Annotated in this window: 51 protein-coding genes (2 of these 51 only partly in view); 23 read left to right on the forward strand and 28 right to left on the reverse strand. The window is 50.0% G+C overall.

Annotated features, from left to right (window positions below; genetic code table 11):
- The 4 genes from ACXAGC_RS08610 to ACXAGC_RS08625 form a co-directional block, all read right to left on the reverse strand.
- Positions 1-407 carry the 5' portion of a Crp/Fnr family transcriptional regulator gene (locus tag ACXAGC_RS08610; protein ID WP_474844039.1) on the reverse strand. The gene continues 301 nt to the left of window position 1, outside the view, so 407 of the gene's 708 nt are visible here — the first part of the coding sequence; the start codon lies at positions 405-407; its stop codon lies off the left edge, out of view.
- Between the two features lie 42 nt (positions 408-449).
- Positions 450-1442, reverse strand: a complete 993-nt coding sequence (locus ACXAGC_RS08615; protein ID WP_474844040.1) for an alpha/beta fold hydrolase — start codon at positions 1440-1442, stop codon at positions 450-452.
- A 176-nt stretch (positions 1443-1618) separates the two neighbouring features.
- A complete protein-coding gene (locus ACXAGC_RS08620) occupies positions 1619-1981 on the reverse strand; it encodes a hypothetical protein (protein WP_474844041.1) in 363 nt (120 codons plus the stop codon).
- On the reverse strand, positions 1981-3210 hold the full coding sequence (locus ACXAGC_RS08625; protein WP_474844042.1) for a class I SAM-dependent methyltransferase: 1230 nt from the start codon (positions 3208-3210) through the stop codon (positions 1981-1983). The genes ACXAGC_RS08620 and ACXAGC_RS08625 overlap by 1 nt, the downstream gene beginning before the upstream one ends.
- A gap of 201 nt (positions 3211-3411) precedes the next feature.
- Between ACXAGC_RS08625 and ACXAGC_RS08630 the strand changes: the two genes are divergently transcribed.
- From ACXAGC_RS08630 to leuD, 4 genes are all read left to right on the forward strand, one after another.
- On the forward strand, positions 3412-5472 hold the full coding sequence (locus ACXAGC_RS08630) for a hydantoinase/oxoprolinase family protein (protein WP_474844043.1): 2061 nt from the start codon (positions 3412-3414) through the stop codon (positions 5470-5472).
- A gap of 15 nt (positions 5473-5487) precedes the next feature.
- Positions 5488-7353 carry a hydantoinase B/oxoprolinase family protein gene (locus ACXAGC_RS08635; RefSeq protein ID WP_474844044.1) on the forward strand — a complete coding sequence of 622 codons (1866 nt, stop codon included), beginning with the start codon at positions 5488-5490 and terminating at the stop codon, positions 7351-7353.
- 106 nt (positions 7354-7459) lie between these two features.
- Positions 7460-8878: a 3-isopropylmalate dehydratase large subunit gene (gene leuC / locus ACXAGC_RS08640; protein ID WP_474844045.1), complete on the forward strand. Its 1419-nt coding sequence runs from the start codon at positions 7460-7462 to the stop codon at positions 8876-8878.
- Between the two features lies 1 nt (position 8879).
- Positions 8880-9524, forward strand: coding sequence for a 3-isopropylmalate dehydratase small subunit (leuD, locus tag ACXAGC_RS08645; RefSeq protein ID WP_474844046.1), 645 nt, complete (start codon positions 8880-8882; stop codon positions 9522-9524).
- 51 nt (positions 9525-9575) lie between these two features.
- Here the strand turns inward: leuD and ACXAGC_RS08650 are convergent, their stop codons facing one another.
- Positions 9576-10658, reverse strand: a complete 1083-nt coding sequence (locus ACXAGC_RS08650) for a DUF3089 domain-containing protein (protein ID WP_474844047.1) — start codon at positions 10656-10658, stop codon at positions 9576-9578.
- 453 nt (positions 10659-11111) lie between these two features.
- Here ACXAGC_RS08650 and ACXAGC_RS08655 point away from each other — a divergent pair, with 453 nt between their 5' ends.
- The 4 genes from ACXAGC_RS08655 (at position 11112) to ACXAGC_RS08670 (ending at position 18137) form a co-directional block, all read left to right on the forward strand.
- Positions 11112-13418 carry a TonB-dependent receptor gene (locus ACXAGC_RS08655; protein ID WP_474844048.1) on the forward strand — a complete coding sequence of 769 codons (2307 nt, stop codon included), beginning with the start codon at positions 11112-11114 and terminating at the stop codon, positions 13416-13418.
- Positions 13419-13635: 217 nt separating this feature from the next.
- Positions 13636-14169 (forward strand): hypothetical protein, encoded by a 534-nt coding sequence (locus ACXAGC_RS08660; RefSeq protein ID WP_474844049.1) that lies wholly within the window; start codon positions 13636-13638, stop codon positions 14167-14169.
- 396 nt (positions 14170-14565) lie between these two features.
- Entirely contained in the window at positions 14566-16905 is a 2340-nt protein-coding gene (locus ACXAGC_RS08665; RefSeq protein WP_474844050.1) for a TonB-dependent receptor, read from the forward strand.
- A 185-nt stretch (positions 16906-17090) separates the two neighbouring features.
- The gene (locus tag ACXAGC_RS08670; protein WP_303573250.1) at positions 17091-18137 is read left to right on the forward strand and encodes a DUF1838 family protein; all 1047 of its coding nucleotides are present in this window, start codon (positions 17091-17093) and stop codon (positions 18135-18137) included.
- A 93-nt stretch (positions 18138-18230) separates the two neighbouring features.
- On the opposite strand, the gene ACXAGC_RS08675 is transcribed toward ACXAGC_RS08670, so the two are convergent.
- The 5 genes from ACXAGC_RS08675 to ACXAGC_RS08695 form a co-directional block, all read right to left on the reverse strand.
- The gene (locus ACXAGC_RS08675; RefSeq protein WP_474844051.1) at positions 18231-19757 is read right to left on the reverse strand and encodes an aldehyde dehydrogenase family protein; all 1527 of its coding nucleotides are present in this window, start codon (positions 19755-19757) and stop codon (positions 18231-18233) included.
- 26 nt (positions 19758-19783) lie between these two features.
- Positions 19784-20695: a polysaccharide deacetylase family protein gene (locus ACXAGC_RS08680; protein WP_474823988.1), complete on the reverse strand. Its 912-nt coding sequence runs from the start codon at positions 20693-20695 to the stop codon at positions 19784-19786.
- Positions 20695-21441 (reverse strand): maleate cis-trans isomerase family protein, encoded by a 747-nt coding sequence (locus ACXAGC_RS08685; RefSeq protein ID WP_474823990.1) that lies wholly within the window; start codon positions 21439-21441, stop codon positions 20695-20697. The genes ACXAGC_RS08680 and ACXAGC_RS08685 overlap by 1 nt, the downstream gene beginning before the upstream one ends.
- 9 nt (positions 21442-21450) lie before the next feature.
- Positions 21451-22644, reverse strand: a complete 1194-nt coding sequence (locus ACXAGC_RS08690; protein ID WP_474823992.1) for an FAD-dependent oxidoreductase — start codon at positions 22642-22644, stop codon at positions 21451-21453.
- Positions 22645-22705: 61 nt separating this feature from the next.
- Positions 22706-24241 carry an aldehyde dehydrogenase family protein gene (locus ACXAGC_RS08695; RefSeq protein WP_474844052.1) on the reverse strand — a complete coding sequence of 512 codons (1536 nt, stop codon included), beginning with the start codon at positions 24239-24241 and terminating at the stop codon, positions 22706-22708.
- Positions 24242-24565: 324 nt separating this feature from the next.
- Between ACXAGC_RS08695 and ACXAGC_RS08700 the strand changes: the two genes are divergently transcribed.
- Positions 24566-25084 carry a VOC family protein gene (locus tag ACXAGC_RS08700; RefSeq protein ID WP_474844053.1) on the forward strand — a complete coding sequence of 173 codons (519 nt, stop codon included), beginning with the start codon at positions 24566-24568 and terminating at the stop codon, positions 25082-25084.
- An 18-nt stretch (positions 25085-25102) separates the two neighbouring features.
- Here the strand turns inward: ACXAGC_RS08700 and ACXAGC_RS08705 are convergent, their stop codons facing one another.
- Positions 25103-26614 carry an alpha/beta fold hydrolase gene (locus ACXAGC_RS08705; RefSeq protein WP_474844054.1) on the reverse strand — a complete coding sequence of 504 codons (1512 nt, stop codon included), beginning with the start codon at positions 26612-26614 and terminating at the stop codon, positions 25103-25105.
- The gene (locus ACXAGC_RS08710) at positions 26611-28224 is read right to left on the reverse strand and encodes an FAD-binding oxidoreductase (protein WP_474844055.1); all 1614 of its coding nucleotides are present in this window, start codon (positions 28222-28224) and stop codon (positions 26611-26613) included. The genes ACXAGC_RS08705 and ACXAGC_RS08710 overlap by 4 nt, the downstream gene beginning before the upstream one ends.
- Before the next feature lie 198 nt (positions 28225-28422).
- Here ACXAGC_RS08710 and ACXAGC_RS08715 point away from each other — a divergent pair, with 198 nt between their 5' ends.
- The 5 genes from ACXAGC_RS08715 to ACXAGC_RS08735 are packed head-to-tail and all read left to right on the forward strand — an operon-like array spanning position 28423 to position 33770.
- Positions 28423-29586, forward strand: a complete 1164-nt coding sequence (locus ACXAGC_RS08715) for an FAD-dependent monooxygenase (protein WP_474844056.1) — start codon at positions 28423-28425, stop codon at positions 29584-29586.
- 40 nt (positions 29587-29626) lie between these two features.
- On the forward strand, positions 29627-31024 hold the full coding sequence (locus ACXAGC_RS08720; RefSeq protein WP_474844057.1) for an MFS transporter: 1398 nt from the start codon (positions 29627-29629) through the stop codon (positions 31022-31024).
- Positions 31025-31054: 30 nt separating this feature from the next.
- Positions 31055-32221 (forward strand): iron-containing alcohol dehydrogenase, encoded by a 1167-nt coding sequence (locus ACXAGC_RS08725; protein ID WP_474844058.1) that lies wholly within the window; start codon positions 31055-31057, stop codon positions 32219-32221.
- Between the two features lie 36 nt (positions 32222-32257).
- Positions 32258-33118, forward strand: coding sequence for an isocitrate lyase/PEP mutase family protein (locus ACXAGC_RS08730; protein WP_303573235.1), 861 nt, complete (start codon positions 32258-32260; stop codon positions 33116-33118).
- A gap of 22 nt (positions 33119-33140) precedes the next feature.
- Positions 33141-33770 carry an isochorismatase family protein gene (locus tag ACXAGC_RS08735; RefSeq protein WP_474844059.1) on the forward strand — a complete coding sequence of 210 codons (630 nt, stop codon included), beginning with the start codon at positions 33141-33143 and terminating at the stop codon, positions 33768-33770.
- A gap of 61 nt (positions 33771-33831) precedes the next feature.
- Here ACXAGC_RS08735 and ACXAGC_RS08740 read toward each other — a convergent pair whose 3' ends face one another.
- Positions 33832-34785 (reverse strand): hydroxymethylglutaryl-CoA lyase, encoded by a 954-nt coding sequence (locus tag ACXAGC_RS08740; RefSeq protein ID WP_474844060.1) that lies wholly within the window; start codon positions 34783-34785, stop codon positions 33832-33834.
- A 93-nt stretch (positions 34786-34878) separates the two neighbouring features.
- Here ACXAGC_RS08740 and ACXAGC_RS08745 point away from each other — a divergent pair, with 93 nt between their 5' ends.
- Entirely contained in the window at positions 34879-36246 is a 1368-nt protein-coding gene (locus ACXAGC_RS08745) for an MATE family efflux transporter (protein WP_474844061.1), read from the forward strand.
- On the opposite strand, the gene ACXAGC_RS08750 is transcribed toward ACXAGC_RS08745, so the two are convergent.
- Positions 36220-36876 carry a hypothetical protein gene (locus tag ACXAGC_RS08750; protein WP_474844062.1) on the reverse strand — a complete coding sequence of 219 codons (657 nt, stop codon included), beginning with the start codon at positions 36874-36876 and terminating at the stop codon, positions 36220-36222. The genes ACXAGC_RS08745 and ACXAGC_RS08750 overlap by 27 nt on opposite strands.
- A gap of 440 nt (positions 36877-37316) precedes the next feature.
- Here ACXAGC_RS08750 and ACXAGC_RS08755 point away from each other — a divergent pair, with 440 nt between their 5' ends.
- The 3 genes from ACXAGC_RS08755 to ACXAGC_RS08765 all read left to right on the forward strand — a co-directional run bounded on the left by ACXAGC_RS08755 (position 37317) and on the right by ACXAGC_RS08765 (position 40519).
- Complete coding sequence (locus ACXAGC_RS08755; RefSeq protein WP_474844063.1) at positions 37317-38531, forward strand: MFS transporter; 1215 nt, start codon at positions 37317-37319, stop codon at positions 38529-38531.
- Positions 38532-38660: 129 nt separating this feature from the next.
- Positions 38661-39659, forward strand: coding sequence for an NADP-dependent oxidoreductase (locus ACXAGC_RS08760; protein ID WP_474844064.1), 999 nt, complete (start codon positions 38661-38663; stop codon positions 39657-39659).
- A 59-nt stretch (positions 39660-39718) separates the two neighbouring features.
- Positions 39719-40519, forward strand: a complete 801-nt coding sequence (locus tag ACXAGC_RS08765) for an alpha/beta fold hydrolase (protein WP_474844065.1) — start codon at positions 39719-39721, stop codon at positions 40517-40519.
- Between the two features lie 22 nt (positions 40520-40541).
- Here ACXAGC_RS08765 and ACXAGC_RS08770 read toward each other — a convergent pair whose 3' ends face one another.
- The 5 genes from ACXAGC_RS08770 to ACXAGC_RS08790 all read right to left on the reverse strand — a co-directional run bounded on the left by ACXAGC_RS08770 (position 40542) and on the right by ACXAGC_RS08790 (position 45373).
- Positions 40542-41312, reverse strand: coding sequence for a glycosyltransferase family 2 protein (locus ACXAGC_RS08770; RefSeq protein WP_474844066.1), 771 nt, complete (start codon positions 41310-41312; stop codon positions 40542-40544).
- The gene (locus ACXAGC_RS08775; RefSeq protein ID WP_474844067.1) at positions 41305-42081 is read right to left on the reverse strand and encodes a glycosyltransferase family 2 protein; all 777 of its coding nucleotides are present in this window, start codon (positions 42079-42081) and stop codon (positions 41305-41307) included. The genes ACXAGC_RS08770 and ACXAGC_RS08775 overlap by 8 nt, the downstream gene beginning before the upstream one ends.
- Positions 42071-42997, reverse strand: coding sequence for a DUF6492 family protein (locus ACXAGC_RS08780; RefSeq protein WP_474844068.1), 927 nt, complete (start codon positions 42995-42997; stop codon positions 42071-42073). The genes ACXAGC_RS08775 and ACXAGC_RS08780 overlap by 11 nt, the downstream gene beginning before the upstream one ends.
- A 376-nt stretch (positions 42998-43373) precedes the next feature.
- Positions 43374-44315 carry a PDR/VanB family oxidoreductase gene (locus ACXAGC_RS08785; RefSeq protein ID WP_474844069.1) on the reverse strand — a complete coding sequence of 314 codons (942 nt, stop codon included), beginning with the start codon at positions 44313-44315 and terminating at the stop codon, positions 43374-43376.
- Positions 44312-45373, reverse strand: a complete 1062-nt coding sequence (locus ACXAGC_RS08790) for an aromatic ring-hydroxylating dioxygenase subunit alpha (RefSeq protein WP_474844070.1) — start codon at positions 45371-45373, stop codon at positions 44312-44314. Before ACXAGC_RS08790 ends, ACXAGC_RS08785 begins: the two co-directional genes overlap by 4 nt.
- A 237-nt stretch (positions 45374-45610) precedes the next feature.
- Here ACXAGC_RS08790 and ACXAGC_RS08795 point away from each other — a divergent pair, with 237 nt between their 5' ends.
- Positions 45611-46321, forward strand: a complete 711-nt coding sequence (locus tag ACXAGC_RS08795) for a GntR family transcriptional regulator (protein WP_474844071.1) — start codon at positions 45611-45613, stop codon at positions 46319-46321.
- Here the strand turns inward: ACXAGC_RS08795 and ACXAGC_RS08800 are convergent.
- Genes ACXAGC_RS08800 through ACXAGC_RS08815 form a run of 4 tightly spaced genes read right to left on the reverse strand, consistent with a single transcriptional unit; the run spans position 46304 to position 49475 of the window.
- A complete protein-coding gene (locus tag ACXAGC_RS08800; protein ID WP_474844072.1) occupies positions 46304-46684 on the reverse strand; it encodes a cupin domain-containing protein in 381 nt (126 codons plus the stop codon). The genes ACXAGC_RS08795 and ACXAGC_RS08800 overlap by 18 nt on opposite strands.
- Entirely contained in the window at positions 46684-47517 is an 834-nt protein-coding gene (locus tag ACXAGC_RS08805; RefSeq protein ID WP_474844073.1) for a phytanoyl-CoA dioxygenase family protein, read from the reverse strand. Before ACXAGC_RS08805 ends, ACXAGC_RS08800 begins: the two co-directional genes overlap by 1 nt.
- Positions 47518-47520: 3 nt before the next feature.
- Positions 47521-48936: an MFS transporter gene (locus ACXAGC_RS08810; RefSeq protein ID WP_474844074.1), complete on the reverse strand. Its 1416-nt coding sequence runs from the start codon at positions 48934-48936 to the stop codon at positions 47521-47523.
- 2 nt (positions 48937-48938) lie between these two features.
- Positions 48939-49475 (reverse strand): cupin domain-containing protein, encoded by a 537-nt coding sequence (locus ACXAGC_RS08815; protein WP_474844075.1) that lies wholly within the window; start codon positions 49473-49475, stop codon positions 48939-48941.
- 86 nt (positions 49476-49561) lie between these two features.
- Between ACXAGC_RS08815 and ACXAGC_RS08820 the strand changes: the two genes are divergently transcribed.
- Complete coding sequence (locus ACXAGC_RS08820; RefSeq protein WP_474844076.1) at positions 49562-50503, forward strand: LysR family transcriptional regulator; 942 nt, start codon at positions 49562-49564, stop codon at positions 50501-50503.
- 30 nt (positions 50504-50533) lie between these two features.
- Here ACXAGC_RS08820 and ACXAGC_RS08825 read toward each other — a convergent pair whose 3' ends face one another.
- The 3 genes from ACXAGC_RS08825 to ACXAGC_RS08835 form a co-directional block, all read right to left on the reverse strand.
- Complete coding sequence (locus ACXAGC_RS08825) at positions 50534-51355, reverse strand: aldo/keto reductase (protein WP_474844077.1); 822 nt, start codon at positions 51353-51355, stop codon at positions 50534-50536.
- Between the two features lie 16 nt (positions 51356-51371).
- Entirely contained in the window at positions 51372-52964 is a 1593-nt protein-coding gene (locus ACXAGC_RS08830; RefSeq protein WP_474844078.1) for an FAD-binding oxidoreductase, read from the reverse strand.
- Positions 52965-53033: 69 nt separating this feature from the next.
- Positions 53034-53708, reverse strand: coding sequence for a hypothetical protein (locus ACXAGC_RS08835; RefSeq protein WP_474844079.1), 675 nt, complete (start codon positions 53706-53708; stop codon positions 53034-53036).
- Between the two features lie 208 nt (positions 53709-53916).
- On the opposite strand from ACXAGC_RS08835, the gene ACXAGC_RS08840 reads away from it, so the two are divergent.
- From ACXAGC_RS08840 to ACXAGC_RS08850, 3 genes are read left to right on the forward strand one after another with little or no spacing between them, the layout of a single operon-like run.
- On the forward strand, positions 53917-54555 hold the full coding sequence (locus ACXAGC_RS08840) for a glutathione S-transferase family protein (protein ID WP_474844080.1): 639 nt from the start codon (positions 53917-53919) through the stop codon (positions 54553-54555).
- Positions 54556-54589: 34 nt separating this feature from the next.
- Positions 54590-55618, forward strand: coding sequence for an NADP-dependent oxidoreductase (locus ACXAGC_RS08845; protein WP_303573209.1), 1029 nt, complete (start codon positions 54590-54592; stop codon positions 55616-55618).
- An 8-nt stretch (positions 55619-55626) separates the two neighbouring features.
- Positions 55627-56376, forward strand: a complete 750-nt coding sequence (locus tag ACXAGC_RS08850; RefSeq protein WP_474844081.1) for a maleate cis-trans isomerase family protein — start codon at positions 55627-55629, stop codon at positions 56374-56376.
- A 67-nt stretch (positions 56377-56443) separates the two neighbouring features.
- Here the strand turns inward: ACXAGC_RS08850 and ACXAGC_RS08855 are convergent, their stop codons facing one another.
- Positions 56444-57439, reverse strand: a complete 996-nt coding sequence (locus ACXAGC_RS08855; protein ID WP_474844082.1) for an NmrA family NAD(P)-binding protein — start codon at positions 57437-57439, stop codon at positions 56444-56446.
- A protein-coding gene (locus tag ACXAGC_RS08860) for an NADPH-dependent FMN reductase (RefSeq protein ID WP_474844083.1) crosses the window boundary here: on the reverse strand, positions 57336-57671 show its 3' portion. It continues 243 nt past the right edge of the window; 336 of the gene's 579 nt are visible here — the last part of the coding sequence; the start codon falls outside the window, past its right edge — the gene reads right to left on this strand; it ends in the stop codon at positions 57336-57338. Before ACXAGC_RS08860 ends, ACXAGC_RS08855 begins: the two co-directional genes overlap by 104 nt.

Consider the following 57671-nt stretch of genomic DNA (forward strand, 5'->3'; position numbering starts at 1 on the left):
TGTTCAATGTTTCTGCGTAACTGATGATTATGCAGAGAAAAATCCACCAGCTTTTTTCTGCCGAAGCGGTAAAGGGTAGACTTTGTGAGGCTGCGGGCAGCCACCTCATAGCGCGCGGAGTTAACAATGCCCAGATAGTCTCCGGGAAACAAAAAGCCGATGATTTGCCGTCTGCCGTCATCAGCAAACCGTTCGACAACAATCGCACCGCTGATCACATTAAACACACTGGTACAGGGAGAGAACTGGTCGAAGATTGGCTCGTCGGCCCCCAGTTCAATCTGCGTGCCGCAACGACGCAGCTCAAAAAGCTGCTTCACAGATAAGTCACGAAACAGCGGGCAGTCACTGAACGGGTTATATCCGTATACAGGCTCCATACTTCTGGGCAAAAACAACTGAGACATCAAATACCTCCTGCACGCCGTAAGGCTGTGACACCAGATCAGTTACTCACAAGACGATTTACACGCATCAACTTCGGGCAGACCTTGTAAAAATGCCAGCGCGGCTTTCGCAGTCGGAGCCGGCCGCTCCACATTGATGTAATGCCCGCCATCATCAAAGGTGACCAGCTTCTTAAAACAGGAAGCGGTCAGCGCATCAATAAAAGCCTGCGCCGTTTCTGTATCCAGCGCCTGGTTCGCCGTTCCCCAGATAACCAGCGACGGTGCAGTGACATGAGAAAGCACACGTTGAGGATTACCTTTTTCGTACAGCTTGTACGCTTTAATTGAATTGGTATCGCGGTTAACAATGTTCAGATAGTCCAGCTTGCGCTGAATAAACGCACTGGTCACATAGGTGTGGTCATTGATGTAGTCATCATAGAACTGAGCAACATCTTCACGGTTAACCACCGGATCGATAAACATGTTTTTACGGGGCTTGTCTTTGGTATCCGTGTCACGCTTAACCGCTTTGCCAAACTGAATACCCGCAGAATTCACCAGGATCATGGACGTAATACGGTTTACACGGGTTGCGGCGTAACGGAACGACACCATACCGCCGTAAGAAATGCCGGCAATACCGAACTGCTCAATACCCAGCGCATCCATCAGGCCGTCAATCAGAACATGGCTGCGGTCGACTGAATAGTTACCATTCGGGATATCTCCGGTGATGCCGAAGCCAGGTAAATCAAAGCGAATCACACGATAATGTTTGCTCAGCACCTCTGCCCAGGTATCCCAGTCATGCAGGTCGCCGAGCGTACCATGCACTAACAGGATTGCTGGACCGGTGCCCTGATCTTTGTAGTGCACGTTGATGCCATCTACGTCCATGAACTTTGAATCAGCATCCGCGTATTTTTTCCGCATGTCTTCCAGCGTCAATGTTCTCGTTGTCTCTGCATTTTTGCCTTCTTCAGCACTTAGTGATGCTGAGGCAGAACACATCAGGATAGACAGCATTAAAACGAACAAATGATTCTTCATATTCAAAGATCCCGGTAAAGGCAGAGTAATTTGCAACTGACTGTTTTAACCAACCTAACGGGCACATGACAAGCCCGCCTTAACAATTATCAATCCACCCGAAAAATACGATAAAAAAGCCCCTGAAGGCATCACGCCGGCAGAGGCTTTCCGTTGAGGATCGTTATCTCACTCCATTATGCTTTGGCTATATCATCAATGGTCGCGTTATAAGATTTTTTGGTTTCACCCATTTGCGCTTCTTCCGCTTCTTTCCGGGTAAGGTAGAACAGGCGGGAGAAAAATCCCTGGCGCCATGCTTCACGGCTTTCCAGTGCCTCATCGTCCAGTTCCAGCGCTTCGATGCCTGCTGCCAAATCAATACCGTGTTGTTTCGCGACGCGTTCCTGTGCGTCCATGCGATCACGCATGACATTTAATTCGCTGGCCAGCACCATCACCATAGACATTAATTGATCCGACGCGGCATCTTCATAAAACGACGGACGCTTACCTTTAGCGTTGTGTTGCATCTGCGGATTGTTATGTGACTCAGACATCACGCTACCTCCTGGTTAACTAAAGGTTTCTGTGCAATCAGCACTTCCCAGCCACCACCCGGGGCAAATTCGCCGGCAGTAAAATCGCGATCGGCGACGGCTTCTTTTGACTCATCGCTATAACCTTTCGACCCTTCCGTGGTTTCCATAATTGCCATTGGCGCAGTATCAAAACGCACCGCATCACGGGGGAAGCCTGCATCTTCAGCCAGCTGGATCTGATCAAGGTCACGCATCGCTCCCCAGAACGGTTCGTTGTTGTACCAGGTTTCATTATCAAGAATGAACTGGGTGAACGGGTCCATGAGATCGAATGGAGGCAAGTCGGCATGAATCATCAGGCCGCCGGGAGCCAGTACCCGTTCGCTTTCTTTGAATATTTTTGGCATTGCTTTGCCGCTGGTTTCGTGCAGCAGAATGTGGCTGACAACCAGATCAAAATAGCCATCTTCGAAAGTGGTTTCTTCGGCGTTCATCTGCGCAAAGTTAACTTCTTTACCCATTGCAACGCCACGGGCATGGGCATAACGCACACAGCCACCACCTACATCGATACCCCAGATTTCTGCATCCGGAAACGCTTCTTTGTATGGCAATGTGGAATGTCCTACCGTGCAACCCATATCGAGGATGCGGCGGGGTTTGAAATCAGGGTTGTTACGCTTCAGGTAGTTGCAGACTGAGCGTCCCATATCGTCGTTATCAGGACCGGTATATCCCATGGTGTACAGATACACACCACGGTCGTAAACCACACCGGCAGAAACGTCATCGGCGGTCACTTCGGTACAGTAGCCACCAGGCATACAGTGAATATCGATGGCGCTCACGTATTTGGGCGGCACAAAGCCTTCCGGGATCACCAGTTTCGTCTCAGATTTAGCTGACAGTGCTTTGGCCCTTTCAATCAGTTGCGGCAATTGACGCTCTACACTCATTACCGTGGATTCCCAGAGCAACTCCTGGGCAATACGGTTAGTCGATGCGTACAGCTGAAAATAACTGTTTTTCACCATGGCGCGACGAATATCCTGACGGTTTTCAGGCTCACGGCCGTTTTCCCGTTTGAATTTAGGCACCACTTTCTTTTCATATACCGGCTGAAGCCCCGGCAACGTGGCGTGCTGGATATAGCCCCGCAAGCTTTTGGCGAACTCCTGGCGCGACGCTTCGTCGTGTGTTGCCTCTGGCAGCATGTCGTGCTTGCCCTGTTGGAAACAATTAAGCATGTCTGACCTCGTTTATTTGTGAAACAGAAACTTTGTCATCCCGCAGGCAATCCTTGCAGACGGTACTGACCTGATGTTCCGGACTATAGAAATCCTCACCGTGAGCTGCATTGATAATTGTCATGGCAGCAACCTTTCCAATGTTTAGGCTTAAAACGAAATTAACCGAGCTGAATTTGCCTGAAATGAGGGGAATGAAATATGAGTTATCGTCTTGGCGTTGACGTCGGCGGAACATTTACTGACCTGCTGCTGATTAACGAAGAAAACGGTCAGACCTTTACAGCCAAAGTACCGTCCACCCCCCATGATTCCTCAGAAGGGGTACTCAATGGTATTGCCCGTATCTGTGAAGAGTCTGGTGTTGATCCAACACAAATCCACCGTGTGATGCACGGTACAACGGTTGCCACCAATGCGGTATTAACCGGTAAAGGCGCCAAAGTCGGTCTGGTCACCACAAAAGGTTACGAGCACACCTTGCAGGTTGCCCGCTCATTTTGCCCGGGCGGTCTTGGCGGCTGGGTCAGCTACGTGAAAAACCCGTTGCTGGCACCTCTTGAACTGACCATCGGCGCAGCTGAGCGGATGGACGCAAAAGGGAAAGTGGTATCAGACCTCGATGAAGCAGCGCTTAAAGCCGATCTCGAGACGCTCAAAGCCAAAGGTGAAGTAGAAGCACTCACCATCTGTTTCATCAATGCGTACGTCAATGATGAACACGAAAAACGTGCAAAAGTGATTGCTCAGGAAGTCTTCGGTGATATGCCGATTTCTCTGTCCAGCGAAGTCGTACCTGAAATGCAGGAATACGAGCGCACAGAGACCACGGTTGTGAACTCCTATGTACGTCCGGAAGTTGCCCGTTATGTGAATAACCTGCAGGCTGCACTGAAAGACCGTATGGGAGAAAACGTACAGCTTTCCATTCTGCGTTCTGACGGCGGTCTGGCTTCTGGCCGCGCTTCTGCAGAATCACCGGTAAACCTGCTGATGTCAGGTCCTGCCGGTGGCGTAACCGGTGCTATCTACTTCTGTAGCCGCGCCGGTTATGACGACATTCTGACCTTCGATATGGGCGGTACGTCAACAGACGTTGCCCTGATCCAGGGCTCTAAAGCTAAAGTACGCCGCGAGACCATTGTGGGTGATGTTCGCGTACGTGCACCATCAGTAGACGTTCGCACAGTAGGAGCAGGTGGCGGCTCGATTGCTTTCGTACCGGAATTAACCAAAGCACTCCGTGTCGGCCCTGAATCTGCCGGTGCTGTTCCCGGTCCTGCCGCATACATGAAAGGCGGTACGGAACCGACAGTATGTGACGCCAACGTGGTATTAGGCTACCTGCCATCTGATGTGCAACTGGGTGGTGCCATGGCCATTGATCGCGAAGCGGCTGTTACTGCGGTACAAAAAGTGGCAGACGCCATGGGTATCGACCTGATGGAAGCCGCTGAAGGTATCATCAAGATTGCCAACGAAGCCATGTTCGGTGCGCTGCGTCTGGTATCAGTAGAACAAGGTTACGACCCCCGTGATTTCGCGCTGGTGGGCTTTGGTGGTGCGGGTCCTCTGCATGCTAATGCACTGGGCATTCTGACCGATGCATGGCCTGTTATCGTGCCGCCGGGTCCCGGCGTATTGTGTGCATATGGTGATGCCACCACAGAAGTACAGGACGAAGCTGCCCGTACCTATCTGACACTGGCACAGAAAACCACCAAAGAAGCTCTGATGGCAGACCTGGAAGAACTTCGCAGTAAAGCCTCTGAATCACTGATTGCAGATGGTCTTTCTCCTGAGTCTCTGGAAGTCACTTATCAGGCCGATCTGCGCTATACCGGTCAGGCATTTGAAATTTCTGTCGACTTCACCCGTGATGACATTGAGGCCAACGGCCTTGCCGTGTTGACTGATTACTTCGATCAGGAGCACGAAAAACTGTTTACCTTCAAGCTGGGCGACGGCCATGAAATTCTGATGATCCGTGCCGTGGTCAAAGCCAAATCCGGCGATATTGCTGAACGCAAACTGGGTGAAGACACACTGACGCTGGCTGACTGTAAAGTACAGGATACCCGTTTCTTCTACGACGGCGCATGGCATGACGGTGCCATCTATGACCGCAGCAAGCTGCACCCTGCCATCGCAGTACCGGGCCCGGCCATTGTCAGCGAAATGGATTCGACCACCGTAGTTCTGCCCGGTTATCAGGCCAACATCGACCACGTTGGCAACCTCCTCATTAATCCCGTGAAATAACTAAGGGGTATCACTATGACTGCACAAATTATTGAAACCAACAGCACCCCGCTGAAACGGGTAGATGTAGACGGTGTGACTGTCGATATTATTGAAAACGCCCTGCGGAACGCCCGTGAAGAAATGGACGCTGTACTGTTCCGTACCGCGATGTCTCCGGGGATCCGTGAACAGGGTGACTGCTTCCCGCTTATCGCAGACCGTCACGGCAAAATGGTTGTCGGCCAGATGGGCTCTTTTATCACAGGTTTTACCAATGCGTATTCAGGCACGCTGGAAGAAGGCGACATTATTCTTACCAACGACCCGTACATGTGTAACGCAGCGATTTCGCACCTGAACGACTGGCTGGTACTGGTGCCGGTATTCAAAGACGGTCGTCATATTGCCTGGTCTGCCATGTTTGGTCACATGTCAGATAACGGCGGTATGGTACCCGGCTCCATGCCGATTCAGGCATCCACCATCTTCCAGGAAGGTGTGCGTATACCACCGGTGAAACTGTACAAGAAAGGCGTGCTGCAGGAAGAAGTACTGGAGCTTATTCTGCACAACGTACGAACCCCGCAGTGGAACCGTTTCGACCTCAACGCCCTGGTCGCGGCCTGTAAAACCGCCGCTAAACGTTGTAACGAACTGGCAGTGCGCTTCGGTGATGATGTATTCGATTCCACGCTGGACATCATGCTGGAGCGGAACAAAAAAGCCATGGGCGAAATCATCAAGATGTTCATCCCTGAAGAGCCCCGCGAATTTGCCGACTATATTTGTGATGACGGTAAAGGCATGGGTCCTTACAAAATTAACTGTAAGATGTGGCGTGAAGGCGAGAAAGTTATCTTCGACTTCGACGGCACTGATCCCCAGGCACAGAGCTCTATCAACTTCTACCTGAACGAAGAAATGTTCAAAATGTTCTTCGGCTCATTCACCATTAACGTGGTAGATCCGCAAATCATTTTTAATGACGGTTTCTATGACCTGGTAGACGTACGCATTCCTGAGGGCACCCTGCTTAAACCTAAATATCCGGCGGCATTGTCTGGCCGTACCCACGCCCTGGGTCGTATCTTCGATATTCTGGGTGCATTGCTGGGTATGGGCGCACCGCAGGAACTGCTGAATGCAGCGGGTTTCTCTGACTCCCCTCACCTGTTCTACTCAGGTTATGACGACAAAGGCGAATGGTTCCAGCTATTCCAGATCGGCTTCGGTGGTATCCCGGGTCGTCCGGTAGGTGACGGACCGGACGGTCACTCTCTGTGGCCGGGCTTCACTAACGTACCGAATGAATTCATTGAGTCTTACTTCCCTATGCGTATTGAGACCTATGAAGTCATTCCTGATTCAGGCGGTGCTGGTCTGCATCGTGGTGGTCACGGTCTGTCTGTTGCTTACCGCTTCCTGTGTGACGGCCAGATCGCGATTCACGATGATCGCTGGCTGGTACACCCCTGGGGTGTTAACGGTGGCGAGCCTGGCATGCGTTCTACCAAGCGTATGGTTCGTGCCGACGGCACTGAAGAATGGCTGCCGTCTAAATGCGAAGATTTGAAAGTGAAAGCCGGAGACTTGCTGTACTTCAACACCTGGGGTGGCGGCGGCTGGGGCGACCCGTATCTGCGCGACCCTGCCATGGTTCTCACTGATTTCAATCGCGGTCTGGTAACTGTTGAAGGTGCAAAAGCCTACGGCGTAATCATCGAAAATGGTGCAGTTAATGAAGCAGCAACCACTGATTTGCGTGCCACTCTTACTGCAACCCGTGGTGAGGTAAGCATGTTCAACCACGGTGGCACCATTGAAGAAATCAAAGCACGTTGCCTGGAGGAAACCCATATTCCTGCGCCGGTAACGCCCACGTTCCAAAACGTGAAATAAGCCATTTTATTCCGCAGTTACACGCGGAGAAATGCAACAACTCATCGCCGGCTTTACGCCGGCGATGTTGCCTGATGGCAAACATCAGTTTCAGGAGATACACCACATGAGTTCCCCCAAAACCCTTTACGATAAACTTTGGGAAAGACGCTGCGTCAAACAAAATGACGACGGCACAGCATTAATTTACATCGACCGTCATATCGTACACGAAGTATCGTCTGCACAAGCCTTCGAAGGCCTTGTGGTTGCAGACAGAAAGCCATGGCGTACCAGTTCGGTTATCGCCACACCGGACCACAATGTACCGACCACAGACCGTGAAAAAGGTATAGACGGCATTGAAGATTCCACATCACGAATTCAGGTTAAAACCCTGGATGACAATTGCTCACGGTTCAACATTCCCGAATTTTCCCTCAACGATAAACGTCAGGGTATCGTGCACGTTATCGCTCCTGAACAGGGGTTGACTTTACCCGGTATGACCGTGGTGTGCGGTGACTCCCATACTGCGACTCATGGCGCTTTTGCTGCTCTTGGCGTGGGTATCGGCACCTCGGAAGTAGAACACGTTCTGGCTACCCAATGTCTGATTCAGCGCAAAGCGAAGAACTTCCTGATTAAGATTAACGGCACGTTGTCACCGGGTGTGACTGCCAAAGACATGGTGCTGTATGTGATCGGGAAAATCGGTACTGCAGCAGGTACCGGTTGTACCATCGAATTTGCCGGTACAGCCGTTCAGAACCTGACCATGGAAGGCCGTATGACCTTGTGTAACATGGCCATTGAAGCCGGTGCCCGTGCTGGTCTGGTGGCCTTTGATGCCACTACAGAAGCCTACGTGAAAAATAAACGTTATGCGCCCAAAGGTGAGCAATGGGATCAGGCAGTCGCGGTCTGGCAAGCTCTGCACAGTGACGAAGGTGCAGTATTTGATATTGAGCGTCACTTCGACGCAGCCGATATCCAACCGCAAATCAGTTGGGGCACCTCACCTGAAATGGTGACCGGCGTGAACAACCCTGTACCGGACCCTGCGTCTTTTCCGCCGAACAAGTCTGAAGATTACCAGAAAGCGCTCAACTATATGGGTCTGAAGGCCGGTCAGCCCATGACAGATATTAAACTCGACCGTGTTTTTGTGGGTTCCTGCACCAATTCACGCATTGAAGACATCCGGGAAGTAGCGCGGGTAGTAAAAGGCCGCAAAGTGGCTGACACAATAAAGCAGGCACTAGTTGTGCCGGGGTCCGGACTGGTAAAAGCCCAGGCAGAAGCAGAAGGCCTGGATAAAATTATCACTGCGGCAGGATTTGAATGGCGCGAGCCCGGGTGCTCCATGTGTCTGGCCATGAACGCCGATCGCTTAATGCCAAAAGAACACTGTGCATCCACCTCGAACCGCAACTTTGAAGGTCGCCAGGGCATTGGCGGCCGCACACACCTGGTGAGTCCTGCAATGGCAGCTGCGGCGGCGATTGCCGGTCACTTCGTCGATGTAACACGGGAGGAATTTTAATATGCAGGCATTTACCACTCATACCGGCACCGTGTTGCCGTTCGACAGAGCCAATGTGGATACCGATGCCATTTTGCCTAAACAATACCTCAAGTCGATAAAGAAATTTGGCTACGGAGACTGGCTGTTTGATGATTTGCGTTATCTCGATGAAGGTGATGCAGAAACCGAAACATCAACGCGCAGGAAGAATCCGGACTTTATCCTTAACAAACCGGGCTGTGGCGACAGCAGTATTTTGCTGGCGCAGGACAACTTTGGTTGCGGCTCAAGCCGTGAACATGCTGTGTGGGCGTTACGTGATTACGGCTTCCGCGTTGTGATTGCCCCCTCATTCGCCGACATCTTTTACAACAACTGTTTTAAGAACGGCATTTTGCCTGTCACCCTCCCACAGTCTGTTGTGGATTGCCTGTTTGCACTGCGTAAAGACAGCAATTTCTCAATGACGGTTGATTTGGAGAAATGTGAAATCCGCACGGGAACCGGCGCAATATGGGAATTTAAAATCGACCCGTCACGCCGGCAGAACCTGCTGTCGGGTGATGATGAAATTTCTCTGACACTTCGGGAGTCTTCCCGTATTGCAGCTTTCGAGGCCACACTGAAAGCCAATGAACCCTGGCTGTTTGCAGAGATTGACTGACAAAATTAAAACGCAGCAGAAAGATATCTGCTGCGTTTAATCTGTCAGAGATTATTGCCTGTAGGCAGCGATCCGCTTTGCAATATTGTCGCGGATATCGGCGTAAAAGAGACCGAACTCGTGATAGTGCATACTGCCCCCGAAGGATGGTGATAAATCCAGTGCAGGGTCGTAATCAACTATCAGGTAGCCACGCTCGCATCGCGCCTCTACTGCGCCTTTTACCAGTGCGTTCACCTTACCTTCTCCGGGGGCTCCGGGTACCGCACCTTTTGACGCACCCGCCGGCGCTTCAGGCTTGCTGGTGTCGAACGTTAACGGGTTTACGCATACAGCGTCCCGTCCTTCCTGAGTGTTGTAGGTATACGCATACCGCGACCCCGCGAACTGCGACATTTTATCAATATCCAGGTCTTTTGTGCCGGCGTTCCAGGCAAGCACACAGCCGGTCTGCTCAGGGGTACTGCACAGTGACAATGTTTTGTACGTGCGGCCGAAATCTCCCTGCATTAAATCAATCCCGATAATATATGCAGCAACCATTTTTTGTTGTACAGGCTTACCGTCGATGCGATCTTTCAGCAGCCAGTATGTCATTAGCGCGCCCTGGCTGTGCCCCGCAATGATAAAGGGCTTCCCCTTGTTCATGTGAGTCATGTAATAGTCAAACGCAGCAAGCACATCACTGTACGCCAGCCGGTAGGCTTTTCCGCCATCACCGGAAAGCGTAGGATCGCCCCCTGATTTGAAACTTGCCTGCCGGTACCTGGGTGCAATCACTGTGCAACAGTCGTTAAATACTGACGCCTGCCTTGCCATCACACTTACATCAGTCCAGTGATTTGTTGTCTCATCCGACAAGGTTTGATTCCAGACGCTTTTATCTTTTAAGGTCGTCGGGTGAATGTAAAATACATCAGTATTTTTTATTTCCGGATCAAAAGACAGCCCTTCAGGCACAGCCGCCGTAGCGCCTGGAGCACCGGGAAGTGCAGCCCAGTATGCCGGTTTAGCATAATCCGGAGCAGGTGGCGCATCAGCAGCGCTGAAAGCATTGCTGTCCTGCGCATTTAAAGCAGGTGCTATGAATAAAAATAAAACCGGAAGTACACACCGGATAGAAAAAGTTGCCATGTTGACTCCGTGAAATAAAAGCTATTTATACATAACAATAAAACAAAAAAATATGCAACGGCTGACAGTGAAAGAATCCCTGAGCCCCTTAAAATTACGGGATAACGGTGTCCTTTTTAGCAAATGTCAAATTTGCAAATAACGTTTTTGAGGAGTAACGATCTGGTTGAACGGGCAAAAATAAAAACCCAACCTTCTGATAAATTTGAATAAATATAAAAAAAAGTATGTATCTTTATTTTAAATAAGTGGTCAGGACACACTAATTTGAGAAAATCGCTTGCACAAAAGATAATCTCTATGCTTAATAGCCATAACAATATGTCATTAGCGTTAAAATAATAATCACACCGCTTATTAGGCCGTATTGTTGGAATTAAAACAGGCGTGTATTCCAATTGGAGTCACCCGAAAGAAAACCAATAAAAAGCAAGTGATACAGGGAAAAATTTAATGAGGCTCAATAAACTGACAGTAGCGGTTGCTCTGGCAACCAGCTCACTACATTCCATCGCGTCTGCGAACGAGACCATAGAAAAAATCACCGTTACATCACGGCAGGTTGAAGAAAGTATCCAGGAAATTCCGCTGGCAGTAACTGCACTGACTGGTGCTGATATTGAACAGGCAGGACTGGAAGATCTGCGGGATATTACCCATATGATTGCAGGGCTGCAGATGGACGGATATCCTGGCAAAGTATACACCACGCCGACCATTCGTGGTCTGGCACAGGTTTCCCGGAGTGATGACGAAAACAATACATCTATATTCATTGACGGCGTTTATGTATCCGGTCGTGACGGTCTGGATTCGAGCTTATTAGATCTGGAACGTATTGAGGTTGTTAAGGGACCTCAGGGTGCACTGTACGGTCGCAACAGCTATGCAGGTGCTATAAACTTTATCACCCGCAAAGCCAGTGATATTTTTGAATCTAAAGTCAGTGCTACGGTGGGCAATTACGGCAAAGTAAAGACCTCTCTGATGGTTACAGGTCCTATTGCCGACGGGTTATACTACCGTGCTAACATGACCTATGATGACTGGGACGGGGGTTACGAAAACAGTAACGACGGCTCTGACATTGGCGGCTACAAGTCTAACTTCTACAGCGGTTCATTACGGTACGATGGAACCGAGAATTTCGAAGCCAATCTGAATACCTATTACTCGGTAGATAAAATCGATGTGAATGCACAGGCCATTATAGATGGTAACTGTCAGTCGCCAACTTCTGCCATCTTCCCTGAAGGTTATACATTCCAACGTTACTGTGGTGAGGTACCCTCATTGGACCGTGACGACCCGGAAATCTGGACATTTACCACTGTAGCACCGCGCGGGGATCGGATGTTGAGCCGAACTAGCTTGAATATGACTTACGATTTTGCGACAACCCGCCTGACATCCATTACCGGTTACAACTATATGGAAATGTCAGCCGTTACCGATCAGGACCGTCAGCTTGAAGGTACTAACTACTGGCTGCCGGATTTCTCCGGTTTCGTTACACTGCCCTCTTATGTAGCTTTTGGTAATCAGCGCCATGCCGAATGGAGCCAGGAACTACGCCTGCACAATACTGATAAAAGTCAATTGCAATGGCTAGTCGGCGCTAGTTATTACGAACTTAAACGCGAGGTGCGTTCCTGGTTCGGTATTGACGACTCCAGCCTTGAAGAGGGTCAAACCGCGGTTTCATACTTCGCACCATTCACCGATTTATCCGACGGCTTTCCTTCAAACCTGTTTGATGAGCTGGCTAATTACGGCGGACTCACAGGCGACGGCACTAACCGCACTAAAACAGCAGCTGTTTACGGCTCTTTAACCTATGCAATTAACGACGAATGGACCGTTCGCGGCGAACTGCGCTTAACAGAAGAAACGAAAAGCCTGGTTGATCCGGTAACAGTAAGAGACCAGGAACAGGACTGGACCTTTGTTACACCACGGGCCTCAGTGGATTATCAGATGACACCGGATATTCTGTTCTATGGGTCTGTTGCACAAGGCGTAAAATCAGGAGGCTTTAATGCCCCTAACGCTTCTCTGCCAGAAGAATTCGAATCCTATGACGAAGAGAGCAACTGGACATACGAGATTGGTATGAAGTCAGACTGGCTAGATCAACGTTTACGGGTGAATACAGCTATCTTTGATGTGGAGATGGAAGGCATTCAAACCTCTTCTCAGATTGAAGGCACTACCATTTTCACCGTGCAGAATGCGGGTGAAGGACGCTCCAGAGGTTTTGAACTGGAAGTTGCCGGCGTACTCAATGAGCACCTTGAAGCAGGATTCGGGTATGCACTGGCAGATGCCAAATTTACTGATGCTGAAGACGGTAACCTTGCCTCACTGGTAGGCGTGATCGACGGCATTGATTCTGTATCCCTGGATGGTCAGCAATTGCCGCGTATGTCTAAGCATACTTTCAATGCGCAGATGATTTACCGTACGCAAGTTACTGCGGAAATGGAAGGTTATGCGCGTATCGACGGCCGCTATGAGTCGAAAAAGAAAGGTTCTAACCATGATGCCCTCGACTACGTCGGTGCACGTACTGTTGTGAATGCCAGCATTGGCGTGAACTCAGAACAATGGGAGGCGTCTTTGTGGGTAAGAAACCTGTTTGATAACGATACCCCGCTTATTGCCGGCAGTACACTGTTCCTCGGTGACTTTAACCGCTTACCTACAGTTGCCATGGGCGAACCAAGAACTTTCGGTATAACCGGTACTTACCACTTCTAATCTACTTTTCGAACGCCCCGTTCAAGGGGCGTTTTTCATTCTGCCTAAGCCTTTCACCTGCCTGAAAATCGAACACATTCGCTCATCTACCAACAATCAGCGCTACAGGGGCGAAGTCGAAGGCGTCCTGATTGATGACAAACTGTCATTCAGAGTATCTGCCGAACATTACGATAAAGAAGGTGCATGGGATAACGCCGGAGAAGATGGCGGGCGTATGGGCGATCAGCAAACAACCATGGCAAACGTTTATGTTCTTGCCCGCCCCACCGATGATCTGACTATAAAGCTGTTTGGCTTCATGTCAGAAGATAACGATGGCCCTGCTGCTTCAGCGTTTATTTCTGCCTACGATATCAATGATTTTACCGGCAACGTGGTTGTGCAGGGACAATCAAATTGCCTGATAAACGGCAAACCGTATTTCTGTTCTGTACCGGATAAAGCTGACCCGATCAGTTACAACACCTCAGCTTCTGAAGCATCCAAATTTAATACACTCACCACCTTACTTTATGTGGTACCGGATTCAGTCACGCCCGGCGGCGAGTTCAGCGATGCCTTATATTACTTCATGCGTGCCGATTATGTTTTTAAATCAGGTCAGTGGGTCAATCAGGCCAACTTCCTGAAAACAGGTGCAATTCAGAAAGTAAATCTCAGAGCAGGTATTACTGTGGACAATATCGACATTCAGGTATTTGTTAACAATGCCTTTGAAGATACCGATTACACGACGGGTTACGATTAATTCGCATTCCAGTACGACTTTGCGTATTTCGGAAACAATTCCGGACTTGTCATGGGCCTGCCTGAACTCCGGACTTTCGGGTTGCAGGCGAAGTGGTCATTTTATTAAACCGCAGGTTTATCTCTACCAAAAGCCATCCCTGCCCCGGCAAGGATGGCTTTCTTTCTTGTTCAATCTATAAACCCCCTTCACTCGCCTTATTAATTTAATTCATAAGTCACTGATTTAAAGAACAACTCTTGAATCACCTTCACATAAATGTCATAAAAGCATATCATTTTTTGACAATAGTCATATTTAATTCTTGCTCCTGATGGTGAGATGAACAAAAGAAAAGCGATCAAAGAATCGCGATTTGCCACAACACGTTTTGAACAGGTAAGTAGGAAAAACATAATGACTCCAAGTACTCCACGCCAACTGGCTAAGTTCAGTCTGGTTGCTATCGCACTGAGCGCCGCTTTTTCTCCCGTTTCCGCTCAGGAAGCTGTCAGTGAAGACAGTATGCTAATCGAAAAAATAGAAGTGACCGCCAGGAAGCGTTCAGAAAGTTTACAGGAAGTGCCTATTGCCGTATCAGCAATGACATCTGAAAACATTGATAAGCAGGGCATCATTTCCGTTGGCGATTTACAGAATTTCACCCCGGGCCTGGTAATTTCCAATAACTATTCGGGCAAAGCAGACCGCTCAGTACAAATCTTCACCTTACGTGGCTTCACCCCTAGCAACGGTAATGAAGCCACTGCATCCATGTTTATTGATGGCGTACCGGTTTCTTCTACCACGGCTATTTCCTCTATCGGCAGTCCTGAACGGGTAGAGATCCTGCGCGGTCCTCAGGCTGCGTATTTCGGCCGTAATACCTTTGCCGGTGCTGTTAACATCGTCAACAAAACGCCTAATGAAGAATGGGCCGGGTCTGTGGATCTGACAGTAGGAAATTACGACTACTCACGCCTGCGCGGTGAAATTGAAGGTGTGATTGTTGAAGACAAATTATCCTTCCGCGCCACTGCAGAAACTTACGAGCGTGAAGGTGCCTGGGATAACAGTTACAGTGACGGCGGTACCCTTGGCGATCAGAAAACTACGATGGCAAATCTATATCTCTACGCAACTCCCACAGACGACCTGACTCTTAAAGCTTTCGGGTTTTATTCCAGGGATGAAGATGGTCCCTCGGCTTCTGCGCTTATTTCTGCCTATTCACTTGATGAGTACAATTTAACTGGCCAGTCTAACTGCACCATGAACGGCAATCCCTATTTCTGTTCGGTACCTCAAAAAGCAGATCCTCTGGCTTATAACACGGCAGCCAGTGACAGCTTACAAGCACTGTTAAGTAACCCTGAGAACCGGCTGTCTTCCACCAGCCTGCTTGATGGCTATGGCCTGGGTCGTGAGTTCTACCACGCTCATCTGGTGGCGGACTGGGATGTCACCGACACCATCACGTTATCTTCACTGACCGGTTATAACAATGAAGAATGGATAGGCGTCAACGACATCGATCATTTTGCTTCTGACAGCTATTTCTACACCTACGTAGTCGACAAGAAAAATGAAGATGTATCCCAGGAATTCCGTTTAAGCTACGCAGGTGACGGCAAGCTTAACGGCTCTGTAGGCGTAAGCTATCTGGATGCCAGTAAACAAAGTGCAACAGCGGGTGTTGTGGCAGGCTACACGCCGGCCAGTATCAATCCGCCGTCTGAAACCAAAGCGGAAACCACGGGCGTATTCTTCGGCCTGACCTACGATTTATCAGACGATACCACACTGAGCATGGAAGGCCGCTACCAGACTGATGAGTTGTCATCGCTGGACAATACCGGGACCGAACTGGCAAACGAAAAATTCACTAATTTCATGCCACGGATCATCGTTGATCATAAACTCAGCGACGATACCATGGCCTATGTCAGCTATTCAAAAGGTGTCAACCCGGGTTCTTTCAATTCCTATATTACCGGCTACAGTGCGTACATTCAGGAGCAACTTGCTGCTGAAGGCGTGGGCTTTGTCGTTCAGCCTGAAACGGTAAACAACTATGAAGTCGGGTTAAAAGGCTCACTCATCGACGGCTCAATGAATTACGCGCTGGCAGCTTATTACGCACAGTGGAACGATCAGATAAATCAGGCCGGCTATGTGTTCCAGGAAGATTCTGACGCACAGGCAGAAAACGTCGCCGTTTCTGTGAATGCCGGTGACGTAGACCTGTACGGTATCGAATTTGAATCCTACTGGATGGTTACCAGCGACCTGCGGGTTAATGCTTCTGCGGCGTATATCGGCTCAGACATTAACAGCTTCAAATCGAATAACCTGACCAATCTCACTGGGATCAGCGACTTCAGCGGTAAAGAGCAACCGGGTGTATCCAAGTATTCAGGAAACATCGGCTTACAGTACAACGGTGTAGTTGCTAATGAATATGAGTACTTCCTGCGTGGTGACTATATCTACAAATCCGGTATGTGGAGTAACGCTGCGAATATCGTAAAAACAGAGGCGATTCACAAAATGAATCTTCGCGCCGGTGTTTATATCGGTGATCTCGAACTGCAGGCCTATGCGGATAACCTGTTCGATAACGATGAATATACCTTTGCGTTCGACTATTACACTTTCAGCCCGACCTACCAGTACACCGGTGTGCAGTCGGCAATGCTGATGTCGTTACAGCAACCACGGACATTTGGTCTAAGAGCTAAATATTCGTTCTATTAATCAATCGCTCCGGGCAGGTAGCTTTGCCTGCCCTTCTGGCCTGGCCCCCCGTGGCTGATATTCAGCGAAAACACAAAAACATGATAATTCTCAATGCAGCCTTTCATTATCAGAGGCAGATTGGGATACATGATATCCGGATCCATCATCATTGCATTCAAAGCAATTACAACGAGGAAGTGTGAATGATCACTTATAAGAAGTGGGTTAAGCCCGCTAAAACCGGGCAGAAAGCCGCATTAATTGCGACTTTTGTTGCCTCTTTGTTTACAGCGCAGGCTTCTGTGGCTGCCACCGGCACAAAATCAGATCAGACACCTGAATTTCTGACCACACTGGACTATAAAAATCCGGAATGGAACCGCGATACATACGCCCGCCTTGATGCCGATTTAGATCCAACAAAAGAAAAGGTTGGCTGGTTAAAAGGTAAAGTCTTCGGTGTACGCCCCAACGAGCAGATCCGTGAACTGTTTATCATGGAAGGCTTTAGCGTAACCCGCACCAAGCAACTGGAGGATGGCAGCATTCGTCGAATGCTCCGCGAGGTGGTGTTCTACAAAGACATCAAAACCGGTGAAATACTGAAAACATGGCACAATCCTTACACAGATGAAGATGTTCGTGTTGTTCCTATTGCGAACGACCCTTACAACTTCACCATCAGTTCCTATGTGAATATCCCCAATGCCTACGAAGGCACAGACATGGGCAACAAGGCTAAACCCCCTTTCCTGCTGGACTGGACTGAAGGCCCGAATGACACCATTATTTTGAACACCGGCATCAATCTGTTCTATCCGAACCGCCTGCAACCCGAAAAATGGGTACGTGAGTCTGCGGGTAAATTTAACCGTGTGTCAGAACAGTTCATTTATGTATTCAAGAAATCTGACGTGCAGGACCCGAACAAAACCCACATTCCTGCTGTCGGCTCCTGGTCACGCATTACACCATGGCTTCCGTGGATGCTGATGGGTCAGGCTGAAGGTCACATCAGCTACTTCTCAACGTTTACCACGTTACCGGGCGGTATTGATGAATTACCTGAAGATATCCGTGAAGCGGCCCGTGCTATCGATCCTAAGTTCTTAAGTGCGCCCACCGAAGACTACGGTCCGAATGAGTCAAGCCTCGAAGCCTATGCTACCGAGCAGAAACCGGCACCGGTTCCTGAAGGCTGGACACCGCCTGAAGCACCTGCTGAACCTGTATTTCCGCCAAAGCGTTGAGATAATAAGAGGCGGTAATATTAAGTTACCGCTTCTGAATCAAAAAAGCCCTGCTGTCTCGCAGGGCTTTCAGATGCAGCACTTAGTCCTGAATCACAACACCGCACATACGGTCTTCCACTCCAGATAATTATCCAGCGCCTGTTTACCGCTGTCCCGGCCATAGCCAGACATTTTCATACCGCCGATGGGAAGTGCAGCATCAAACATCGAATGACAGTTTATCCATACTGTGCCAGCATCGATTTGACGGGATAAACGATGAGCAGCAGATAAATCCTGTGTCCACACACTGGCAGCCAGACCGTAGTCGTTGTCGTTACACCAGGCCAGTGCTTCCTCAATGTCATCGTAAGGTTCTGCCACCAGCACAGGGCCAAATACTTCTTCACAATGAATGGGCATATCCGGTGTGGTATTAGTGATGACCGTTGGCGTGATGTAAGTGCCATTTTCACCGGTGCGAACGCCGCCGGTGATCACTTTTGCTCCACTGGCTTTGGCCTGTTCAATGAACTGCTCTATCTTCTTCGCCTGCTCAACAGACACAACTGGCCCCATTTGGGTTGCCTGATCAAGACCATGCCCAAGCTGCATGCCTGCGCCGTATTGCGCAATGCCTTCAACCACTTTGTCGAAAATTGAGCGGTGAATATAAGTACGTGAATTGGCTACACATACCTGACCACCATTGAAGAAGATGCCATTGGCAATGCCGGGGATAGCCAGCTCAAGGTCAGCATCCGGCAATACCAACGCCGGAGACTTCCCGCCTAACTCAAGGGTTACCCTGGTCAGGTGCTTTTTGCTGGCATCCACAATGGCACGGCCAGTGGCAGTGGAACCTGTGAAGGCAATTTTATCAACGCCTTTATGGCCGGTGAGTGCAGCACCGCAATTTGCGCCGTCACCGGTCACCACATTCAATACACCGGCAGGTACACCAGCCTCTGTAATCAGTTCGGCAAGGCGCAGGGCACTTAACGAAGTCAGTTCAGCAGGCTTATGTACAATAGTACACCCCGCGGCCAGTGCCGGAGCAAGTTTCATTGCCGTGAGAATAAGAGGAGAATTCCATGGCGTTACCGCAGCAACCACACCCACCGGCTGACGTTCAGTCCAGGCGTGCACCTGTTTACCCTCGGGCTGGTAATTGATGGAGGTATTGACGGTATTGCCATCAAGTGACAATGCCTGACCGGCAAAAAAGCGGAACTGATTAGCCGTTGCCGGAATTTCGGCCCAGCGGGCAACATAGTATGGCTTACCCTGGTCCAGCACTTCCAGCTCGCACAACTCATCCATATTCGCTTCAATTAAATCAGCAATACGGTTAAGTACGGCGCTTCTTTCAAGCGGTGTATAGGCTGCCCACGCACCTTTCAGTGCTGCACGGGCGGCATCCACTGCGGCATCAACGTCTTCTTCCGTAGCATTAGCAATGCGGGCCAGTAACTTGCCTGTGGCCGGATCGGTTGTTTCCAGATAACCTGATTTTGCAGGAGCCTGATAAGCCCCGTTGATATAGAGCTGTTTGTCCTGCACACAAGACAGCAACGCTTTAACATTTTCCGTTTGCGGTGCCGGCGTGGCACCGTCATTCACGACGATTTGTGACATGGTTGACTCCTCTGTTTTCATACAGATTAAAGTTGACCGGGAATGTGTGACGCCTGCTGTTCTGTGTACCAGTCAGCAATTTCTTCCCGGGTTGCCCACCATACGCCGGGCAGGGTTTTGGCATATTCAATGAATTCGCGGATAGCGCGGATGCGGTATGCACGGCCGGTGACGTGAGGATGCAAACCTACGTTCATGATCCGCGCTTGTTTCTCGCCTTCTTTATAGAGCTCATTCAGCTCTTCAATCAGAATGTCGCGATATTCATCTGTGGTGTGTCCACGGCGGGTAATGATGGTGAAGTCATTAATTTCATTGCTGTAAGGCACAGAAACAATAGGACCACTGTCTGTTTTTATCATGTAGGGCTGGTCATCGTTCATGATATCGCAATAGAACTTATAGCCCTCTTCCGCCAGAATCTTCGGCGTATTCAACGTACCGCGCAGTGACGACGACAACCAGCCTTTCGGACGGCGGCCAACATGCTTTTCGTACATGTCGATGGAGCGGGAAATCACTTCCCGTTCTTTGGCTTCGTCATGAGCAAAGTTAGTCAGCAACTCACCTTGTTCATAGTTGTGGGTAATCAGCTCCCAACCGCGGTCAAGACAGGCTTGTACCATGGGGTTACGACGCTCAAATGTGACCGCATTGGTGGTACAGCTGGCTTTCACACCAAGCTCATCAAACAGGTCGTACATGCGCCAGATCCCAACGCGCTGACCGTATTCACGCCAGGTGAAATTCGGGTAATCAGGAATATTACCGGGCAGTGTATCCGGTAATACAGCCGGGCCGCCGGCATAGTAAGGTGCATCGGTATCTTTAATCAGATCCCAGGTTTCCAGGTTAAAAGTCAGTATCAGCGCAACACGCTTGTCCTCAGGCCATTTTAACTGCCCACGCTGGCTAATCGGTACATAATCGTATTGCATCAAAGTTCCTCCAGTAGACGACCAAAACCGGACACTTTGTCGGTAATGCCGTTTGCACGCAGAGCATGCCAGTAAGTTGCCGTATTGATTGCGACAACCGGCTTATTGAGTTCCTGTTCAAGGCGACCTGCCAGACGGGCCATACACAGGTTGGTTCCTACCTGCAAAATGGCATCAACGTTATCGTCGTTCATCTGCTCCACCACCTCGCGAACCTGCTTATGGGTAATTTCAGCAATGGCTGTCCAGGTAGGCGCGCGGAAAGGATGGTCGGCAACGGTTTCAAAGCCGTAATCACTGAGGAAGTTACGTACTTCTGTGTTTGCAACAGGGTAGTAAGGTGACAGGAAAGCGACTTTCTTAATGCCACCAATGGCTTTAAAGGCTTCCACAACAGAAACCGAACCAATAGACGACTTCACACCGGCAACTTCTTCAATGTTGCTCTGCCATTGTTCAGCACCTTTGGCACCGCCATAAAATGTAATGGCAGACATGCCCATAACCAGATAATCCGGTGCGCAGGTCATCACACCGCGAACCGCATCTACGGTGCCTTGATCAATCAGCGCCGTCCCTTTAAGAAAGGTCTCGTCAGACAGTGCGTTTGCATTATCAACGATAATGCGGCTGTAGTGATTGGTTACACCAGCAGGACGCATTTCATCCATTTCCGGCTGTACGGTGGTGTTGGTCGACGGTCCTAAAACACCAAATTTTGCGCGGTAACCTAATACGTCAGTCATTATTGCCTCCTACACAATGCTTTTTTCAAGCTCAAGGCTTTGGTACATGGCCTGGCGGCGCAGGAAGGCCTTACGTTTAATATCGTCGTCGCGGGTATCTTTCATTTCCTGTAAACGCATGGCATGGTTTTCTTCAGGGCTGTGTTCCAGCAACTTTTTGTTCTGCATGGTCTGCGCCTGGATGAAGCTGTGCGTTACCGGGCGGCGCTGGCGATCATACAGTTCAAAGCGTTCGTCATCGTGACCTTCGGTGAGGTTGGCAGCAATTTTGTCGCACAGATTCCATGCATCATGAATACCGCTGTTCATACCGAAGCCGCCTAAAGGGTTGTTCATGTGGCAGGCATCGCCCACCAGGCACACGCGGCCAAAGTTAAACTGCTTCGCCACCCGCTGATGCACACGGTAAATGGTGCGGTGTTCTGTTTTAATGTCTTCACGGCCAATAAGGTCGCGGAACACCTGATTTTTCTTTTCATCCGACAACAGGTATTCGTCTGGCTGATCTTCCGGTGCGGGCACCAGAATGCGCCAGACACTGGGCACACGCAGCAGTACCATCCACTCTTTAGGATCTGAAACGTAGTTCACGTACTCAAGATCAGGGATGTAGTCTTTAAGCTCTGTTTTGGTAGACAGCGTGAGGAATTTCTCCGGGTAGGTGAAACCTTCAAACTCGACGCCCAGCCATTTGCGAATAATAGAGTTACCACCATCGGCCGCCACCAGATATTTGGCCTGCACTTTCTCAATGGCAAACGGGCCTTCCAGCGCCACTTCCACGCCATCTTCTGTCTGTTCAAAGTGAACCAGCCGGTGGTTAAATTTCACCTCGGCTTTCGGGTGGGCATCCAGCTTTTCTGCAATCATGCTGGCCAGCACATGCTGTTCGCATTGCAGCCGATATGGGAATTTTTCTTCCCCTTCCAGTTCAGACAAATCAAACTCAACGGTTTCGCCGCTTTCACGCTCACGGAAATGATATTTGGGCGCTTTCAGGCCTTTCTCGATAAGAGTTTCAGCAATACCAATTTCGTCCAGCATCTCCAGCGTTGGCGGGTGAAAGGTGGAAGCCCGCAAGTCGATGGCACAATTCGGACCCGCTTCACACAGCATCACATCAAATCCCATGGTTGCCAGACGATACGCTGCTACTGTACCTACCGGTCCGGCACCGGCTACGATTACCTGAGTTTTTTTCATAGTTTTTTTACCTTATTTCTTCTGCACTGCCGGGACTTTCCGTGCAATGCATTTTCAGGGTTCACTGACGCGCAGACAGTCGGGCTGTTACTGCTTTTGTTTCCAGATAAGCATCAAGTCCTTCACGTCCAAATTCCCGGCCCCAGCCTGATTGTCCGTAACCTCCGAACGGAATATTGGTTCCGATGGCGCCGTGGCAGTTCACCGATACCTGACCTGCGCGAATACGCGCGACCAGAGCGTGAGCAGTACTGAGACTTTCAGTCCAGACACTGCCCGACAGGCCATACTCGGTGTCGTTTGCCATGGCGGCGATCTCGTCAAGATTGGTAGTACTGAATGACTGAATAGCCATGACCGGGCCAAAGATTTCTTCTCTGACAATGGCCATGTCTCTGTGGCATCCGGTGAAAATCGCGGGCTCAACAAAATGTCCTTTACCCGCCAGCGGGCGGCCGCCGTAAACCAGCTTCGCGCCTTCTTCCTGACCTTTGCTGATATAGCCGAGCACCTTTTCTTTGTGGCCGGCAGAGATGAGTGGGCCGAGGAAGGTTTCCGGCTCCAGACCATGACCAATTTTGAGCGATGAGGTAAATGCAATAAGCTTCTCTACCACCTCATCATGCAGACTTTCATGGATAAAAATGCGGGTGCCGGCCATGCAGTTTTGTCCCTGCAGGAAGAATGTCGCCAGGGCAATGCCAGGGACGACAAGCTCCATATCGGCGTCGGGCATCACCACCACCGGGGATTTTCCGCCCAGCTCCAGCGACACCTTTTTAAGGTTACCCATAGCGGCAGATATCACCTTGCGGCCTGTGGCGGTAGAGCCGGTAAATGATACTTTGTCCACATCAGGATGAGCTGACAACCTAGCACCGGCATCGTGGCCATAACCATTTACAATATTCACAACACCATCAGGGAAGCCGGTTTCTTTGAGTAGCTGCCCGAGCAATAAAATGGACAGAGGCGTTTCTTCCGATGGCTTCACAACAACCGTGCACCCTGCTGCAAGGGCAGGCGCCAGTTTTAAAACGGCGGTAGAAATGGGTACGTTCCACGGCACAATGAGTCCGGCAACACCTACCGGCTCTTTCAGCGTATAGGTAAGCGCTTCGGCTTCCATGGCAACATGTCTGGGAGGCTGGGTCGTGGTGCCTTCGATGTGTTGAGCACAACCGGCGTAGTAGTCGAACATCTCACTGATATTTTCAACAGTCAGTGCAGCAATGAAACGGGGCATACCGTTGTCCAGCACTTCCAGCTCGGTAAACACTTCTGCATGCGCTGCAATTGCAACGGCTAACTTTTTCAGTAACTTTGCACGCTCGAAATGAGAAAGTAACGACCAGGGACCGTTAAACGCTGCTCTTGCCGCCTTTACTGCATTATCAATATCATCTTCCGTGCCGGTACATACCGTAGCCAACTTCTCACCGGTAGCCGGATCGTAGCTGTTCAGCGTATTACCCTTCACGCCTTCTGTATGTTCGCCATTAATGAGCAGTTTATGGGGTTGAGCTAAAAATGCCTTCGTTGCGTCTGATACATGTGCAATGCCTGACCAGGAAGGATCTAAAATGTCGCTTTGCATGGCTGTCTCCAAATCCGGTGCAAAAGCGCGGGTCTGAGTAGTGCTTTTGCTCGTGGGATTCACCTTATAGCCAATGTCTGTGCCCCTCTATGACAAATATCAATCGCCCGGTCTGAACTGTTTTTTACTCGTCTGCGCCCCACCAGCCACGTGAAACCCGGCACTTGTTTTTGATTTATGTCATTGCAGAACAAATTGTTATATACCTAACTAAATACAATGAAATCGCGTGCTGGCTGTTTTTCTGTACCTCAGGTTGTCCAGAAAAAGACTTTACACATATCACCTTAAACTAGGTCAAATGCTCTGGTGTGGACGAAAACGATGACTACTATGACCCCGCCGCCTGTTTCGGCACTAATCCGCAGCGCTTTATTTGTTCGCGACCGGAAGCGCTCAAAACAGTTTTATCAGGCGCTGGGTTTAACAAACTTGTATTTCGAAGGCGTGTTATCTCACCCTTCAGCCAGTGAAGTACTGGGGCTTAGTGAACACCGGCCTTACGAAGTCAGCATTGTTAAAAGTGAAGGCCCGAATTTCGGCATGGTGGGCCTTTTCGAAATAGCCCGCTCAAACACGGATGAACCGGTGCGAAGTGGCCCTGCCCGGTGCGGAGAAAGTGCGCTGGTTTTCTATGTGGACGATTTAGATATTGTTTTGCCGGCGCTCCGTGATGCCGGCGCCATCTGGACTGGCACAGCGGTCACATTCGAACTGGGACACTTTTGTCAGCGTGAAATATGCTTGCGGGATCCTGACGGTTTTCTGCTTAATCTGGTGGAAAGACCGCCCTCCGGGCAATTGCAAAGCGGCCCTGAAATGGAATTTACGCCACTGGATTGAACTGCGGCTTACGCGGCATTAACGCACGGCATCCAGCAACAGGTTACCACTCTTCCAGCCAGCCATGAGATCCAGCAGCGCAATTTGCAGTTCAGAGACTGTGAGCTCGCCACGTCCCTGACTAATACATGCTTCTTCCCTGCGATACCAGGGGGAGAATAAATAGCTGTCCCGCAAGTAATACCAGGCGGTCTGAAAATGGGCGCCTGAGGATTCCGGCGTGAGGTCCGGCGCTTTCGCCAGAGCAACATCCGTATCATCATCGAAGTGCAGCTTACCCAGTGCAATACCGGCATGGTCAGGTACAAACAATACGTCTGTCTGCACTCCTTGTGGCTTACAGCGGGCAAATTCACCGGCCAGATAGCCACTGCGCCCAACAAACACCAGTTCGATATGCGGTGTTTTCAAAGTCTCAATCAATGTAACCAGTGTCTTCGCCGTTTCTGCAGCTGACAGCGGTTCGCCGGCCGTGTAACCGTGCCCGGGTAGATCCGGGGCAATGACGAAATGATTTTCAGATAAATCACTGATTAACTCTCTGCATTGCCGGACACTCTGAAAAAGATCATGCACCACCAGCACGGGGGTAGCTTGCGGGTCTCCGCTGAATTCACAATACAGCCCGGTCTTTCCGGCGCGGATAAACTGACGTTCGGGATGAGAGTTTTTTGCCACAGGGTCTGCCGGCAGGCTCACATTCGCACAACGCTCGTAAATGAACGCAATGGTCTCTTGCGGAATCGCCGGGTAGTCTTCAGTTATCGTCACAGAAACGTTTGCCGGAAGCGGCGGGTAATGGGGCACGTAATGCACCAGTGCGTCCGGTTTGGCCACAATCAGCATTGCCGGTACAGATAAGGCGCTGACGTCCGGCGATATATCGTAATCCAGAACAGCACGATAACCGGTTTGATAATGCTCGCCCGCCATAAGAATTTCCAGCGCACTTTCATGCATTTCTTCCACACTGGCGGGCCAGTGAATACGATGCTCCGGTGACTGTTTATACCAGGGATAGTAACAATGCTGATCGCGAATTCTGGACCACACCCCGGCAAGGTGTTCACCCGTCCGGGAAGGCGGAAATTGCGGAAAATAATGCGCGACCAGTTCGTCTCTTGTGGCCTGATCGTTAATTAAAATACCGTTTGCCACCAGTCCGCTTACGCGATCAGGATAGCGGGCGGCCAGCCTGACTCCGAATATCGCCCCGGAATGGCTGCCAAATACCACCGGCGCATCCAGAGACAAGGCATCAAATAAGGCAATGAGCGCATCAACAAAATCATCGATGGTTGCCTTCGTGTCTGCAAGAGGTACAGACAAGCCGTAGCCTGGCGTGTCGGGGGCGAAAACACTGAAGTGGGGCGCAAGCTGACGCATAAACGGCTCAAGTTCAGCAGAACTCTTTGGCGACTGATGTATTAACACCACAGGCTGACCTTTGCCTGCAAGCCGGTAATGCACAGTGCGATCTGCAACCTGCACAAAATGACGGGTAATCACTCCCCTGTCAGCGACCGTCATGCTTTATCACCGAATCCCAGATTAGCCGGTGCCAGAATACCTTTATCATCCACATGGGCCTTCAGTGCGTCGACCATATTTAATGTGACCGGTTGCAACCGGTCACGATAAGGGTAAGCCTTACCCAACTGGAAGTTAATCGCGCCGTGTTTCACAAATAAATCCGTCAGCGCGCTTTTAAGTTCATGCACATATTTGCGGGCAATGTGATTTGCCGGATAGACAGGCAATTTACTCAGGTAGTCCGCTGGCACAACCTGTCTGTGATAATCAGTAATTTCATCTGGCCAGTACAGCGCTATTTCGTACAGAAAGCCCGAAGACGCTACGGTAGCAAACATACCACCGTACCAGATCCCCAGTTCGTCCATCTTATTTTTGCGGGCCGCATAAAAAGCTTCCAGCTCTTTGTGAAAAGTCGCAACGGCAGAATGGGGAAGAATACCGTGAAGGGGGACCCAGCGCTCACCGGCAGGCCCCAGGGTGTTGTAAAACGGTGCGAAGGGCATGCCTCTGACTACCGCAGGCACTGTGGCCGGAATTTCCTGACCGAATGACTGGTTAATTTCACGGATACGGTGGATACGACTTTTCGCTTCCGCATCATTCACCCCTTCAACAATGTAGTGCGTCATATAAGGTGACTGACTGATGACCTTGCGGGCAGATACCGCAGACGTGACCAGTTGTTTTATACCAGACCACAACGACGGCGAACTTTTCAGGATCGACAGTGCCATTTTAACGACCTGTCCCGCGTTATCCTGTCGTGCAATTTGGCCCTGAGATAATGCGCCATCAAGGGAAAAATGCGTGTCTTCCAGTCTTTCCAGCGAAATGCGTCGCATGGACTCATGCATGGTTTCAAAATCGTTAAAAGCAAAGGAAACAGTCTGGTGCGCAGGACGTGGCCTTATCAGCGGGAGTGTAACGGTGGCTTTTACACCAAGGGCGCTACAGTCGCCGGTAAACAATCCGGTCAGATCCGGGCCGAAATGACGGCAAAATGGCGTGCTGCCTGCACCTGCAGAACCTGTATCCAGTAAATCACCGTTAGCCAGTACCACTTTAACCGCCTGCACACTTTGTGCAGAAATGCCGTATGCGCCTGAACCGTGACTAATTGTATTTTGTGACACTGAACCACCCACGGTAGCGTGCATTCCTGAAAATGGTCCCCAGAATGGGGTCCGCCAGCCTTTTTCCGCCAGTGTGTCTTTCAGTACTGCCCAGGTCACCCCTGCTTCTACAGTGACGTAAGCGTCCTGTTCATTGATTTCGAGGATCCGGTCCATCTTGCTCATATCCAGCAAAATCTGCGGGCCATTTTCAATCAGATAACCGTCGGTATAAGAAGCACCACCACCGCGTATGGACACCCCAACTTGCTCTTTGTAGCACACGCGCATGACCGCCTGCAGCTGCTCTGTACCACGGATGGTAACCACTGCAACCGGAGATGCTTTCTGACGATAAACGTCGGTATATAAATGTCTCGCCCGGGATGCATCCATGACATTCTCAGCCCCTGCCGCATGACGTATTTCATCGACAAAATTGTCCGATTTCAGAGTTTGCGCAGGCGCTTCTGCAGGCGTAGTGATCGTCATAAAAAACCTTGTTTGCTGATTCTGTATTTCTCGTTTGCGGGTGCCGGAGCATCTGCGTGTATGCCAGCAAACATACTACTTTGCGGCGCGCGGCGTCTTTGACAATTGTCATGGCTGGCGGCCTGTGAATATGGAGACTAGAAGCACAGTTAATACGCTCCCAAAGCGAATACGCTACGGTCACGAAGGAATAGAATTATGCAAACGTTAAACATTGCTGTGGTTGGTGCAGGTATTGCCGGTTTGACGGCTGTCATCGCTCTAGCCAGAGCAGGTCATACTGTTCAGTTGTTTGAATCAGCACCGCAACTGGGAGACGTGGGTGCAGGTATCACTCTGGCGCCGAATGCAATGCGCGGACTGGACTACATCGGTGTTGGCGATACTATTGTTGAAACTGGTATGGAGCCGTCTACACAGACCATCGATCACTGGTCTGGCGGAAATAACCTGCTGACCGTGGACCGCTCGGGTACAAAGCAACAGTACAACGCAGCCTATGTGTACATTCACCGTGCAGATCTGCACAAAATCCTGGTCGCTGCAGCCGAAAAAGAAGGTGCTCAATTGCATCTTGGTAAGCACTTGAAAACCATCGACAGCCGTGACGGTGGTGCAACCTTATATTTTGCCGACGATACACAATACGATGCCGATCTGGTCATTGGTGCTGACGGCCTTAAGTCGGTAACCCGCCAGCTGTTCAACCCGCAGCCACCTCACTTTACCGGCCACATTGCATACCGTGCACTGGCGCCGGCGTCACCGGCTATTCAGAAACTTATTGATCAGCCCGGCATGCATATCGGCCCTGGTAAAATGGTGGTTCGCTATCCCCTTCGCAAAGGCGACATTCTGAACCTGGTGTTTTTCGTGCGCCAAAATGGCTGGGAAGAAGATGGCTGGTCGATTCCTGCTGATCTTGACGAACTAAAGCAACACTTTGATGGCTGGTGCCCTGATGTACAAACCCTGCTGAATGAAATCAAACCCGGCACGGTTTTCAAATGGGCTATCAACGCTCATAAATCGCTGTCAGACGGCTGGTCAAAAAATGATTCCGTCACCCTTATCGGAGATGCGGCCCATGCCATGACGCCATTTCTTGGGCAGGGTGCAGCTACCGGCATCGAGGATGCCATCATGCTAACACGTGCCATTAACGACGCTGATTCGATGAAAGAAGCCCTTGAAAGGTATGAGACCTCACGCTTTGACCGCACCAGTTTCATTCAACAGGAATCTAACGAGAACGCAGATCGCTTACAAGGAAATGAAGCTGAGATGTATGGTCTGGGTAATCTTCGCAATGAAGAAACCCTGGGCCTGTTTAACTATGACTGTGTAAGCGAGCCAGTATGACCGCGACACTCTTTTTACACGTGGCCGCGAGGAACACATAATGACACAAGCCGTCGAAAGTACAGCTGATCAGGCTGTTATCAGTACTTCAAAAGTACCGCTTATCACGAAACTGCTCTACGGGAGCGGTCAGATTGGCGGCCAACTTTTCCGTGATGCCCCGGCAGCGCTGTTACCTCTTTTCATGACCACGATGCTGGGCGTTTCTGCCTGGGTTGCCGGTATAGTTGTTCTCATCCCTAAACTGTGGGTGATTATTTGCGACCCGGCAATGGGCGTGTGGTCAGACAAACTGAAGCCACATCATTCCCGTCGCCCTTTCCTGGCGGCCGGTGGCCTGCTTACCGGCCTGAGTTTTATGGCGCTGTTCAGTTTCAGTGAGTTTTCCTCGCCAACTATGGCAGCGGTATTTATCGGCATATTGTTCCTGATTGCATCCACAGCATTCAGTGCGTTTTCAGTGCCTTACCTCGCCATGGCATCCGAGCTCTCATCTGATGCCCATGAACGGACCAAGGTACTGTCTGTGCGTATGATTTTCGTCATCATTGGCGTAATTATGGGCATAGGGCTGGCTCAGCCGCTGGTTTATAAACTCGGTGGTGATGCCGCCGCATGGCGAACAATGGCCATTCTGTTCGGTGGCATTTGTGTGGTTGCCATGCTCGCAACAGCCTTTGGTGTACCCCGTAATTTCGGACAGATTTCACAGGATGATCCGCGCAAATTACTCAGCAGATTTGCATCCGTGAAAGAAAATAAGCCCTTCATGGTACTGGCTGCCACTTATCTTGTACAAACCATTGCTCAGGCATGTGGCTACGCCGTTGTCGGTTTCATTTTCTTATATGCGGTTGCTGATATTTCGCTTCTGTTTCCTTTTGTCATCGTGATGTGTACAGGTTCGATACTGAGTCAGCCAATGTGGGTGAAGTTGTCCGGCAAATGGGGCAAAGAAGCTGCCTTCTGGGTAGCCTGCATTGGCTGGATGCTGATCACCATTACCTGGCTCTGGGTTAAACCCGGCGACGACGTGCTGATGACATTACCCGGCTGGGGTGAGATGTCGACAGAGCATTTCCTTGTGCTTTGCCGCGCGGTGCTTATCGGCTGTACCAATTCAGGCTTTGCCCTGCTTGTCTTCTCACTGCTTACCGATGTCATCGACAAACAACGTCAAAACAAAGGAACGGTGGATGAAGGTCTGTTCTCAGGCTTTTTCTCCGCCACAGAAAAGCTGGCGTTCGCCCTCGGTCCGGTCCTGGCAGGTGCATTTTTAAGCTACACAGGATTTCAATCTTCAACAGGCGGAGCCACTGAACAGGCGCCGGAAGCCATTCACGGCATGGTACTGCTTTATTCGGTTGTACCTGCAGCGATTATGGCCATCAGCCTTTTGATTTTCACGCGCTACAAACGCGCGATGCAGAGCATGTAATTAGCAGTTTCAGGAATAACAGGATACCCCATGACAAGCATTAATTTTGAGTTTATGTCAGTCCCGAAAATCGTGTGTTCCCCCGGCGCAGCCGGCACACTGGCTGAACATTGCCGCGCACTCGCAATAACACGTCCCATGCTGGTTACCGACAAAGGTTTGCTGGCAACCGGCATCCTGGAGCCGGTCATCAGCAAACTGGAAGCTGAAGGCTTGGCCCCCTTTGTGTACAGTGATATTCAGGCCGATCCTCCTGAGCATATTGTGTTGTCAGCAAAGCAGGCGGCGGTAGACGCCGGCACTGACGGTATTATCGCGGTAGGGGGTGGCAGCAGTCTGGATGTGGCAAAGCTGATAGCAGCACTGGTGCCCGGCGACCAGCCTCTGCAGGAAATGTACGGCATTGATCAAATAAAGCAAAAGCGCTTGCCATTGATTCTGGTGCCTACCACGGCGGGGACGGGCTCTGAAGTGACGCCTATCTCTATTATCACCACCGGTGAAACCACAAAGTCCGGTGTAGTTTCTCATCAACTGTTACCGGATATTGCGCTACTGGATGCAGAACTGACACTTGGTTTACCACCGTCTATTACAGCCGCTACGGGCATTGATGCCATGGTGCACGCCATCGAAGCCTTCACCAGCAAGAAAAAGAAAAATCCGTATTCGGATATGCTGGCGAAAGAAGCTTTACGACTCATTTCGTCAAACCTGCTTACCGCTGTGCGTCAGGGCAATAATGTGGAAGCCCGTTCGAAAGTGCTGCTTGGCGCGATGCTGGCGGGACAAGCCTTTGCCAATGCGCCGGTGGCTGCAGTGCACGCCCTCGCCTATCCGCTGGGAGGCAATTATCACATTCCACACGGACTCAGTAATGCGCTGGTGTTACCCCATGTGCTGCGCTTCAATGCCAGCGATGACTGGGCCATAGAACAGTATGCGCAACTGATGACCTGTGTTACCACCGACAACTCCTGTGGCGACGCCCAGCTCGACTGCGCTCATTTCATTGAGCTGGTAGAAGCCCTGCTGATTGACGTGGCTATTCCACGTACCTTGTCGGCGCTGAATATACCCGAATCCGATCTGCCAAAACTGGCAAACGAAGCCATGCAACAACAACGTCTTCTGGTAAATAACCCGCGTTATTTAAGTGAAGCCGATGCACTGGCCATTTATCAGGCGGCCTGGTAGGCCACCCAACCCACATTGACTCACCTGGAATTCAATATGTCTAAATCAATTTTGCGAGAAAAAATCAGTAAGGGAGAGTTTGTTTTTGCTCCCGGTATTCAGGATATGATCACTGCCGTTGTTGCTAATAAAGTCGGCTTCGATGTTGTTTATGGCAGTGGCTACTGGCTGACTGCATCAGGCTATGGTTTGCCGGATGCAGGGATTGTGAGTTACACCCAGATGCTGGATCGCATGGCGACACTGGTTAAAACCAGTAACGCAGCTGTTATGGCAGATGCCGACACCGGCTTTGGCGGACTGCTGAATGTTCACCATACGGTGAAAGGCTATCAGGAAGCGGGTGTCGCAGCCATTCAGATGGAAGACCAGGAGTTTCCTAAAAAATGCGGCCATACTCCGGGTCGCCGTGTCATTCCGGTAGATGACATGGTTGAAAAAATTAAAGTGGCGGTGGATGCCCGTACTGACGAAGATATGATGATCATTGCCCGTACCGATGCTCTGCATGCGGAAGGACTTGAAGCATCAATAAAACGCTGTAACGCTTACCGCCGCGCTGGTGCTGACATCATCTTCCTCGAAGCACTTACCAACGAAGAAGAAATGCGTAAAGCCTGTGAGGCCGTCGATGCGCCGATGATGGCTAACATGTCAAACGGTGGCTTTACCCCGATGTACAGCGCAGAAAAAATGCAAGACATTGGCTTCAGTGTCGCTATTGCCCCTTCTCTGCCCGCCCTTGCAGCAGCCAACGCCGTTGAAAAAGCCCTGATTGCCATGAAAGAGCAAGGCAGCCCTGAACCAACAGGCGTGCCGATTAATAACTTTAAAGAGTTCTGTTCACTCATTGGTTTTGAAGATGTATGGGCATTTGAGAAGAAGTGGGCGAAATAAGCCACGCTGTAAGGATTGAAAAATGAGTGAAAATTTAGACGCTAACTATGCAAGCGTATATAACAACCGCATCGGCTTCGGTAAGAAACCGGCGCTGGTACTGATAGACTTCGTTGAAGCTTACTATGATAAGTCCTGCGATCTGTACGCCGATGTTGAAGATGCACTGGCATCTGCAATCCGTGTGCTTGAAGCTGCCCGTGAAGCCGGTATTCCGGTGATCTATACCAATGTGGTTTATCATCCTTCAGGCTTTAACGGCGGCACCTTCTTTAAGAAGGCAAAGCCGCTGCGCTACCTAACAGAAGGCTCCCCCATGGGCGCCTGGGCAAAAGGCCTGGCACCAAAAGAAAACGAACTGGTTATCTCAAAGCAGTATCCCAGTGCGTTTTTCGGCACATCACTGGCCTCAACGCTGACATCAGCGGGTATTGATTCGGTATTGCTTACCGGCCTCACAACCAGTGGTTGTGTTCGCGCCAGCTGTGTAGACGCCTGCTCCCACGGGTTTATTCCCATTGTTGTAGAAGAAGCCTGCGGAGACCGTCACGAAGCACCGCATCAGGCAAACCTGTTCGATATGAACGCGAAGTACGCCGATGTAGTTAAAGAATTGGAAGTCATTGATTACCTGAAATCGCTTTCAGCGTAATTGTTCCAGAGCAGCTCAAAGCAGAACGCGGCATAGGTTTTTCCTTTGCCGCGTTTTTTATTCAGGCCAGTTGCTGCGGGGTGACCATATCGAAGCCCTTCGGCAAACCGGCATCCGGGGTAAAGCCATATAACTCAACCTCTGCCGGTAAGCTCTGGCGCAGAATTTTTCTCGCCTGCAACAGCTTCCCGAACTGCACACCGGTTTTAAGCCCCATCCCTTCCAGCAAAAAAACCAGATCTTCGGTCACAATGTTGCCGGAAGCGCCGGGCGCAAACGGGCAGCCGCCGATCCCTGCCATCGACGAGTCAATCGTCCGTAAGCCGACCTCCAGCGCCATCATCACATTTGCAAAGCCCTGACCACGGGTATTATGAAGATGAATGCCGGTAAGCTTATCTTTGCCTACTGCAGCCCATACACCTTTCGTCAGGTTTTTCACCTGCAACGGCGTGCCATAACCTGTTGTATCAGACAGACCAACTTCATCACAACCTGCTTCGATAAGTTGCTCTGCCAGACCAAAAACCTTGCTTTGGGGCACCTTACCTTCAAGGGTGCAACCAAATGCGGTAGACAAGCCGCCCTCAAACACAGGACGCTCAACTTCGGGCAAGGTATTAATCAGTTCGCGGATTTGTCTGACTTCTTCGAGCATTTGTACATGGGTACGGCGCACGTTTCTGAGACTATGCGTTTCAGACACAGACAACGGAATCGTGATCTTGTGCGCGCCAGCTTTTACAGCATTTTCGGCACCACGGTAGTTCGGTACAAGTACCGCAACATTAAGATTAGCGAGAGTTCTGGCGTGGGCCACCAACTCTGCAGTGTCAGCCAGTTGCGGCAGTATTTTTGCCGGCACAAATGAACCGATTTCGATTTCAGGAATACCGGCGGCTGCCAGAGCCGAAATCCAGCGTTTTTTATCTTCTGTGGCCATAATTGGTGCAATACTTTGCAATCCGTCTCTGGGGCCTACTTCACTAATTTCTACATCAAACTGCATAGTCATGCTTTCAATCCATAGATTATTGTAATATCTATATGTCATAATAACATTCAATTTCATTACTGGCGATAGCCTGACCGGCTTTCTAATAAATTCATGGATAACCAACACGCCCGTGCAGGGAATGCTGTAAAGGTCGATTTCAGACAAATGATATCGCTGGCAGGATCTGCCGGCGGTGTGCAGGCAATGACGGCAGTGGTGGGGATCCTCACAATAAAAGTCGTCGCAACACTGGGCAGTTCAGCCATTGCCGCAGTCACTTCCGGTCAGCGCCTGTTCTTTCTTATTCAGTCAATTCTGTTTGGCCTGAACATTGGTGCCATGGCACTCATCGCCCAGAGTCAGGGGCGGGGTGAGCATGGTGAAGCTTCTCACTGGCTCCGCGTAACACTGGTGCTTGGCGTAGCAATTACCATCGGGCTGTCTGTGTGTTTCTGGTGGCTTGCAGAGCCTATTATGTACAGTCTCGGTCTGACTGATCCTGAAGCACTTTATGAAGGCGCCAGTTACATCCGTGAACTCAGCCTGTACTGCTGGTTCATTGCCATTTATTTCATTATCGCCAGCGCATTAAGAGCACTCAGCATTGCCTGGCTGCCGCTGGCTTCCGGTATCTTTTTAAACGGCACAACACTGGTACTGACGTATTTACTTGCAGGCAACTGGCAATACTATACCGACAGTGGTCCTGCAGCCGTGGCTAAAGCTGCGGGGATTGGCAATCTGCTCGGCCTGATTTTAATGCTTGGTTTGCTGTATCCCCGCTGGCGGGAATTTTTTATTGCCAGGTGGTCTCTTTCCGGCGGACGCCGGTTGTGGCGTATCAGTTACCCCGCCATCATGGAGCAATTGTTCAGGCAGGTAGCGGTGTTGTCGTTCCTGTGGGTAGTCGCCCGTTACGGCACAGCACCGTATGCAGCCTATGGCGCAGGCATTATGCTTATTTCCGTTTCCTTTGTTGTGGGTTACGGGTTCTCTGTGAGTGCCAATGTAATGATAGGTCAGGCAGTGGGGAAAAATGATCTGGCGATGGCAAAGCGCATTCTTCACGTTGCCCTTGGCTTTTCACTGACCGTAATGACAATTATGGGACTGCTGCTGGGCACATTCTGCGAGCCGCTTTCTTTGTGGTTAATTGGTGAGAGCGACGTTACCTATTACACCAGTGTGTTTATTTATTTCTTTGCCGTTGCCCAACCGGTCATGGCCATCGACTTTGTTTTGACAGGTGCCTGTCAGGGCACAGGGGATACCCGCTGGCCCATGTTTACTGTGCTGTTAAGCAATTTTGTCATCCGCTTCGGCGGCGCGTTTATTCTCATGCTGTTGGATGCACCGGTAGAGTGGATTTTTGGCATGATTGTACTGGACTACGTAGTAAAAACGGGGCTCATGTGCTGGCGGGTGTTCCGCCAGCCATGGCCGCGGGTGGTATTAAATGAGGTGGAGGCCAAAAGCTGATATCACCAGCAGCAGTATCCAGATACCTTTTACATGCCAGGCTGCACCGCCGATAGTGTTCTGAATAATTGCATTTGTATTTGCATCCCCCTGACCACTTGCCAGTTTTGCAAAAGCGGGGCCGAAAGGCTTCAGCTTAAAGCGGATAAGAATACCCAGAAGCACAACCACACCGAATAAAGCCAGCTTCCAGGCTGCCCAGTAAACAACTACCGGTCCGGCGGTAAAAACACTGAAAAAGCCGGTCAATATTGCGCCGGCACAAACGGTCACCCGTATCACCCAGTCACATTTTATAATGAGCGCTTTTGCGGTACCTGAATACCAGTGCAATGCGGCAACACATGCCAGCCAGGCCAGGCCTGTAGCCCAGATAACCGCCAGCCATCCTGACAAGAACGGCGTTAACCCCAGCGTAGTACTCAAATGCAATCCGCTCGCAAACATCAGTGGCATTGCCAGTCTGGGTCCCTGATCGGCAGCATTCAGTATTTTTGCAGCCACCACTCTGCTTTCGTGGCCCAGATCCGTTTTCAGTACATACCGGCTTGCGATGAAAGTACCGAGGTCGCCCCCTAACCAGTAAACCAGCCCCATGACATGCAGGAATTTTATTACCAGAAAATCCATTGTTTTTTCACCCTGATTTAATAACAAGATTTGCTATAAACACAACTTTATGAATTATTGTTATAACAATATTTAAAGTTAATTGACAGTAATTCATGAAAGGGATTAGTCTGGTTAAGAAATAGCCGGCCCTGCAGCCTCATCCCGTTTGTTGAGCAGGTAGCCGGTTTAATTTCCAAAAATTGCGTTTTGTCATATTCAACGGTCGATAGTCGGGGCAAAATCAGACAGGCTGGGGTGATTTCAAATGAGTGATTTTCACTTTTTTTCTTGCTGGCTAACGATTGCAAACAGCTGAACATCACCAGCTACATTTTCAAAATTATTATAAATAATCAGCCTTTAAGAGTTCATGCCAGACAATTTTCCCGTTTTCTGTCTGCCGGCTTTTTAAAAAAGGTTTGTTTTCAACGAAAACAATTTTACGTGTTGGATGAGTTATGAATAGAAGCTACCCATGGATGATCGCCGTGCTGGCAAGCGTGGTGCTGATCATCAGTAACGGAATGAGTATTTCCGGCCTGTCTGTCTTTGATGAATCACTAATATCAGAATTTGGCTGGAGTCGCGGCGAATTAAAATTCCGCGACATGATTACCTTCGGCACCAGCGCACTGCTGGCTCCCTTCGGCGGTATAATCATCGATAAGCTGGGCGTTAAACGCTGCATGCTGGCCGGGTGGGTCATGCTTGCTGTAGCTTATTTCTTATATAGCGGTGTTGAGTCACTGGCTAATCTCTATTTTGCCCATGCGCTGCTTGGCGTTGTACTGGTGTTTTGTGGCCTGAACCCGGCCATCATTCTGGTTTCCAGCTGGTTTCAGAAAAAACGGGGCGTCGCCATTGGTATCACTCTTGTAGGCACCAGTCTGGGCGGCATGATCTTTCCCCAGTACGGCACCTATATGAGTGAACTGGTGGGATGGCGCATGGCAATGACCTACGCCATGTTTTTTCCTGCCTTTATGTTTGCGATGGTTGCGCTATTTGTCAGAAACGGGCCGGAAGCTGAAGCCAGCACAAAACCACAGGATGTAGCGCTCTCGCAGGGTCTCGGTTATGTGGAGGCACTGAAAACAAAAGCATTCTGGGCCATTTCTGTGGTCGCTATGACGACGTTCTACACGGTGCTGGCGGTGCAGGCGCATCTGTTCCTTTACTTGCGGGATCTCGACTTTACGCCGGCTTCCGCCACTAACGCTATCAGTCTGTTTTTCCTCTGCGCAGTGATCGGTAAATTCGTTTTCGGTCTGCTGTCAGACTACCTGAATTACAAACTGGTCTTCATCGGCAACATTATTGTTATGCTCACCGGCTCGGCGTGCCTTGCGATGATGAACAGCAGCCTGATTTGGATTGCTATTGTTCTGTTTGGCCTTGGCTGGGGCGGTGTGTACACTACAATACAATTATCCGCTGTGAATTGTTTCGGACTGGTTTCTGCAGGCAAAATCCTCGGCACCATCGCCGTGCTGGATTGTCTTGGTGGTGGTCTGGGCATCTGGTTAACCGGTGTTTTCTATTCCATGTACGGTGACTACCAGGTCGCATTCATGATTTTCGTTGTGTTAATCATTACAGCTTTAATTTTTGTAACGCAAATTGCCACACCGGCAAAACAAAATCATGACATGCTTGCCGGAGCAGCAAAGTAGTTCTGCTTCCCTTCCGGCCCCAACGGCATGTCGCTACCCGGTGAAACTATGACTTTTATCATAGTTTCACCGCGCATCTTCCCTTACTCTGCCAGTCAACGTTTCCCTTAACAGGCATGAATACAGGCTATGAGCGACTTAAAAAACACGCAAATTGTACTGGCTAAAACGCCGGAAGGTACGCCCGTACCATCAGACTTTACGACCCGTTCTGTCGAAGTAACGCCCCCCAAAGCCGGCGAAGTGCTGGTAAAAAACCTTTACCTTTCTCTCGACCCGTACATGCGTAGTCAGATTGCCGGCAGGCACTTATCCGGTGCGATCACGCCGGGCGATTTAATGAAAGGCGAAACCATAGCTGAAGTGGTTCAAAGTGAAGATCCGGCTTTCAGTGCCGGCGATATTGTCAGAGGCTTCGGCGGCTGGCAGGAATACGCCGTGATGGACGGGAAAACCTTGTCTGCCGTTCATGCCCCCGTAGACAACAATGCAGCCTATCTTTCCGCGCTGGGCACCACAGGGCTTACCGCCTGGGCGGGCATTGTCTGCACTGCAAAACCAGCCCCGGGCGATGTGGTTGTCATTCCCGCTGCAACGGGGGGCGTAGGTGCTACAGCTGCCCAGCTGGCTAAACTCTACGGCTGTAAGGTTGTGGGTATTGCCGGCGGCAAAGAGAAATGCGACAAGGCCGTTAAAGAAATCGGCTACGATATCTGTCTGGATCGCAAAGCCGGTGACATTGCTGAGCAACTTAAAGCAGCCTGCCCTGACGGTATTAACGTCTATTTTGATTTAGTTGGCGGAGAACTGTTAAACACTATCTCTTCTCAACTTGCTGTTGGTGCCAGAGTGGTGCTGTGCGGCATTATGTCTGAACTTAACAGTACCAGCCGTGCCGGCGGCCCTCATCCTGCGATGTGGATCAAATCCCGGGCACAGGTTACCGGCCTTGTAGTCTATGACTACGAACCCCGGAGAGCAGAATTTGTGGAGTATTGCCTGCCCCATTATCTGAACGGCAAACTGAAAACCTTCGAAGATGTTTCTCAGGGTCTTGCCAGTGCTCCGGACGCTTTCTGTCGCTTAATGCGCGGTGAAAACACCGGGAAAGTTATTGTAAAGATTTAACGTTGTCACTTTACCCGGATTCAGGACACGACCGGGTAAAGTTTCCTCACGGAATGGTTATGAAAAAATACTATCTGGACTTGCCTGCAGGGCAAATTCACTATATCAAAGCCGGACAGGGCGAACCCTTGTTACTGTTGCATCAGGCACCAATGAGCAGCATTGAGTGGGAAAATATTATTCCCGTTCTGGCACAGCATTTTACTGTGTATGCACCGGATATGGCCGGACATGGTCAATCCTACGAGCCATCTGCCGCCATGAACATTCCGGATTTTGCGCAAGACACCATCGCTTTTATGGACGCCCATGGCATTGATAAAGCCTTTGTTGCCGGCAACCATTCAGGTGCAGCACTGGCAACCTGTCTTGCGGTTAACTGGCCTGAGAGAGTGAAGAAGCTGGTGATTTCCTGCGAAATGCTGATTTCTAAAGCGCAAATTGTTCAGTTTGTGGCTGCGATTAGAGCAAAGCCGCTATCCAGGGATATTCCTTTCGATGCGGACGGCAAGTTCATATCCGATGCCTGGCTGCGATATGCCGCACTGGCACCGACAGCTTCACTGGATACACGTTATAAGCCGTTCATTCACGGCCAACTGGCAAGACTCCGGAAGTTTGATATTCACGAACCGGTGCTGGACTGGATGGGCGCTGAAGACTGGATGTCACAAATCCCCTGTCCCACCCTGGTATTCGGCGCTGAAAACGATTTGTTTTTTGACGAAGATAAACTGGAAGAAGCCAAATCACGGATTGCGGATGCTCAAACCCGGGTGATTCAAGACGCAGGGGCTCTGAGCACTTTTGAACAACCTGCCGCCATTGCAGATATGCTGCTGACCTTCTTTAAGCAGTAAAACGGGGCCGGTTGCGGCCCTGCTATTTATTCCGCTCAGTCAGCTCGAACAGCTTCGCTTCTTTTAAAAACGCATACATAGATTCAATGTACGCGTGGGTCAGTCCCCGCTTGCCAGATAAAAAGTGCCGTTTGAACAGGTAAGTTTTTAAAAAAGTCAGCGGGAAAACCAGCAACAATTTCAGTAAAGACGGCTTTTTGTTGCTGTTAAATTTCTGCTGCGCTTTCAGCGATGAATAACTGTTCTGTTTATTCATCAGCAGCTCGGTACTGCCATAGCCATAGTGCATGACCAGCCCTTTAATATCGCCGGTGGTAGTACCCTTTTCCAGTTTTACATTTTCATGCACCATGCGATCTTCAGGGTAACGGGCAGTGCCCTGTCTGAACAACCGCACAATATGGCGCTTTGCTGCTTTAGACGACATGGGTCTGCCCCAGAAAATATCTTCGAAGTGCAGACGGTACGCACCGTGCGACGGGTTTTCGCCGGTAACTACTGTTTGAATGTGTGCTGCGGATTCTTCACTCAGCACCTCGTCACCATCAAGGTTCAATAACCAGGGCTGAGTACACTGACTCATCGCAAAGGCCTTTTGTTTAGCAAAGCCGGGCCAGTTCCGGTGGATCACTCTGGCCCCGTGACGCTCTGCAATCATGATGGTGTCATCGGTACTGCCGGAGTCCACCACAATAATTTCTGCAGCAAAGCTGACAGCAGAAAGTACCTCGTCCAGCCTCTCGGCTTCATTGAACGTAATCAGATAAACACTCAGTGGACACGGGTTACTCACCGGCACTTCCTTCTCTGTTCATGGCCCACAGTGCGGCGTATTTATGAAACCCGTACTGGGCAAGAATAATGGCCATCATCAATCCGGCTCTGCCATCCAGAAAGCCACCGCGTAGCACATACTGTTGCAGAAAATCGGTAAAGAAACGCAGACAGGCATAACCCAACGACGCCTTTTTACCACGGGCAAATTTATCTTTTGCAGACAATACCGCGTACTGTACATGCTTATCGATAGCGTGTTTATAGTTACGCCAGCTGTAATGCAATAAAGGCGATTTCAGCACCAGTACCTGCTCTTTTTCCAGAATCAGCGATTCATGCACGCTGGCTTCTTTGAACTTCGCACCATGCTTTAAGAACAATTTACCCTGCGGCGTGCTGTAACGTCCGTGCTTCAGCACCGAACCCAAAAAAACAGTATGCCATGGGCATTTTATGAAATTTGCAGACAGGTGCTCTGAGGACAACACAGCCACAATCTCATCTCTGAGAGCAGGCGTGACTACTTCATCGGCATCGATGTTCAGTACCCAGTCATGTTTACAATAAGTAAGGGCACGGTTTCGTTGTACACCGTAACCCGGCCAGTCTGTTTCGATGACCTCGTCTACATACTTTTTGGCGATACCGACGGTATCATCCGTACTTCCTGAGTCCAGCACAATGAGTTGATCGACCCAGCCATGCAGTGATTTCAGGCAACGCTCAATTCTGTCGCCTTCATTTTTGGCAATAACAAAACAGGATAACTGCCGTTTAGCTGGCATGAAGCTTCCTCTCAGGACCCGGGATGAAAGGCGCTATTTTGTCCCATACAAGATTATTGTCAAACCGCATACTGCTGTTTACGACACAAAATAAACCGTGTCCGTTCGGGGCGAAGCTTTGCTCTGCCTGCCAGGCTTCAAAAGGGTGTGAATCGTGAATTAACAGCGCCTGAGGATTTTCAGCTGTGCAGGCATCCACGTGGTATTGCTCCAACATATTGCGCTTGTGCGCCGTCAGATAATACAGAGAATATTCGGTCCATCTGCCACGGCGATGCCGGTAGAGGGTCCAGTTCGTTGGCGATTTAGGATTATGCAGACCGCATAATTTATCCACCCAAGACCCCTTACCACGCAGGTTAGCGGCAATTTCTTCGCCGGTAGCTTCGCTGATGTCACTGGCCATCAGCGCCGGAGTTACTGTCATGCCCAGCTCAGGATTCCCCGCATCGCCGGACATTTTTAAGATGCGGGCGGAAGACTTCCACCATTTGGGATGCTGCGCCCGCTGCTCGTACTGGATAAGCGCTTTGCCGCCGGGTAATAAAAGCGATTCAGTTAACGGACGCAGGCAAATCGCATCGGCATCCAGTGTCAGATAATAAGGCGTAGTAATCGCTCTCGGTGCTGCCAGCTTAACGATTTGCTGCTTACGCCAGCCGCGGACCTGACGGTGCTTTTCAAATTCCGGAATAAGCGCTTCTTCGGACATCACGCGGATAAAAAATTCTGACCATTTCGCGGTGCGCCGGCGAATAATATCCACTTCATCCGGTGGACAGACAATCAGAAACTCACTGAATACCTCAGCGGCATTAAACGCACTGAACGTGGAAAATAAAATTTCCGTGCGGCCCAGATCATCAACACCGTAACTTCCCTGTATACATAATGGCAAAACTGCTGTGATAGCCATAGTGATGAAAACCTCCTGTTTATGAAATATCTTAAATCTTTATGTCTTTGTTCTGCTTTGTGACGGAGTACAAAGATGGGTTTAAAAGAGTTTAAAAGAGAAAACACCATCAAACGCAAACAAAAAGACACGGTTACCATTGCCCAGTTCATATTTTTACGCTTCTTTTTACAGTATTTATATTTTCTGAAAAGAATCGTCAGTCAAGTGTATGTGTTTGTACATATTACGATGAGAGACTCTGTATGCTCAGAGTATATGGAAAGGCTGCGATACCATATTCGACGAACGTAGGAGTGGGTCGGGTAACTTAAAGAAGAAACGCTTAAAATCGTGAATATACTGACGCACATTCACGATTCAGTTTTTCAGCATTCTACAGATCCAGCACTAAGCGTCCGCTTCTGGCCCGCGAACAGCAAGGGGTGATCAGTTTCATCTGTTGTTTTTCTTCGTCGGTGAGAAAGACATCGCGGTGATCGGCTTCGCCATCCAGCAAGCCGGTGACACAGGTGCCGCACACCCCTTCTTCACAGGAAACCGGCACAAACACGTCATTTTCTTCCAGTACCGAGAGGATTGTGCTGTCTTTATTCACGGTGAAGATGTCACCACTGGATTTGAGTTCAATCTCAAATGCTTTATCTGATGAGGTATCTGTTTCTGCTGCGGTGAAAAACTCGCGGTGCAGTTGTGAAGGCGATAACCCGGCGTTCTTTGCCGCATTAAGCACATCTTGTATGAACGCGCCCGGCCCGCACACATACACCTGTGCTTTATCAGGAACACCGTAAAAACAACTGTTCAGATCAACCCGCTTACCGGCGAATGCAGCTTTACTGATAACGTGTACACAGGATGCCGGCCCGAGCCGGTCTGCATACACGGCTCGTTTGTCGTCAGCAACTGCATAGAAAACACGGAACGGCCGCTCTGCTTTCTGACAGGCTTCAGCCATGGTCACAATGGGCGTAATACCAATACCCGCAGCAAACAGGTAGCAGGGCGCTTCGCTGTTATCGAGAGCAAAGTGATTGCGGGGTTCACTGATGATCAGCGTATCGCCTTTCTGCACAGTTTCGTGCACGCTCACAGAGCCGCCACGACTTTGTTTGTCTTTTAAAACGGCGATGGTGTAATGATTATCTTGCGGCTGACCGCACAGGGAATACTGACGGGTGAAATCACCCGGCAACTGCACATCAATGTGTGCACCGGCTTGCCACTCAGGCAACCGGAGGCCATTTTCAGCCACCAGCTTTAACTCACATACCGAATCATTGAGTAATATTTTAGAGACGACTGTCGCTTTAATCATGCCACCTGCTCCGCAGCAGAAGACTCCGATTCAAGCTTGATAGCTTTTGTGATCATGCGTCTTGCTTGCACACCGCCAGCATCGATATCCAGTTTCAGTAGATGACGTTCAGGATAGCGGCTGAGGTTCCGTTGCTGCCGTTCCAGCATTTCCTGATCTTCGGCAAAAATTTTACCCTGCCCCTCGCGAATCTTATCGGTCAGCGCAGGATCCTGCGGTTTGAATTTTCTGGCCATACCCCAGAAATACAGAATAGAAGTGTCGGTCGCCGGCGTGATGAAATCCACCACAATACTGCTGGCTTTCACCTCATCGGGTGCGTGATACCCGCCTTTACCGGCCAGAGCTACGCCCACTTCAATCATCACGTGACTGGGTAAGTCGAAACGGCAAATTTGCCAGCGATCTACCGGCGCATTCTTATCCAGCCCGTTCATCTCCATTGCAGCCTGCCAGAATGGCGGAGGCATAATATTTTCCATAAACCGGCTGGTCACCACCTGCTTACCTTCCATAGTGGTTTTTACCGGTGTTTCATCAATTTCCTTTTGTCCGATACTGGTGGCATGTACGTAAGTTTCGTGCGTTAAATCCATGAGATTGTCTATCATCAGCCGGTAATCACAGGCGATTTCATACAGCCCGCCGCCGTACGCCCACTCAGGACTTTCTGCCCACTCGAGATGAGGAATGTCAGACACACAGGCTTTTTCTTTGTCGCCGGGCCATATCCAGATATAGCCATACTTTTCCTCAACAGGAATAGCGCGAATGCAGGGAAAACGTTCCGTTCTCTGATTGGGCATAGAGTAAGTTTTACCGGTTTTGTCCATTTGCAAACCGTGATAACCGCATACCAGCTTGCCATCTTCCACATAACCCAGCGACAAGGGAGCTCCCCGGTGAGGGCAGAAATCTTCAACGGCCTGAATTGCCCCTGTTTCATCACGATAAAAAGCAATATCGATATTGCATACGGTTCTGCCAAGTGGCGCAGTGGCATTGACCTCGTCAGCCGCTGCCGCCACATACCAGGTATTTTTCATAAACGTCGTCATAGGAACACCCTGAAATTGGATCCAATGTTAAAGTAAAGTAACGGTATTAACTCTACACTAACTTTGATATTGGATCCAATAGATCATTATTCGGGCTAAAGAATAGCGATAATCCGGTTTCACAAACAAGAATGGATCCAAAGAATGAAATGCGCGTTGTCTCACGGAGTACATGATGTTTTTCGCGGGGGCGTGTATGCTTGTGTCAGTTTGTACAGCATAAACAACAGGTTCATTGTGGTTACAGGTAAACACGCTGTTATCAGTATTCTGAGAAACAAAATCCTTTCCGGTGATTTTGCTCCGGGTGAGCGACTGGCGGAAATCCCCACCGCAGAAGCGCTGGGTGTATCACGCACCCCGGTACGTATTGCATTCAGACAGTTAGCGCAGGAAGGACTGCTTACCAAACTCCCGCGACGTGGTTATCAGGTTCGTCATCTTAATCAGGAAGATATAAACGGCTCTGTGGAAGTGCGTGGCGTGCTGGAAGGACTGGCCGCGCGGCTGGCGGCAGAGAAAGGCCTTAGCGAAGCGCATCAGGCACAGTTAGCAGAATGCCTGCATGAGGGCGATGAGATTTTTGCTGACGGCGAACTCACCGATGATGATGTTCAGCGTTATGTAGAGATGAACAACACCTTCCACTCGGTGATCCTTGAAGCCAGCTGCAATCCTGCCATTGCGGCGGCATTACAGCCCAACGAGTTTTTACCCATGGCCTCGGTCAGCGCCATGGTATTTGATCCGAAAGACAGCGCCAGGGAATACCGGCGCCTGCTTTACGCACACCAGCAGCACTATGCCATTGTTGATGCGTTGCTAAACCGTCAGGGAGCGCGTGCCGAAGCCTTAATGAAAGAACACGCCCATGCTGCACTGGTGCGGTTTGATGCTGTGCGGGACTCTTCATCCGTGAAAGTGTACCGGTTAGCCGGGCAAAAGTGAGCAAAGAGGGGCCGGCAGAGAATTGATGCCGACGCCGGCAACAGTACATGGCACCTGAGAAACAACCCGGGAGCGATGTCCTTTCCCCGTTGTGTCGTTAGCGAATAGCATATCGCCCGGTTTCATCAGGAATGTAGCGCCGGACTCAACTTCCACTTCCCATTCACCGGTTAATACAATCGACAATAACGGCGATGTCACGGTATGCCAGTCACCAAAATCTCCCCGGGTTCCGGTGATCACACACCAGCTCTCTGCTGCATCATGATAGAACGGAGAGGGGGGAAAGACGTGCGGCAACGATGATTCCATCGCTGCCGAAAGTCCGTTCTCGTCACAGTAAACGGTAATAATCCGTGCCATCAGGCAGCATGGCCCTTCGCGGAGGGCTTTTCCCAGATAACGGGAAAGTACTCGCCTTCCGGTGCTTTCCCTTCCGGTAAGTCGGTGACATCCGGAATAGGCGCTTTATAGGGCGTGTTCCACCAGGTCACATCACTGCCAAATACGCGTACAGCTAACCCGCTTCTGGGCAACGTTTCTGAAAAGTTACCTTTCGAGAAGTGTGGTGTCATAGGATGAAAAATCACCGCATCACCCGGCTGCATGTCAAAGCCCACGAACTCAAAAGGGAAATCAGGATTGTTCCGTTCTTCTTCAAAATTGGGGCACAAACCTGCCCCCTGATCCGGAGCAAAGCCATAGTGAATATCGTTTTCAATACAATGTTTATGATAGCCGGCAAGGAACTCTACACGACCGTTTTCACTGCTGACCGGGTCAAGTGCAACCCAGATATTCGGCGCCATTTCACCTTTAACCGGCCATGCGGATTCATCGTTGTGCCAGGGCATGATTTTAGGAGACTGAGGCGGCTTGACGAACAAATGATCGTGGTAGATTCGGATGAAATCAGCACCGATGGTTTCGCCAACAATCTGACCTAACGGGGACTGCATAATAAAATCCCGCACCGGACCGGGCTTGCGCCACATGTAACACACAGAGATCATTCCTGCACTGTGAGAGGGCCCTGTCACGCCAAAATCTTCCGGCGCTTTTCGCACATCTTCAATATGTGACTTCAATAATTGGATCCATTCGCTGTCGAACATCTGACGAAGACACACCACGCCATCCCGTTGATAGACCGCTTTATCCTCTTCAGTCACCGCGTTAAGAGGTTCAGAATTCATGACTTACTCCTTTTCCATAATCGTAGTTTTGTCACGCAGTGCCGCCAGGTCATCTGCTGTCAGGCGGTAGCGGGACATAAAGAAAATACTCAGTAACTGAATGAGAGCGGGCAGGATTGCAATACAGAAATACAATGCCGTTTTGGCAGATTCAGGCTGTGCTACCGCAACGCCATCGGTAGACTCCAGATAGCCCATTATTCCCAGGAACATCCCGACAAAGGCCACGCCCAGTGCGCCGGATAATTTTTCCGTCAGAATGTACAACCCGGTGAACATGCCTGCCCTGTCTGTACCATTTTTCAACGCGTCATATTCCAGCGTATCCGGCAGCATGGACTGGCTGAGCAAAAAAGTACCACCACCGGCTATCCCAATAACAACCGCTCTCACAGCGATGGACCAGGCCGCTTCACCGGGTCCTGCCAACAGCCAGCTTAGATGGGTCAGGCCGAACAACAGACAGGCCAGCATGAAACCGTGTTGCTTGCCCCACCGCTTAGCTACAAATAACCAAACGGGCTGCGAACAAATCAGCGCAACCGACTGAATGCCCATGTAAAAACCAATCATTGCATCTGACACCTGCAACACGTGTTTGGTGAAAAATGCAAAAGTTGAAAGCGTTAAGGTGAGTACAAAGAAGTAGCTTAGTTTGGCACTCATCAGCCACATGAAAGGCTTATTCGCCAACGCAGATTTAAGTTGTTCAAAGAATGGCGGATAATTGGTTTGGCGAACTACTTTTCGTTCCGGCGCGATACGCAGGCACCACACGCTGGCTAAAACGGTCACTCCGGCAACCAGTCCCAAAAATAGCGATATTTTCATGTGACCGGCTTTATCTGCGCCCCAGTAAGCCAGAAGTGCCGGGGCAAGCGACAGCCCGATCATTGTGCCTACCGAAGAAAAGATAACCCGGTAAGACATCAGTTCTGTCCGCTCGTTATAGTTGGCGGTAAGACTTGCCGGCATGGTCATATATGGCACCATATACATGGTATAGGTAGTCGCATAGAGCAGCTTTCCGGCAAGCAGGTAGATAATCAGGGCGGTCATGCTTAATGACGGTGCCGCAAACAGGTAAATTATCACCAGCGCGCTCAGCAGCCCGCCTCCCAGCAACCAGGGAAGCCGCTGGCCCCAGGGCGTCCGGATACGGTCGGACAGAATTCCCATCAGTGGATCACTGAACGCATCCCAGACTTTCGCCACGGCAAAGATCGTGGCTGCGACCGAAGCCGCTACGCCCAGCGAGTCGGTCATAAAGCGCAGCAGCAATACACTGATTGCCATGTTGAGCACGGTTAACGGCAGAGAACCCAGACCCCAGCCCAGCTTTATGCGCCATGGCAAACTTTGTTTAGCAGGCGTTTCTCCGGCGGTAACCTGTGGCTGAGCCGTCTGTGTAGCTTCCATAATTACTGATCCCGCAGAAGAGAAGAAAGATAGGAGTCACCGGCAGCCGGGCAAAAAGATTTGTCCAGTTGTACGGAGATACCGAACTGCCCGTCCGGGCCTGCTCCGGATTTATGACCGCTGCCGGTGCAATCTTCGGCAAACAGAATGTCGCCCTGCACCAGTTCGAAGCGCCGGCCATCCCGCAATACAACCACCAGCGTACCAAACATGGGAATGATCAGGTTAGGCTGGTTGGCAACGTGCCAGTCCATTAGCAAATTGGGCTCCATGCCGCCTATGGTGACCCGCGCAGCATCATGTCGGATAAGGTAATGGGAGACCCGTTTTGTCGCGCTGTTCAGCGGAATTTCCCGCATGTCAGCGAGCCCGTCCTCGTTGGTGAACAAATTGAAGAAGCGGTTTGGCCACTTTTCACCGGCAGTCACCGCAGAAAGTGTATCTGCCTGTACTTTCATGGCAGGGAGCATCATTGCAGACGCCGCACCGGCTACAGCTGTGCTCAGAAAGTGTCGACGGGTGTTATTGTTTTTTTCCATTTCAGCGTCCTCGTGGCTGTTCTCTATACATTTTGATTATTTAATGGCATGGTTAATTTGTCTAACTCATAATGAGCATGCAAATAATGAACTCAATTCATAACGGAAAGTTCGATCTCAATCTGTTAGTTGTTTTCGATGCTATTTATCGTACAGGCAGTATTACCCGGGCTGCACAGTCGCTTCATCTGAGCCAGTCTGCGGTCAGCCATGCGCTTAACCGCCTGCGGGATATTGTTGAAGACCCCTTGTTTATTAAAGTCCCCAAAGGCGTTGTACCATCAGACTATGCCCACAGAATCGCGCCGTCTTTGCAATTCAGTCTGGAGTCGCTCTCGACGGTACTGGTGAACGAGAAAGACTTTGATCCTGCCAGTGCCAGCAGCACCGTAACCATCGGTGTGTCACAAATGGATCAGTTACTGTTCCTGGCACCGCTCTTCAAAAAGATGGGCTCTCAGGCTCCGGGGATGAACCTTCGTGTTCATCCGGTGTTGCCTGATTTGTTTCTGGATGCACTGGATAAAAAGCATGTGGATATGCTTTGTGTTATTCAGTCACTGTCCTCACTGGATTTACCCAACCGTATTCGTAAAACATGCTTATTTGAAGACGACCTGGTATGTGTAATGTCTGCCCGTCATCCTCTTGCCGGAAAAACATTGACCCTGGAAGGTTATGTCTCAACGCCTCATCTCATCATGGCAACCGGCCATGTTGAGAAAACCTGGATTGATGATTTACTGACAGGAAAAGGCTTAAAGCGCCGTGTCGGGCTGGTCGCCCCCCACCCGTCTGCCGTAGCCCATGTTGTGCCGCAAAGCGACCTGGTGTGCACGCTGGCGAGAAGCATTGCTTTACCCTATGTGAACCATCCTGATTTTTATGTGACCGCCGCCCCTTTCAGCTGGAATGAACCTCATGAAGGACTGCTCATGTGGCACGGGCGCAGTGATAATGACCCTGCCCAGCGGTGGGCCAGAAAGTTGATTGAAGAGGTGTGGCAGGAAAGCTATCAGCCCACCTGACAAGCTGTCAGGTGGCTGGTTCAGCAGAGATCAGACATTCACAAACGTGTCGGGATGCGGCCCCAGACGGCGATTTTCATTCAGCGCATCCATGGCTTTCATATCCTGCTTGCTTAATGAAAAGTCGTAAATATCAATATTTTCACGTATCCGCTCAGGTGTTACCGATTTAGGGATCACGCACACATTGCGCTGTAAATGCCAACGCAGCACTATCTGAGCCGGAGTTTTTCCGTATCCACGGGAAAGCGTACTGACCGTTTTTGAATTAAATACATCCGCACCCCCCTGCGCCAGCGGGCTCCATGCCTGCACGGCAATGTTTTCCTTCTGACACCAGTCCACCAGCTCCGGCTGGGATAGCAGAGGATGTAACTCGATCTGATTCACAACCGGCGTAATACCCGTTTCCTGCTGCAATCGTTGAATATGTTCAGGCTGAAAATTACTCACCCCCACCGACTTCACCAGCCCCTGCTCCTTCGCAGCCAGCAGACCTTTCCAGGCATCAATAAACTGCCCTTGAGACGGCGCCGGCCAGTGGATTAAATATAAATCCACATGGTCCAGTTGCAGCTTAGTCAGACTTTCTTCCAACGCCTGCTGTACCCGCATCTGGTCGGTATTCCACAATTTCGTGGTGATATAAAAAGCTTCCCTGGGCAACCCGCTGTTTTTGAGGGCATGACCCACTCCGGCCTCGTTCCCATAAATACTGGCAGTATCGATCAGGCGGTAACCGTGACCGAAAGCGCAGTCGACGGCGCTTTCCACTTCTTTATTGCTGGCCTGCCACACACCCAGTCCCACAGGAGGCAGTGTGTTGCCATCATGCAAACTATATTTCAACATACGCGTTCAGCTCTTTTCAACGGTTATCAGGTGTGAAGCCCAGTGCGCCCGGGTTGAGCAGGTTTTTCGGATCCAGATAAGACTTGATCGCCTGAATAAGTCCAAAAGACTCGGGTTTCATACCTGTCGCATAGTGATAGGACTTTCCGAGTTGAAAATGTGAGCTACCCAAATCACTGTACAAATCTACTAACTCACTTTTTACCTTATCAACATAAGCTCGAATTTCGAGATTCTCAGGATATTTTGTCAACTTAGCGAAATGCGATGGTACGACAGTTTTCTCATGTAACTCTTTTAATTCGTCCTGCCAAAAAAATACCGGTTCAAGCACAAAAGCGTTGGTCGCAATAGTTGCAAACAAATAGCCTGTAATCACCTTATACTCAGTCAATTTTTCGCGGTGACGTTCAAAAACTGCTTCAGACGCTTTCCAGGCATCAACAATCTTAGAATGTGGAAATAAACCATGAACAGGCACCCAACGCTCGCCACTAGGTCCGACAGAATTATTGAGCGGCCCAAAAGGGTTTGCTCTCAAGACTTTTGGAATTGTGCTTTCAATTTCACGACCATTGAACTTTTTTATAATCTGCCGGACTTTATCGGCTTTCAAATTGGCAGACTGCTCACTACTTTCTTCAATAATGACCTGAATAGTAAAGCCCAGATCGTCCATATAGCTCCTTCCGGCCAGCGCAATTTTTGCACCGCCAACAAGTGCCTTTTTAAAAGAACCAGCCGACTTCATAAAACCCGCCAACGCTTTTGCGTCGGTTAACAGACTTTCCCGCTTCTTGCGTTGTTCTTGTAGGGATGGGTCAAAACCAAAACACTCCATGGCAAGTCCCTGACGGGAAATCTCACTCATCGCTTCCAATGCGTCGCTACCAGAACTAAATTCCATAGACACATAGTCTTTTTCTTTTATCAACGGCATAAGGCGCAAGGTTACCGTCCCCTTCATTCCCAACGCCCCATTGTCACCGATAAAAATACCGGTTAGGTCCGGACCGAAATGGCGGAAAAATGGAGAGCCATTTTTTTGCGCGTCCGCGCCGGTTGATATGATAGTGCCATCAGCAATCACAACCTGCATACTGATGATAGAGTCACCGATAGGACCAAATTGACCTGAGCCCCAGAACATGCCATTTTGTGACGCACCGCCACCGGCCGTAGCGTGGATCCCTGACAAAGTTCCCCAAAATGGGGTTCTGAGATTGCGGGCCTCAAGCGCTTCGTGCAACGTCTTCCACGTACATCCAGCTTCAACCGTCACATACATATCCTGCTCATTGATTTCAAGCACCTTATCCATTCGACTGCCATCGATAATGACGGCACCTTCTGCAACGGGAACATAGCCAGAGGTATAAGACATGCCGCCCCCCCGGGGAATAACCACAATGCCGTTCTCAACCAGGGTCTTGATAACCTGACTCAGTTCATCAAGATTGCCGGGCTGAACAACTGCACCCGCGGGTATTGCTTTGGTATATACATCCTGAGCATAAAGCGCGCATGACGCAGGGTCAGTCAGCAGATATTGAGGGCCGGTAATATTCGTAACTGAATCAATCACAGCGGGCGAAATAACGGTATTCATAGGATAGAACTCTCCTGTTTACAGCAGTATCTTGCAATAAAAAAGCAGTACAAACGCACTGCCACTAACTCAGAATGGTTTCGTTGCACCGAGGAAGGCAACGGTAAGAATGCCAATCCAGTAAAGATACGCAAGATAACGGGACATTCTGATTTGTTGCTCCAGACGGGCTTCCAGTACCTCATCTTCTTTTTGTGCCAGTTGCCTGAAAATCACAGTCCACTCACGCATGATAAAACGCAGTTTCAGACCAATCACCAGCAGCCAGGCAAAAATAAATATTTTTGTTGGATACCACATTTGCCCTTCACCGGTGGCAAACGGGCCGTAACCCAGGAAGGTACCGATTGCACAAATCATCATGACTGGAATAAGCACAAAGCGCACACTTTCATCCATTTTGGTCAACCGGATACCCTTATCGGTTTCACGGAAGAAGAATGCCGCCCAGCATAGGCTCAGCCAGATTGCTACCGCAATCCACATTACCACCAGAGTAGTTCCGCCATAGGGTTGCACCCCCCAAATATGACCCATGTGTAAGCCCAGTGGTAATAACAAAATAATACCAGTGCGGGCAAGGATATCGATACGGTATGCGGTTTCTAAATGTCGACGCCTTTCTTCCATCGAAAGCTTACGGTTAACAATGTTGTAAGCCGTCTGAAAGACGCCCCATTCACCACCCAGCCAGTACACCATGGCAACGATGTGAATCCACCGCAATATACTCAGTTCGTACATAATTTCCCCTAAATCCAGAACAATGATGCTATGCGGCAAGTTTATGAGACAGGGGAATCTGGCTGCCTTAACAATTATCAATTCGTGATTAATTGATAAGTAATACAGTGCGTACATGCAAATAAGTAACAACAGCATTTGAATCTAACCCAATTAATGTTTATTGTCATACCTTTAATACATTAAGTGATATTCCGGAGCGTAAGTTATGTATTTAATTAGTCTGCCACACTCGCCCTATGCAGCGCGCTTACGCATGCAAATTCTGGCAAAGGGTCTGGATATTGATATCCGCAAACCGGAAAGCAGCCCTGCCGGCGATGCATTTTCCCGCCTTAATCCTTTAGCCAAAATTCCGGTACTGGTGCTTGATGACGGCCGCACCATTTCAGAATCGGCGGCGATTGCGGAATACATCGAAGACGAATTTGACGGTACACCCTGTTTACCGAAAACCCCGTTTGATAAAGCCAGCGTGCGGACCACAGTCAGCATGGCCAATACCCATATTGCACCGGCGCTGTTTGCACTTTTCAAACAAGCCGGCAAGCCCTTATCCAATGAAGACAGCGCCATCCTGTGGCAACCACTGGAGCTGTTACTTTCACGCTGGCAGAGCTGGCGTATCAGCCGTGGTGAAAGTACGACGCCCTGGCACACCGGCGATTTCGCGATGGCGACCAATGCCTGGTACATCGAAACCCTGGCACTCAAATTTAACCGCCCGTCTCCACTGATGTTTCACGCTGAATTACACAAGTGGTGGCAGGCCTGTCAGGCGTCTTCCTGCATCGCCCCCGTGTTAGAGGAAATGCAGGCAGGGTTTGCGGCTTTTACAAAAAAATAAGACCCGAATAAAACGAACAAGAGAGGAATCTGGGATGACAATCAACCGGCAAATACGCCTGAAAAAACACATAAAGCAAGGCGAAGCCGTCAGTATGGATTTATTTGAGGTGACGGAGTCTGAAGTGCCCGCACTGAAAGACGGTGAGTTTCTGGTAAAAACCGATGCTCTTGGCTTTTCACCTGCCCAGCGAGCTTATCTTATGGGTGAAGCCAGCCGTTTCCACGAGCCAATTGAAATTGGTGATGTAATGCGTGGCCGTGGTGTAGGTACGGTTATCGCTTCCAGACATGAAGATTTTAAAGAAGGGGAAGTCGTTGCCTGCTCAACCGGCTGGCAGGACTACTCTGTTCAGAGTGGCGACACTGAAGGCCTGCTGGTGAAAACACTGCAAAAGGTCACGAATCCGCAAACGCCTTTATATCTGCACCTTGGCATTCTGGGCTCTTCCGGCTTTTCAGCTTACTTCGGCTTCCTCGATATCGGTAAGCCGGTTGCCGGTGATACCGTAGTCGTCTCTGCTGCTGCCGGCGGTGTAGGCTCGATTGTGGCGCAAATCGCCAAAATTAAAGGCTGTAACGTCATTGGCATTGCCGGAGGCCCGGAAAAATGTCAGTGGCTAAAAGACGTAGTGGGTGTCGACCAGACCATTGATTATAAATCTGAAGATTTATACGAGCGTTTTGAAACCTTGTGCCCCGACGGTATCGACGTGTATTTCGATAATGTGGGCGGTGACACGCTGGATGCGGCAATGAAGAATATTGCTCTGCGCGGCCGCGCGGTTATCTGCGGACAGATTGCCACTGAATATACCGATCCACCGTTACCCGGTCCGCGCTACTACTACAACGTGATTTACAAACGCGCACGCATGGAAGGCTTTTTCGTGTGGGATTACCACGAGTCATTCCCGGGTGCAGAACAGGAACTGATCGACTGGTATCACAGCGGACAGATGAAATCCACGGAAGTAGTTTACGACGGCTTACTGTCTGCCCCCGCCGCCCTTGAGAGTCTGTTTAACGGCGCCGATTGCGGCATCCGCGTTGTACAATTATAGGAGCTGACATGGAAAGAGATATATTAGGTTACCGCGCCCGCTTTGGCGTACTGGGTCCTTCAACCAACACAATTGTAGAACCTGAATTTTCAGAAATGCGTCCGGCAGGCGTAACGAATCACTACAGCCGCATTGTGATTAAAAATGCCAGTGCCATTTCTAATGAAACCTTTATGCAGGGAACACTGGAAATCGACCGTAAAACCTACGAAGCAGTAGAAGGTGTGCTCACCATGGGCCCTGACTACCTGGTGATGGGTATGTCTGCGGTTACCTTTTACGGTGGTGCTGAAGGCGCACAGAAATGGAAAGACAATATCCAGTCTAAATCCGGTCTGAAAATTTCTCTGGGTTCTGAAGCTGTTGCCGCAGCTTTGAAAGCTCACGGCAACATTAAAAAAATCGCCTTCCTGTCACCATACTATCCGGTGGCGAATGCCGAAGTGGCAAACTACCTCAGCGACCACGGCTATGAAACAGTGCGGGATAAACCTCTTCAATGTCCTAGCTGGCACGATATTGCCCGGGTAACGCCCTCAACGGTTCGCGAAACCGTTAACGCGCTGAACGGAGATGACGTTGACGCCATCGTGCAGGTAGGTACGAACCTGTGTATGGCCAGACAAGCTGAACGTCTGGAGATGGAGCTGAACAAGCCGGTTATCGCTATTAACACTGCCACATACTGGCATGCTCTGCGTGCCAACGGTATTGAAGATAAAATTTCCGGCTTTGGCCGTTTGCTGTCTGAGTTTTAAATAAAAACGCAGGTGGGTTGTAAGCTCACCTGCCTTATCTAAACACGTTGCCCGCCAAAAATATCGGCTACTCCGGTGTAAATGCCTGTCTGAAGTCACTGATAAAATCTTTTGCGCCTCTTGCAGGACGACCAAGCAAATCTGAAACAACAGACGTGGTATATCCGTGTTGCGCGTTAGCCAGAAAATTAATTTCCTCACAAACCGCATTCACCCGCCATTTATCTTCAACAACCTGATCCAGCCTGGCTCTGAAGTCTTCCAATGGTGTGCTTGTATAGGTTATCTCTCTACCGAGCTCTTTACTGAGAATTGCGGCGACAGTTTCAAAAGAAACCAGCTCCGGCCCTGTAATATCGTAACTTTTCCCGCTGTGTCCCGATGTGGTCAGCACATGAGCAGCTACCTCCGCAACATCTCTTGCATCTGTCATTGCGACAACGCCGTTTGACATGGGAAATGCGAGCTTATCAGCTTTTACGATGCCCTCTGCACAGAGAAATAACATCTGAGAGAAAAAGGTTGGCCTGAGCATCACCCAGTTAAGCCTCGAACGCTTTAAATACTGCTCACTTTCAACATGCAGTTTCGGGATAGGTTTATCTGAATCCGGCAGTGCTTCCAGCGAGGATTGCTTCACCACCAGACTGACGCCTTTCTCCAGCGCCATATTGATAATTAATTTTTCCAGAAAAAGCTGATGTTCGCTGTTGCCCAGCAACATATACACTTTATCCACCCGCTCAAACGCCTGACTGAGAATATGGTAGTTATCGATTTCTCCCTCAACAACATCCACACCCTGCAACCGCAGCTCTCTGACCTTTTTGGCGTTACGCACCATGATCCTCAATTTTTCGCCTTTTTTAAGGAGCTGCGAAATCAATGCTCTTCCTGTTCTGCCTGTCGATCCAAATACCAGTATCATTTTTCCCGTGCCTCTGATTATTGTTATTTTATTAGCTGGCTGCTGCCAGTTGGTTTCGTGCAGTGAAATCAGCAACCTGACTGCCCACCAGCGCCAGTTGAGCGGCAATGTCAGCATCGGTGACCTGCATGCCATCGAACAGCCCGCTACTGACTTTGATACCGGCACCGAAAGGCGTCGGCCAGCCGCGCAAGGCATGCACTATCGAACGCATGGTGGTTAATGTCGGCCCGATGGCTTGCCAGCCGTAGGCATTGACGATCAGGCCCACTGGTACACCGTCCAGATACACTCTGCTGTCTTTTGCCGTCTCCTCGACATAGTCGAGGGCATTTTTCATTAACCCTGACACGGAGCCGTGATAGCA

It is taken from the genome of Alteromonas sp. AWJ4_197 (assembly GCF_056160285.1).

Coding starts and splice junctions, on each gene's coding strand:
- ACXAGC_RS08735 (WP_474844059.1), top strand. CDS start 33,141: ATGAGTGAAAATTTAGACGCTAACTATGCAAGCGTATATAACAACCGC.
- ACXAGC_RS08850 (WP_474844081.1), top strand. CDS start 55,627: ATGGAAAGAGATATATTAGGTTACCGCGCCCGCTTTGGCGTACTGGGT.
- ACXAGC_RS08780 (WP_474844068.1), bottom strand. CDS start 42,997: ATGGCTATCACAGCAGTTTTGCCATTATGTATACAGGGAAGTTACGGT.
- ACXAGC_RS08740 (WP_474844060.1), bottom strand. CDS start 34,785: ATGACTATGCAGTTTGATGTAGAAATTAGTGAAGTAGGCCCCAGAGAC.
- ACXAGC_RS08785 (WP_474844069.1), bottom strand. CDS start 44,315: ATGATTAAAGCGACAGTCGTCTCTAAAATATTACTCAATGATTCGGTA.
- ACXAGC_RS08710 (WP_474844055.1), bottom strand. CDS start 28,224: ATGACGATCACTACGCCTGCAGAAGCGCCTGCGCAAACTCTGAAATCG.
- ACXAGC_RS08815 (WP_474844075.1), bottom strand. CDS start 49,475: ATGGAAAAAAACAATAACACCCGTCGACACTTTCTGAGCACAGCTGTA.
- ACXAGC_RS08830 (WP_474844078.1), bottom strand. CDS start 52,964: ATGAATACCGTTATTTCGCCCGCTGTGATTGATTCAGTTACGAATATT.
- ACXAGC_RS08810 (WP_474844074.1), bottom strand. CDS start 48,936: ATGGAAGCTACACAGACGGCTCAGCCACAGGTTACCGCCGGAGAAACG.
- ACXAGC_RS08670 (WP_303573250.1), top strand. CDS start 17,091: ATGATCACTTATAAGAAGTGGGTTAAGCCCGCTAAAACCGGGCAGAAA.
- ACXAGC_RS08690 (WP_474823992.1), bottom strand. CDS start 22,644: ATGAAAAAAACTCAGGTAATCGTAGCCGGTGCCGGACCGGTAGGTACA.
- ACXAGC_RS08855 (WP_474844082.1), bottom strand. CDS start 57,439: ATGGCATGCAGGTCACCGATGCTGACATTGCCGCTCAACTGGCGCTGG.
- ACXAGC_RS08700 (WP_474844053.1), top strand. CDS start 24,566: ATGACTACTATGACCCCGCCGCCTGTTTCGGCACTAATCCGCAGCGCT.
- ACXAGC_RS08730 (WP_303573235.1), top strand. CDS start 32,258: ATGTCTAAATCAATTTTGCGAGAAAAAATCAGTAAGGGAGAGTTTGTT.
- ACXAGC_RS08765 (WP_474844065.1), top strand. CDS start 39,719: ATGAAAAAATACTATCTGGACTTGCCTGCAGGGCAAATTCACTATATC.
- ACXAGC_RS08820 (WP_474844076.1), top strand. CDS start 49,562: ATGAACTCAATTCATAACGGAAAGTTCGATCTCAATCTGTTAGTTGTT.
- ACXAGC_RS08845 (WP_303573209.1), top strand. CDS start 54,590: ATGACAATCAACCGGCAAATACGCCTGAAAAAACACATAAAGCAAGGC.
- ACXAGC_RS08665 (WP_474844050.1), top strand. CDS start 14,566: ATGACTCCAAGTACTCCACGCCAACTGGCTAAGTTCAGTCTGGTTGCT.
- ACXAGC_RS08745 (WP_474844061.1), top strand. CDS start 34,879: ATGGATAACCAACACGCCCGTGCAGGGAATGCTGTAAAGGTCGATTTC.
- ACXAGC_RS08635 (WP_474844044.1), top strand. CDS start 5,488: ATGACTGCACAAATTATTGAAACCAACAGCACCCCGCTGAAACGGGTA.
- ACXAGC_RS08755 (WP_474844063.1), top strand. CDS start 37,317: ATGAATAGAAGCTACCCATGGATGATCGCCGTGCTGGCAAGCGTGGTG.
- ACXAGC_RS08760 (WP_474844064.1), top strand. CDS start 38,661: ATGAGCGACTTAAAAAACACGCAAATTGTACTGGCTAAAACGCCGGAA.
- ACXAGC_RS08800 (WP_474844072.1), bottom strand. CDS start 46,684: ATGGCACGGATTATTACCGTTTACTGTGACGAGAACGGACTTTCGGCA.
- ACXAGC_RS08650 (WP_474844047.1), bottom strand. CDS start 10,658: ATGGCAACTTTTTCTATCCGGTGTGTACTTCCGGTTTTATTTTTATTC.
- ACXAGC_RS08825 (WP_474844077.1), bottom strand. CDS start 51,355: ATGTTGAAATATAGTTTGCATGATGGCAACACACTGCCTCCTGTGGGA.
- ACXAGC_RS08705 (WP_474844054.1), bottom strand. CDS start 26,614: ATGACGGTCGCTGACAGGGGAGTGATTACCCGTCATTTTGTGCAGGTT.
- ACXAGC_RS08620 (WP_474844041.1), bottom strand. CDS start 1,981: ATGTCTGAGTCACATAACAATCCGCAGATGCAACACAACGCTAAAGGT.
- ACXAGC_RS08775 (WP_474844067.1), bottom strand. CDS start 42,081: ATGCCAGCTAAACGGCAGTTATCCTGTTTTGTTATTGCCAAAAATGAA.
- ACXAGC_RS08725 (WP_474844058.1), top strand. CDS start 31,055: ATGACAAGCATTAATTTTGAGTTTATGTCAGTCCCGAAAATCGTGTGT.
- ACXAGC_RS08840 (WP_474844080.1), top strand. CDS start 53,917: ATGTATTTAATTAGTCTGCCACACTCGCCCTATGCAGCGCGCTTACGC.
- ACXAGC_RS08835 (WP_474844079.1), bottom strand. CDS start 53,708: ATGTACGAACTGAGTATATTGCGGTGGATTCACATCGTTGCCATGGTG.
- ACXAGC_RS08630 (WP_474844043.1), top strand. CDS start 3,412: ATGAGTTATCGTCTTGGCGTTGACGTCGGCGGAACATTTACTGACCTG.
- ACXAGC_RS08750 (WP_474844062.1), bottom strand. CDS start 36,876: ATGGATTTTCTGGTAATAAAATTCCTGCATGTCATGGGGCTGGTTTAC.
- ACXAGC_RS08655 (WP_474844048.1), top strand. CDS start 11,112: ATGAGGCTCAATAAACTGACAGTAGCGGTTGCTCTGGCAACCAGCTCA.
- leuD (WP_474844046.1), top strand. CDS start 8,880: ATGCAGGCATTTACCACTCATACCGGCACCGTGTTGCCGTTCGACAGA.
- ACXAGC_RS08625 (WP_474844042.1), bottom strand. CDS start 3,210: ATGCTTAATTGTTTCCAACAGGGCAAGCACGACATGCTGCCAGAGGCA.
- ACXAGC_RS08805 (WP_474844073.1), bottom strand. CDS start 47,517: ATGAATTCTGAACCTCTTAACGCGGTGACTGAAGAGGATAAAGCGGTC.
- ACXAGC_RS08615 (WP_474844040.1), bottom strand. CDS start 1,442: ATGAAGAATCATTTGTTCGTTTTAATGCTGTCTATCCTGATGTGTTCT.
- ACXAGC_RS08680 (WP_474823988.1), bottom strand. CDS start 20,695: ATGCAATACGATTATGTACCGATTAGCCAGCGTGGGCAGTTAAAATGG.
- ACXAGC_RS08715 (WP_474844056.1), top strand. CDS start 28,423: ATGCAAACGTTAAACATTGCTGTGGTTGGTGCAGGTATTGCCGGTTTG.
- leuC (WP_474844045.1), top strand. CDS start 7,460: ATGAGTTCCCCCAAAACCCTTTACGATAAACTTTGGGAAAGACGCTGC.
- ACXAGC_RS08685 (WP_474823990.1), bottom strand. CDS start 21,441: ATGACTGACGTATTAGGTTACCGCGCAAAATTTGGTGTTTTAGGACCG.
- ACXAGC_RS08720 (WP_474844057.1), top strand. CDS start 29,627: ATGACACAAGCCGTCGAAAGTACAGCTGATCAGGCTGTTATCAGTACT.
- ACXAGC_RS08675 (WP_474844051.1), bottom strand. CDS start 19,757: ATGTCACAAATCGTCGTGAATGACGGTGCCACGCCGGCACCGCAAACG.
- ACXAGC_RS08695 (WP_474844052.1), bottom strand. CDS start 24,241: ATGCAAAGCGACATTTTAGATCCTTCCTGGTCAGGCATTGCACATGTA.
- ACXAGC_RS08660 (WP_474844049.1), top strand. CDS start 13,636: ATGGGCGATCAGCAAACAACCATGGCAAACGTTTATGTTCTTGCCCGC.
- ACXAGC_RS08790 (WP_474844070.1), bottom strand. CDS start 45,373: ATGACGACGTTTATGAAAAATACCTGGTATGTGGCGGCAGCGGCTGAC.